The 55,043-nt window shown below is 36.1% G+C and carries 47 protein-coding genes and 1 pseudogene; 41 read left to right on the forward strand and 7 right to left on the reverse strand.

Translation table 11 applies throughout. The features are described from left to right. The first annotated feature begins 120 nt into the window (after positions 1-120). The 26 genes and pseudogenes from Q0838_RS09730 (at position 121) to Q0838_RS09850 (ending at position 32,282) form a co-directional block, all read left to right on the forward strand. A pseudogene (locus Q0838_RS09730) lies at positions 121-834 on the forward strand (VIT family protein). Positions 835-849: 15 nt separating this feature from the next. After that, entirely contained in the window at positions 850-1,347 is a 498-nt protein-coding gene (locus Q0838_RS09735; protein ID WP_298954154.1) for a hypothetical protein, read from the forward strand. Beyond that, complete coding sequence (locus Q0838_RS09740) at positions 1,337-1,933, forward strand: HD domain-containing protein (protein WP_298954156.1); 597 nt, start codon at positions 1,337-1,339, stop codon at positions 1,931-1,933. The genes Q0838_RS09735 and Q0838_RS09740 overlap by 11 nt, the downstream gene beginning before the upstream one ends. After that, positions 1,923-2,615 carry a Crp/Fnr family transcriptional regulator gene (locus Q0838_RS09745; RefSeq protein WP_298954158.1) on the forward strand — a complete coding sequence of 231 codons (693 nt, stop codon included), beginning with the start codon at positions 1,923-1,925 and terminating at the stop codon, positions 2,613-2,615. The genes Q0838_RS09740 and Q0838_RS09745 overlap by 11 nt, the downstream gene beginning before the upstream one ends. Positions 2,616-2,689: 74 nt before the next feature. Further along, positions 2,690-3,130 carry a thioredoxin family protein gene (locus Q0838_RS09750; RefSeq protein ID WP_298954160.1) on the forward strand — a complete coding sequence of 147 codons (441 nt, stop codon included), beginning with the start codon at positions 2,690-2,692 and terminating at the stop codon, positions 3,128-3,130. Between the two features lies 1 nt (position 3,131). After that, on the forward strand, positions 3,132-4,112 hold the full coding sequence (locus Q0838_RS09755) for an FAD:protein FMN transferase (RefSeq protein ID WP_298954166.1): 981 nt from the start codon (positions 3,132-3,134) through the stop codon (positions 4,110-4,112). Then, a complete protein-coding gene (locus tag Q0838_RS09760) occupies positions 4,109-4,321 on the forward strand; it encodes a DUF4266 domain-containing protein (protein ID WP_298954169.1) in 213 nt (70 codons plus the stop codon). The genes Q0838_RS09755 and Q0838_RS09760 overlap by 4 nt, the downstream gene beginning before the upstream one ends. Before the next feature lie 115 nt (positions 4,322-4,436). Beyond that, the gene (locus tag Q0838_RS09765; RefSeq protein ID WP_298954283.1) at positions 4,437-5,732 is read left to right on the forward strand and encodes a DUF3570 domain-containing protein; all 1,296 of its coding nucleotides are present in this window, start codon (positions 4,437-4,439) and stop codon (positions 5,730-5,732) included. Between the two features lie 67 nt (positions 5,733-5,799). Beyond that, on the forward strand, positions 5,800-7,755 hold the full coding sequence (locus Q0838_RS09770) for a cytochrome c biogenesis protein CcdA (RefSeq protein WP_298954172.1): 1,956 nt from the start codon (positions 5,800-5,802) through the stop codon (positions 7,753-7,755). Positions 7,756-8,054: 299 nt separating this feature from the next. Further along, positions 8,055-8,474, forward strand: a complete 420-nt coding sequence (locus tag Q0838_RS09775; protein ID WP_298954176.1) for a hypothetical protein — start codon at positions 8,055-8,057, stop codon at positions 8,472-8,474. A gap of 107 nt (positions 8,475-8,581) precedes the next feature. Next, the gene (locus tag Q0838_RS09780) at positions 8,582-12,334 is read left to right on the forward strand and encodes an efflux RND transporter permease subunit (protein WP_298954179.1); all 3,753 of its coding nucleotides are present in this window, start codon (positions 8,582-8,584) and stop codon (positions 12,332-12,334) included. Continuing rightward, complete coding sequence (locus tag Q0838_RS09785) at positions 12,331-13,548, forward strand: TolC family protein (RefSeq protein ID WP_298954184.1); 1,218 nt, start codon at positions 12,331-12,333, stop codon at positions 13,546-13,548. Before Q0838_RS09780 ends, Q0838_RS09785 begins: the two co-directional genes overlap by 4 nt. 3 nt (positions 13,549-13,551) lie before the next feature. Then, entirely contained in the window at positions 13,552-14,118 is a 567-nt protein-coding gene (locus Q0838_RS09790; RefSeq protein WP_298954186.1) for a helix-turn-helix domain-containing protein, read from the forward strand. An 84-nt stretch (positions 14,119-14,202) separates the two neighbouring features. After that, positions 14,203-16,647 (forward strand): multicopper oxidase domain-containing protein, encoded by a 2,445-nt coding sequence (locus tag Q0838_RS09795; RefSeq protein WP_298954189.1) that lies wholly within the window; start codon positions 14,203-14,205, stop codon positions 16,645-16,647. Between the two features lie 28 nt (positions 16,648-16,675). Continuing rightward, positions 16,676-17,266 carry a DUF3347 domain-containing protein gene (locus tag Q0838_RS09800; RefSeq protein WP_298954191.1) on the forward strand — a complete coding sequence of 197 codons (591 nt, stop codon included), beginning with the start codon at positions 16,676-16,678 and terminating at the stop codon, positions 17,264-17,266. Further along, on the forward strand, positions 17,267-17,722 hold the full coding sequence (locus Q0838_RS09805) for a heme-binding domain-containing protein (protein WP_271855605.1): 456 nt from the start codon (positions 17,267-17,269) through the stop codon (positions 17,720-17,722). 282 nt (positions 17,723-18,004) lie between these two features. Further along, positions 18,005-20,536, forward strand: coding sequence for a heavy metal translocating P-type ATPase (locus tag Q0838_RS09810; RefSeq protein WP_298954200.1), 2,532 nt, complete (start codon positions 18,005-18,007; stop codon positions 20,534-20,536). A 10-nt stretch (positions 20,537-20,546) separates the two neighbouring features. Further along, entirely contained in the window at positions 20,547-21,137 is a 591-nt protein-coding gene (locus Q0838_RS09815) for a DUF2911 domain-containing protein (RefSeq protein ID WP_042293773.1), read from the forward strand. A 6-nt stretch (positions 21,138-21,143) separates the two neighbouring features. Next, complete coding sequence (locus Q0838_RS09820) at positions 21,144-21,635, forward strand: DUF305 domain-containing protein (protein ID WP_042293774.1); 492 nt, start codon at positions 21,144-21,146, stop codon at positions 21,633-21,635. A 5-nt stretch (positions 21,636-21,640) separates the two neighbouring features. Next, a complete protein-coding gene (locus Q0838_RS09825) occupies positions 21,641-23,365 on the forward strand; it encodes an efflux RND transporter periplasmic adaptor subunit (RefSeq protein ID WP_298954211.1) in 1,725 nt (574 codons plus the stop codon). 46 nt (positions 23,366-23,411) lie between these two features. Further along, a complete protein-coding gene (locus Q0838_RS14385) occupies positions 23,412-23,729 on the forward strand; it encodes a DUF6660 family protein (RefSeq protein ID WP_366942034.1) in 318 nt (105 codons plus the stop codon). Positions 23,730-23,850: 121 nt separating this feature from the next. Beyond that, the gene (locus tag Q0838_RS09830) at positions 23,851-28,248 is read left to right on the forward strand and encodes a CusA/CzcA family heavy metal efflux RND transporter (protein WP_298954214.1); all 4,398 of its coding nucleotides are present in this window, start codon (positions 23,851-23,853) and stop codon (positions 28,246-28,248) included. Between the two features lie 2 nt (positions 28,249-28,250). Continuing rightward, positions 28,251-29,474 carry an efflux RND transporter periplasmic adaptor subunit gene (locus tag Q0838_RS09835; protein ID WP_298954216.1) on the forward strand — a complete coding sequence of 408 codons (1,224 nt, stop codon included), beginning with the start codon at positions 28,251-28,253 and terminating at the stop codon, positions 29,472-29,474. A gap of 11 nt (positions 29,475-29,485) precedes the next feature. After that, positions 29,486-29,902 (forward strand): transcriptional repressor, encoded by a 417-nt coding sequence (locus Q0838_RS09840; RefSeq protein WP_042293777.1) that lies wholly within the window; start codon positions 29,486-29,488, stop codon positions 29,900-29,902. A 53-nt stretch (positions 29,903-29,955) separates the two neighbouring features. Continuing rightward, positions 29,956-30,318, forward strand: coding sequence for a DUF3703 domain-containing protein (locus Q0838_RS09845; protein ID WP_298954221.1), 363 nt, complete (start codon positions 29,956-29,958; stop codon positions 30,316-30,318). After that, a complete protein-coding gene (locus Q0838_RS09850) occupies positions 30,315-32,282 on the forward strand; it encodes a heavy metal translocating P-type ATPase (protein WP_298954223.1) in 1,968 nt (655 codons plus the stop codon). Before Q0838_RS09845 ends, Q0838_RS09850 begins: the two co-directional genes overlap by 4 nt. Before the next feature lie 12 nt (positions 32,283-32,294). Here Q0838_RS09850 and eptA read toward each other — a convergent pair whose 3' ends face one another. After that, on the reverse strand, positions 32,295-33,821 hold the full coding sequence (gene eptA / locus Q0838_RS09855) for a phosphoethanolamine--lipid A transferase EptA (protein WP_298954286.1): 1,527 nt from the start codon (positions 33,819-33,821) through the stop codon (positions 32,295-32,297). A 158-nt stretch (positions 33,822-33,979) separates the two neighbouring features. Between eptA and Q0838_RS09860 the strand changes: the two genes are divergently transcribed. The 5 genes from Q0838_RS09860 (at position 33,980) to Q0838_RS09880 (ending at position 40,051) form a co-directional block, all read left to right on the forward strand. Beyond that, positions 33,980-34,654 (forward strand): response regulator transcription factor, encoded by a 675-nt coding sequence (locus tag Q0838_RS09860; RefSeq protein WP_298954225.1) that lies wholly within the window; start codon positions 33,980-33,982, stop codon positions 34,652-34,654. A gap of 115 nt (positions 34,655-34,769) precedes the next feature. Beyond that, positions 34,770-35,924: a HAMP domain-containing sensor histidine kinase gene (locus Q0838_RS09865; RefSeq protein WP_298954227.1), complete on the forward strand. Its 1,155-nt coding sequence runs from the start codon at positions 34,770-34,772 to the stop codon at positions 35,922-35,924. Positions 35,925-35,990: 66 nt separating this feature from the next. Further along, entirely contained in the window at positions 35,991-38,420 is a 2,430-nt protein-coding gene (locus Q0838_RS09870) for an outer membrane beta-barrel family protein (protein WP_298954230.1), read from the forward strand. A 322-nt stretch (positions 38,421-38,742) separates the two neighbouring features. Next, positions 38,743-39,504, forward strand: a complete 762-nt coding sequence (locus Q0838_RS09875; RefSeq protein ID WP_298954233.1) for a hypothetical protein — start codon at positions 38,743-38,745, stop codon at positions 39,502-39,504. A gap of 67 nt (positions 39,505-39,571) precedes the next feature. Beyond that, positions 39,572-40,051 (forward strand): PepSY-like domain-containing protein, encoded by a 480-nt coding sequence (locus Q0838_RS09880; RefSeq protein ID WP_298954236.1) that lies wholly within the window; start codon positions 39,572-39,574, stop codon positions 40,049-40,051. Between the two features lie 52 nt (positions 40,052-40,103). On the opposite strand, the gene Q0838_RS09885 is transcribed toward Q0838_RS09880, so the two are convergent. Continuing rightward, complete coding sequence (locus Q0838_RS09885) at positions 40,104-41,051, reverse strand: NAD(P)-dependent oxidoreductase (RefSeq protein WP_298954239.1); 948 nt, start codon at positions 41,049-41,051, stop codon at positions 40,104-40,106. A gap of 191 nt (positions 41,052-41,242) precedes the next feature. On the opposite strand from Q0838_RS09885, the gene Q0838_RS09890 reads away from it, so the two are divergent. From Q0838_RS09890 to Q0838_RS09930, 9 genes are all read left to right on the forward strand, one after another. Continuing rightward, positions 41,243-41,956, forward strand: a complete 714-nt coding sequence (locus Q0838_RS09890; protein ID WP_298954242.1) for a glycosyltransferase family 2 protein — start codon at positions 41,243-41,245, stop codon at positions 41,954-41,956. After that, entirely contained in the window at positions 41,953-42,573 is a 621-nt protein-coding gene (locus tag Q0838_RS09895; RefSeq protein ID WP_298954244.1) for a lipid-A-disaccharide synthase N-terminal domain-containing protein, read from the forward strand. The genes Q0838_RS09890 and Q0838_RS09895 overlap by 4 nt, the downstream gene beginning before the upstream one ends. Continuing rightward, entirely contained in the window at positions 42,570-44,198 is a 1,629-nt protein-coding gene (locus Q0838_RS09900) for a glycosyltransferase family 39 protein (RefSeq protein WP_298954246.1), read from the forward strand. Before Q0838_RS09895 ends, Q0838_RS09900 begins: the two co-directional genes overlap by 4 nt. 136 nt (positions 44,199-44,334) lie before the next feature. Beyond that, positions 44,335-44,910 (forward strand): phosphatase PAP2 family protein, encoded by a 576-nt coding sequence (locus Q0838_RS09905; RefSeq protein ID WP_298954249.1) that lies wholly within the window; start codon positions 44,335-44,337, stop codon positions 44,908-44,910. Positions 44,911-44,920: 10 nt separating this feature from the next. Next, entirely contained in the window at positions 44,921-45,499 is a 579-nt protein-coding gene (locus Q0838_RS09910; RefSeq protein ID WP_298954252.1) for a phosphatase PAP2 family protein, read from the forward strand. Positions 45,500-45,514: 15 nt separating this feature from the next. Beyond that, entirely contained in the window at positions 45,515-45,718 is a 204-nt protein-coding gene (locus Q0838_RS09915; protein ID WP_298954255.1) for an alkaline phosphatase PhoX, read from the forward strand. An 18-nt stretch (positions 45,719-45,736) separates the two neighbouring features. Continuing rightward, the gene (locus Q0838_RS09920) at positions 45,737-46,486 is read left to right on the forward strand and encodes an isoprenylcysteine carboxylmethyltransferase family protein (protein WP_298954258.1); all 750 of its coding nucleotides are present in this window, start codon (positions 45,737-45,739) and stop codon (positions 46,484-46,486) included. 3 nt (positions 46,487-46,489) lie between these two features. Continuing rightward, a complete protein-coding gene (locus Q0838_RS09925) occupies positions 46,490-47,209 on the forward strand; it encodes a phosphatase PAP2 family protein (RefSeq protein WP_298954261.1) in 720 nt (239 codons plus the stop codon). 4 nt (positions 47,210-47,213) lie between these two features. Then, positions 47,214-47,807, forward strand: a complete 594-nt coding sequence (locus Q0838_RS09930) for an HD domain-containing protein (RefSeq protein WP_298954263.1) — start codon at positions 47,214-47,216, stop codon at positions 47,805-47,807. A 224-nt stretch (positions 47,808-48,031) separates the two neighbouring features. Here Q0838_RS09930 and Q0838_RS09935 read toward each other — a convergent pair whose 3' ends face one another. The 4 genes from Q0838_RS09935 to Q0838_RS09950 all read right to left on the reverse strand — a co-directional run bounded on the left by Q0838_RS09935 (position 48,032) and on the right by Q0838_RS09950 (position 53,610). After that, on the reverse strand, positions 48,032-51,010 hold the full coding sequence (locus tag Q0838_RS09935) for a DEAD/DEAH box helicase (RefSeq protein WP_298954265.1): 2,979 nt from the start codon (positions 51,008-51,010) through the stop codon (positions 48,032-48,034). A 129-nt stretch (positions 51,011-51,139) separates the two neighbouring features. After that, positions 51,140-52,156, reverse strand: a complete 1,017-nt coding sequence (locus Q0838_RS09940) for a nucleotidyl transferase AbiEii/AbiGii toxin family protein (RefSeq protein WP_298954268.1) — start codon at positions 52,154-52,156, stop codon at positions 51,140-51,142. After that, positions 52,143-52,751 carry a DUF6088 family protein gene (locus Q0838_RS09945; RefSeq protein WP_298954271.1) on the reverse strand — a complete coding sequence of 203 codons (609 nt, stop codon included), beginning with the start codon at positions 52,749-52,751 and terminating at the stop codon, positions 52,143-52,145. The genes Q0838_RS09940 and Q0838_RS09945 overlap by 14 nt, the downstream gene beginning before the upstream one ends. A 385-nt stretch (positions 52,752-53,136) precedes the next feature. Then, a complete protein-coding gene (locus tag Q0838_RS09950) occupies positions 53,137-53,610 on the reverse strand; it encodes a YqiA/YcfP family alpha/beta fold hydrolase (RefSeq protein ID WP_298954274.1) in 474 nt (157 codons plus the stop codon). A gap of 142 nt (positions 53,611-53,752) precedes the next feature. Here Q0838_RS09950 and Q0838_RS09955 point away from each other — a divergent pair, with 142 nt between their 5' ends. After that, entirely contained in the window at positions 53,753-54,112 is a 360-nt protein-coding gene (locus tag Q0838_RS09955; RefSeq protein WP_298954277.1) for a hypothetical protein, read from the forward strand. Positions 54,113-54,182: 70 nt separating this feature from the next. Here the strand turns inward: Q0838_RS09955 and Q0838_RS09960 are convergent, their stop codons facing one another. Continuing rightward, on the reverse strand, positions 54,183-54,881 hold the full coding sequence (locus tag Q0838_RS09960) for an SbcC/MukB-like Walker B domain-containing protein (RefSeq protein WP_298954280.1): 699 nt from the start codon (positions 54,879-54,881) through the stop codon (positions 54,183-54,185). Between the last annotated feature and the right edge of the window lie 162 nt (positions 54,882-55,043).

The following is a 55,043-nucleotide window of genomic DNA, read 5'->3' on the forward strand; positions in this document are numbered from 1 at the left end:
AATTCAAGAACAGTATTTTTCATAAAACAATTACCAGAATGGTAGAAGCTAAACCAGTTTATCAAAATCAAATTAAATAGAACCTAAGCGTATAACTCAATTAATTTAATAACTGAATAAATGGCAGGACAAATAAACGAATTAGACAATTATTTAGACAACCACTACATTCATAGAAGCAATTGGTTAAGAGCAGCAGTGCTTGGAGCCAACGATGGTATTTTATCTACAGCCAGTCTTGCAATAGGTGTTGCAGCTGCAAGTGCTACAAGAGAGCCTATTATTTTAGCAACCTTGGCAGGACTTGTTGCTGGTGCTTTATCAATGGCTGCTGGAGAATATGTTTCTGTAAGTTCACAGACAGATGTAGAAAAAGCAGACATTGAACGTGAAAAGCAAGAATTAAATGAAATGCCAGAAATCGAATTACAGCGATTAGCAGATATCTATGTAAAAAGAGGGCTAAAAAAAACAACTGCATTAACTGTTGCTCAAGAATTAACAGAGCATGATGCTTTAGGTGCACATATCAGAGACGAATTAGGTATTAATGAGATTAGTTAAGCCAAACCTATTCAAGCGGCTTTTGCATCTGGAGCAGCATTTACTATAGGAGGACTGCTTCCGTTTTTAGTAACTCTCTTTCTGCCTTTAAATAATATGGAGTATTCTATTTACGGTTTTGCACTTTTTTTCCTTATCGTTTTAGGAGCTTTAGCTGCAAAAACAGGTGGTTCAAGTATTATAAAAGCTATTATACGTATCACATTTTGGGGAACTGTCGCAATGGGTCTAACAGCATTAGTTGGATATCTATTTGGAGTAAATCTTTAAACAAAACATAAAACTATGAACGACGCACATTTACATTTAGCAGTAAATCATCTTCCTATTGTGGGAGTATTAATTGGATTTTTAGTACTGTTAACAGGTTTTATTATGAAAAACCAACAAATAAAAAACACTGCATTAGGCATTTTTATATTTGGTGCTTTAACAGCGGTAGTAGCTTTTTTAACAGGAGAAGGTACTGAAGAAATCGTTGAGAATTTACCTGGAATTAGCGAGACATTAATTCATAAACACGAAGAGCACGCGGAGCTGTTTTTGACAATGCTGTTAATTTTAGGAGGAGTATCGATAACCACTTTGTTTTTGGAGTATAAAAAGTTGCCATTTTCAAAGTATGGCTTTGTTCTGATTTTACTGCTTTCCGTTACCTCAATAGGTATTTCTAAATATGTAGGAACAAGTGGTGGTGAAATCACTCATATCGAAATTAGAAGTGATGCAAATGTAATTCAGTTAGATTCTCATAATAAAGAAAATGACCACGATGACGATTGAAAATGTTTCTAAATTTTGTTCTGGTTTACTTACAAGTTCTAAATGCAAAGAGCTGCCATTTCACAATCTTGAGCATACAAAAGAAGTTGTTCAAAATGTAAAGTACTTATGTGCAGCAATGGATATCAATTCGCTAGAAACAGATTTGTTAATTATTGCAGCTTGGTTTCACGACACAGGATTTTCTAAAACATACAAAGACCACGAAGCCGAAAGTATCATAATTGCTAAAAAGTTTCTTTCCAGCTTAGGAATGGAAAGCGATAGCATTAACAGAATCTGTAATTGCATAAACGCTACTAGAATGCCACAAAGCCCTACAGATAGATTGTCCGAAATTCTCTGTGATGCAGATATATTCCATATAAGTACACCTCATTTCTTCTATAGAAAATTATTGCTTCGTAGAGAATGGGAGTTATTCTGTGATATTAAAACAACAAATAAAGAATGGCATTTATTGAATCTCAAATTTTTAAAAGAGCATCACTTTAGAAGTGATTATGGAAAGCAAACTTTAGAAATCGGCAAGCAGGAAAATCTTCATAAAGTTGAAAACATTTTAAACTATTTCAATGAATACTAATTTTCCATACGAGAAATTCAATTTTAATAATCAAGATTTATTATCTGGGTTAACAATAGCTGAATGCGATAGACTCACAGCTAATAAAGAATTACTGCATTTTAAAGCAGGTGAGCAAATATTTAAAGAAGGTATAGAGCCTAAAGGTCTTTACAGAGTGCTTTCTGGAAAAGTGAAGAAATATACAGCGACCAATTTTGGTACAGATCATATTTTTTATATCTGTAGAGAAAACGAATATCTTGGGTATCACGCTATTTTAAGTGAGGAAGAGTATCAAGACTCTGCAACTGCATTATTAGATTGTGAAGTAGTATTTATTCCTAAAAATGATTTTTTAAATGTGGTTAGCAAATCTCATTTATTATCGCAACGCTTGTTAAAGAATTTAAGCCACGAATTTGGAGTTTTTCTAAATGCAACTAAAATATTAGCGCGTTATACAGTTAGAGAGCGTACTGCAATAAATTTATTGATTTTACAAAGAAAATTCAGCATTAATGAATGTTTGACAGAAATTGAAATGAACAGAGATGACCTTGCAAGTATGGTGGGTACTGCTAAAGAGTCCTTGGTACGAATGTTGAAAGATTTTAAAGAAGAAAAGCTTATTTCTACTAAGGGTAGAATCATTTTTATTGAAGACCTTGAAGGGCTTGTAAAAGCAAGTAATTATAAATAAAATTGATAAATATCAATGTAAGAATAAATAGCTCTTAACGTTAAACTAAATATCTTTACAAATTATAAATTTTTATGAAAAAAAACATCTTTACATTACTTGTGTTACTATTAACTATTAGCGGAGTAACCGCTCAAGAATGGCATACAGATTTTGCAAAAGCAAAGAAAACAGCAACCGCAGAAAATAAACCTATAATTCTTGTTTTTCAAGGATCAGACTGGTGTGCACCTTGTATAAAACTAGATCGTGAAATTTGGAGTACGGAAGCCTTTAAAAAGTATGCAAGTAAAAACTACGTGATGCTTCAAGCAGACTTCCCAAGAAAAAAGAAAAACGCATTGAGTGAATCTCAAACTACAGCAAATGCAAAATTGGCAGAGGCCTATAACAAAAATGGGATTTTTCCTTTCGTAGTTATACTTGACGCTAACGGAAAAGTATTAGGAGAAACGAGTTATAAAAAGACGACGCCAGAAGCGTACATTGAGGAACTAAACACTTTTACAAAGTAATTTGAAGAATCTAATCACTTTATCATTATTGTTCTTTTCAGTCGTCTGTATAGCGCAACAGCCATACAAACGCACACTCAAACTAATGGGTAGTCGTTTTGACATAACCGTAGTTGCAGAAAATGAAAGTATAGGAAATAAGTATATAGATACTGCTGTAGCCGAAATTACAAGAATAGAAAAACTGATTTCTTCTTGGGATGAACATTCTCAAACATCAGAAATAAATAGAAATGCTGGTATCAAAGCTGTAAAAGTAGATTCAGAATTATTTCAACTTATTGAAAGAGCCATAGGTATTTCTAAATTAACTGACGGCGCTTTCGATATTAGCTATGCGTCGATGGATCGTATTTGGAAGTTCGACGGTACTATGACAGAGATGCCTTCCGAAGAAAAGATAAAGGAATCTATTGCTAAAGTTGGCTTTAAGAACATCATCTTAGATAAAGAAAATAGTACAGTCTTTCTCAAGTTAGAAGGAATGAGAATAGGCTTTGGAGCTATCGGAAAAGGATATGCGGCAGACAAAGCTAAGTCTTTGTTAATCTCTAAAGGAGTATCATCTGGCATCATAAACGCCTCTGGAGATATGAACACTTGGGGAAGGCAACCCAGCGGAAAAGAATGGAAAGTAGCCATCACAAATCCAATGGATAAGAATAAGGTATTTGCACTTTTGCCTATTAGCAATGGCGCTGTTGTAACTTCTGGTAATTACGAGAAGTTTGTAAAATTTAATGGCACACGCTACTCGCACATTATAGATCCAAGAACAGGATATCCATCCAGTGGAATTATTAGTGCTACTGTCTTTGCGCCTAAAGCAGAACTTGCCGATGCACTCGCTACGTCTGTTTTTGTAATGGGTAAAGATGTAGGATTGAGTAGAATAAATCAGATGAAGAAGATAGAATGTATCATTATTGATGATAAAGGAAACATCTTCAAATCAGACAATATAGAAATAGATAAGATATGATTAGAAAGTTTGTCATTGCTGCATTAATAGCTACTTGTTTTAGTAGCTGTGTAGTCGTAAAAGAATACGAAAAAGTAAATATCAATGATCCAGATATGGCTTTGTCTGAAAAGAAGTGTGATCGTAACGTAACCACGGCACATTCTTATCGTGAGGCTGCTGTAGGTGCAAACGGAGGGAAAACTGGAGGAGGCTGCGGCTGTAATTAACTGAAATCCTTTTTTAAGAAGCAATCGGCACTTAAAAATGTGAATTGAAGTTATTCCGCTGTATAGCGGAATCTAATTAATAAAACAGAACAATTTGAAAAAATTAATTTTAGTAATGTGTGTATTCGCTTTCGCGAAAGTGTACTCACAAACAGCACAAGACTCGACTAAAGTCTATAAAAAAAGAGTACTTGAATCTGTAGAAGTAGATTTCTTATCAAGTTACTACACGCAAGATGGAGATAATGCTGCCGTAAGTGGCGGTATTGGTACTGAGGAGTTGACAGACGTTACAGGCACATTTGTGGTTTCCATTCCATTAAATGATGATGACGTATTAACAATTGATGCAGGAGTTTCTGCATACACTTCTGCTTCTTCAAGTAATGTTGGGCCTTTTGACGGTGGTGGAGACGCTGATCCTTTTCAAGCTTCATCAGGTGCGTCAAGCAGCGATTTATGGGCAAACCTAACAGGAAGTTACAGTCACAGCTCAGACGACAGAAATGATATCTGGTCAGCCAAACTATCAGTGTCATCAGAATATGATTATTTTTCTGTTGGCGTAGGTGGTAGTTATACTAAGCTCTTCAATGAGAAAAACACCGAAGTAAGCGTTAATGGTAATGTGTATATAGATACCTGGAATGCTATCTACCCTACAGAGTTAAGGCCTTTTGGCGAAGGAGGAAATGGTTTAAGTAACAGATTATTTACTCAAAACACCATTACTGGAAATACAAATTACGCACCAATTTTTACTGAGTTTGCAGATGAAGGGCGTAATTCATATTCTCTAGGTTTTGGATTCTCTCAAATTCTTCACAAGAATGTTCAAGGGTCTTTAGCACTTGATTTTGTTCAGCAGCAAGGTTTATTGTCAACACCATTCCAGCGAGTATATTTTGGAGATATTGCAGACTCTTTTATTGAGAATTTTCAACTAGCAGATGCTATTGAACGTTTGCCAGATAGCAGATTTAAAGTAGCTGCAGGTGGTCGCTTAAACTGGTATCTTAATGAAAACTTTACAGTACGTACTTTTTACCGCTATTATTATGATGACTGGGGAATTACATCGCATACGGCAAGTATTGAAGTGCCTATCAAAATCACAGATAAGTTTACGATTTATCCTTCGTACCGATTCTATAACCAAACCGCAGCAGATTACTTTAGGCCTTATGAAGGTGCTTTGTCAACAGATGAGTTTTACACCTCAGATTATGACTTATCTGAGTACAGTGCAAATCAATTTGGCTTTGGAGTTTCTTACACAGATATTTTTGCAAAAGCGCATATCTGGAAACTGGGCTTAAAAAGTATAGACCTTAAATTCTATCAGTACGATAGAGATACAACGTTTAGCTCTAGCATCATTACTGCTGGATTTAAATTTGTGATGGACTAATTCAAAACCTCTTATCAAACTAATCTTGTTCTACTATAACAGTAGAACAAGACTTTTACAGACTAATATGAAAAATTTAATTGTAGCTTTAGTCCTTTTTTTGAGCGGAATAAGTTCGGCTCAACAAGGCGTTATAGATCCTGTAACCTGGGAATCTAATATTACTAAAATTTCAGACACCGAGTACGATGTTATACTCACAGGATCAATTGATGAAGAGTGGCACGTTTTTTCTCAATTTACAAGTGAAGATGGCTCATTACCATCTGTTCTTAGCTTTGAGCAATCAGAAGGCAACTATGAGCTACTGGGCATAGCAAAAGAGAGTGAAACTGTAAAAGCATACAATGATATTTTTGAAGTAGAAGAAACTTATTTTCTTAAAAAAGTTGAGTTTACCCAGCGAATTAAAGTTTTAATTCAAGACTTAAAACAGCTCACTATAAATTTAGAGTATCAGGTTTGTAAGGAAGTTTGCATTAATAAAGAAGAGCAGTTTGTAATCAATCTAGATGGTAGTAAAGCAACGCTTGACAATGTGGTTTTAGATGAAAAAAGCAAAACACTTTCTAATAGCTTATTACTCGATTTAAAACATAAAGAACGCTTATTATCAGACTCAGAAGAGCTTACCTCAGACGGGAATTTATGGAAGATTTTTGTTCTTGGTTTCTTAGGAGGTCTTGTTGCGTTACTTACACCTTGTGTATTCCCGATGATACCACTTACCGTTTCTTTCTTTACAAAACAGTCAGGGAATAAAGCAAAAGGGATTAGAAACGCAATTCTATATGGAGCCTTTATTGTTATTATTTACGTAGCGCTTAGTATTCCGTTCCACTTTTTAGACTCTGTAGACCCAGAGATTTTAAATACCATTTCAACTAATATTTGGTTGAATGTTATCTTCTTTGTGATTTTTATATTCTTCGCTTTTTCATTCTTTGGCTATTATGAGTTAACACTGCCTAATTCTTGGTCTAATAAGATGGATTCTGCTTCTAGTACTGGAGGGCTTATCGGTATATTTTTTATGGCCGTTACATTGGCACTAGTTTCATTTTCTTGTACTGGTCCTATATTAGGTTCTTTGTTAGCAGGATCGCTTACAAGTGATGGAGGCGCATTTCAATTAACAGCAGGAATGACAGGATTTGGAGTAGCACTTGCACTGCCTTTTGCTTTATTTGCGCTCTTTCCTAATCTTTTAAAATCCCTGCCAAAGTCAGGTGGATGGCTAACAACTGTAAAGGTGTTATTAGGTTTCGTAGAGCTTGCATTAGCATTTAAATTTTTATCAAACGCAGATTTAGTGGCGCATTGGGGATTATTAAAACGAGAGGTTTTTATTGGTATCTGGATGCTTATATTCTTGCTAATGGCTTTATACTTTTTTGGAGTCATAAGATTCCCTCACGATGGTAAAAAGAAGTTTAGTTTCCCAAAAGTTTCGTTTGCTGTTTTAGTGGTAGCCTTTGTTATTTATCTTGGTACAGGACTTACTAAAAATTCACATCTTAAATTATTAGCAGGCTTTCCACCACCGACCTTTTACAGCCTTTACGAGCAAGAATCAGATTGTCCGTTAGGATTAGACTGTTTTAAAGATTTTGATGAAGGTATCGCTTTCGCCAAAGCAAACAACAAACCCATATTATTAGACTTTACTGGTTGGGCTTGTGTAAACTGTCGAAAGATGGAAGAAAATGTGTGGAGTGATCCAAAAGTATATCAGGTTTTAAAAGATGAATACGTACTTATATCCTTGTACATAGATGATAGGAAAGAATTGCCAAAAGAAGCTCAATTTAAAATGAAGCTCAATGAAAATCATTTAAAAGATATAGAAACCATTGGAGACAAATGGTCAACGTTTCAATACCTAAATTTTCAAACAGCATCGCAACCTTACTATGTTACAATGACCTCTGACTTAGAAATTTTAAACGAAGCGAAACAGTATTCAGGTGTGGACGAATATTATGAGTGGTTGGCTAAAAGTTTAGAAACGAAAGGAAATTAGATTTTAAGACTTACTTTCATACTAGTTGATTGTGAGATAATTAGATTTATATCATCTGTCAAAAAGTTTGAACTCTGTCCTTCCGAGGTCACAATTTTATTTAAAGCTCTTTAAACTAACTGTTTAAAGAGCTTTTTTATTTTACCTAAAATTCATCAAAGAAAGACAATTTATTGATTACCAAATAAATAGAGGTTTGAACTATTAAGAGATTGTTTAGAGGATAAAGATCAATTACGAAAAACAATGTTAAGTTAAAGACAGCTTCAATGTTAAATAAATTTTTAACTTTGTATAAAATGAAACAACTTATCCACAAATTAATGGCAGTTTTTATGGCAGCCGTAGTTCTTATGACTACGATGTCCTTTACTGTGGATATGCATTATTGTGGAGATACACTTGTGGATTTTTCTTTTGTTCGACAAGTAGAAACTTGCGGAATGGAAAAAGAGCAAGTAACTACTTCTTGCGAAAAACCGATGGTATCGCAAAAATCTTGCTGTTCTGATGAACAAATGGTGAAGCAAGGTCAAGATGATTTAAAGACTTCATTTGATACACTCAGTTTCGAGCAGCAAACGTTCATCGCTGCCTTTACTTATTCTTATATTAAACTTTTTGAAGGAACAGCATCTACAGATGTTTCTTATAAAGATTATCCACCGCCCTTTGTCAAACGGGACGTGCAAGTATTGCACCAGACCTTTTTAATTTGATTTATTAGATTTTGAAAAATAGCCCAACAGTTATTCTGTAGTGGGCTAAATCTCGTGTACAGTATTTTCTACTTAACACAATTTTAACTATCTAATAATCAAATCGTATGCTTAATAAGGCAATAAAATTTCTTATTGAAAACAAACTTGTATCTGTACTTCTTCTAACCCTTTTTGTAGGTTGGGGTGTTATAAACGCGCCATTTAGTTGGGACACTGGTTTTCTTCCTACTAACCCAGTAGCAGTAGATGCTATTCCTGACATTGGTGAGAACCAACAAATTGTTTTTACCAAGTGGCAAGGACGGTCTCCACAGGATATTGAAGATCAAATTACATATCCGCTTACCACTTCCCTTCTGGGTATTCCTGGGGTTAAAACCATACGTAGTTCTTCTATGTTTGGGTTTTCCAGCATCTATATCATTTTTGAAGAAGACATTGAGTTCTACTGGTCGCGTAGTCGCATACTCGAAAAGCTCAATTCACTTCCAGCAAATTTATTGCCTGATGGTGTCAACCCATCCTTGGGACCAGATGCTACTGGATTAGGACAGATTTTTTGGTACACACTCGAAGGTCGTGACCAAGACGGAAATGTGACTGGCGGTTGGGATTTACAAGAGCTACGTAGCATACAAGACTACTATGTAAAGTATGGATTATCATCTGCAAGTGGTGTTTCTGAAGTGGCATCTATTGGTGGTTACGTTCAGGAATATCAAGTAGATATTGACCCAGAAAAAATGCGTCAGTACAACATAAGTCTCTCCCAGATAGCAAAAGCCGTCAAGGAAAGTAACCAAGACATAGGCGCTCAAACTTTAGAAATTAATCAAGCCGAATATCTCGTGCGTGGTTTAGGTTACGTGAAATCGATAGCAGATATAGAAAATGCAGTCGTAGATTCAGAAAACTTTACTTCGATTCGTATTAAGGACGTTGCAAACGTTCATTTAGGTCCAGCAACAAGGCGTGGTATTCTTGATAAAGAAGGTGCCGAAGTTGTAGGTGGTGTTGTCGTAGCACGATACGGAGCAAACCCAATGGAAGTTATTAATAATGTAAAGGAGCAAATTGCAGAACTAAGTTCTGGTTTACCTACAAAAACACTTTCAGACGGTAGAATCTCTCAAGTTACCATTGTTCCATTTTACGACCGTACAGAACTTATTCAAGAGACTTTACACACCTTGAATGAGGCGCTAACCTTAGAAATTCTAATCACCATTTTGGTAATTATTATTATGGTTTTCAATTTAAGAGCATCCATTCTTATTTCAGGATTACTACCTGTTGCAGTTTTGATGGTATTTGTTACTATGAAACTGTTTAATGTAGACGCAAATATTGTAGCATTATCAGGTATTGCAATCGCAATTGGAACAATGGTAGATGTAGGCGTCATACTTGCCGAAAATATGATACGGCATCTGGACGATGAGAAATTGCGAATGCAAGAAGATGGCACTCCATCTACAATGAATGAGGTTATTTATAATGCTACTGCAGAAGTTTCAGGTGCGATTTTAACAGCTGTACTTACTACGATTATCAGTTTTGTTCCTGTATTTACAATGATAGGTGCAGAAGGTAAATTATTTCGCCCGCTAGCCTTTACCAAAACGATGGCACTTTCAGCATCGCTGGTTATTGCACTCTTTTTAATTCCGCCATTTGCAGCGTTCTTATTTAAGAAGTCTAGCATCCGAGAGCGTTCAAAATATGCTCTTAATGGCATACTAACCCTATTGGGAATCACAGCGATTGTCTATGGATATTGGCTAGGTCTTATTCTTATTGGTTTTGCCATTACTACTTTGTTGACTATGCGTGGTACGCTTTCGCGAAAGCGTGCAAACCTTATTAATATCATTATATCGGCAACAGCTATTGTCATACTTCTTGCTGAATACTGGCGACCATTAGGCTTTGATCGCAGTATCATACTCAACTTGATATTTGTATCTATTATCTGTTTTGGAATACTTGGTGTTTTCTCTGTTTTTAGAATGTATTATGATAGAATCCTACGCTGGGCATTAGCAAACAAACTATTGTTTTTAATTATTCCAGTTACGGTGTTGACGTTTGGATTCTTGATTATGCGTAGCACTGGTAAAGAATTTATGCCAGCACTCAATGAAGGTTCATTTTTATTAATGCCTACTTCTTTGCCACACGCAGGAGTTGAAGAAAATAAACGTGTCTTGCAACAACTGGATATGGCCGTGGCAAGTATTCCAGAAATTGAAACCGTAGTAGGTAAATCTGGAAGAACAGAATCCGCACTCGATCCAGCACCGCTCTCGATGTATGAGAATGTAATCCAATACAAATCTGAATTTATGCGTAACGCCCAAGGCGAACGCCAGCGCTATCAAATAAACGATGACGGACTTTTTGTGCTTAAAAATAATAAGTTCATCATAAACCCCAATAATGAAGTTGAGAATGATGCAGATTATGATAAAGCAAGTCTACAGACTTCTGCGCAGCGGGATGATTTAATTGAAGACGATGATGGCGAATATTACCGAAACTGGCGACCAAACATAAATAGTCCAGATGATATCTGGAATGAAATAGTTAAGGTCACTAAGTTTCCAGGAGTTACCTCTGCACCAAAATTGCAACCTATTGAGACACGACTCGTGATGCTTCAGACAGGAATGCGAGCACCAATGGGAATTAAGGTCAAAGGGCCTGATTTAAAAACAATAGAAAATTTTGGATTACAGCTTGAAGGTATTATAAAAAAAGCCGAAGGTGTTAAAGAGCAAGCTGTTTTTGCAGACCGTATCGTTGGGAAGCCCTATTTACTTATTGATATAAAGCGAGAACAACTCGCCAGATATGGTATTTCTGTAATGGATGTGCAGGAAGTTCTTAAAGTAGCCGTTGGCGGGATGCCTCTTACACAAACAGTAGAAGGTCGAGAGCGGTATGCGGTTAGAGTACGTTACCCAAGAGAGCTGCGTGCTAATCCTGATGATCTCAAAAAGATTTACGTACCAGTGGAAAAAGGTAGTCCAGTTCCATTAGGAGAATTGGTTGAGATACGTTATGAGCAAGGACCGCAAGTCATAAAAAGTGAAGACACGTTCTTAATCGGTTATGTGCTTTTTGATAAGCTGGACGGCTTTGCCGAAGTTGATGTCGTAGAAAATGCACAAGAATTAATTCAAGAAAACATCGATAGTGGAAAATTAATTGTTCCTGCAGGCATCAGCTATCGCTTTACGGGAACCTATGAAAATCAACTGCGAGCAGAAAAAACGCTTTCAGTAGTAGTGCCGCTTGCACTGGTCATCATCTTTTTAATTCTGTATTTCCAGTTTAAATCGGTTTCTACATCGCTTATGGTTTTTACGGGAATCACAGTGGCATTTGCAGGTGGTTTTATAATGATTTGGTTATATGGGCAAGATTGGTTTTTCAATTTTAATCTCTTTGGCGAGAATATGCGAGATCTCTTTAATATGAAAACCATCAATTTAAGTGTAGCCGTTTGGGTAGGTTTTATAGCCCTTTTTGGCATCGCAACAGATGATGGAGTTGTAATGGCTACTTATCTCACGCAAACTTTTGATCTAGAGAACCCTACAGACGTTAAAGGAGTTAGACAAGCGGCTCTTGAGGCTGCAGGTAAACGTATTCGTCCTTGTTTAATGACAACGGTAACGACTATACTGGCATTACTTCCAGTATTAACATCTACAGGAAAAGGAAGCGATATAATGATACCTATGGCGATCCCAATTTTTGGCGGAATGGTCATAGACATCACGTCCTATTTTATTGTTCCTGTACTATATAGCTGGAAAAAAGAATACCAACTTAAAAGAGCAAATAAATGAAAAATACACTAATAATTCTTTGTCTTTTGTTTGTTTCCGCTTTCGCGAAAGCGCAACAATTACAATCTTACATAGACGAGGCACAATCTAATAATTCAGAAATTCAAGCTTTTGAACTGCGCTATAATAGAGCCGAAGAAAAAGTAAATGAGGCAGACTGGATTCCTAATACAGAAATAAGTGCAGGCTATTTTGTGAGCACACCAGAAACCAGAACAGGAGCGCAGCGAGCGCGCATCGGTGTAAAACAAATGTTACCTTGGTTTGGAACCATTACAGCTCGTGAAAATTATGCATCCTCAATGGCAGATGCTGAGTATGTGGAAATCACCATAGCAAAAAGAAAGTTAGCGCTATCTGTTTCACAATCGTATTACAGGCTGTATGCCATTAGAGCAAAACAAGAAGTACTTGAAGAGAATATTCAACTTTTAAATACCTACGAGCAGTTAGCCTTAACATCTGTTGAAGTGGGAAAAGCCAGTGCAGTTGATGTATTGCGTTTACAGATTCGACAGAATGAAATGCAACAGAAGAAAGAAGTACTTGAAGAAGAGTTCAAAGCAGAACAATCCGTATTTAATAATTTATTGAATAAGGATAAAAATGCAGTAGTTACTATCTCTACAGAGATGAATATTCCAGAAATAGACCCAATCAATACTTTAGACGATTTAGCATTAAACCCTGAATTACTCAAGTACGATAAACTTTACGAATCTGTAGCACAATCAGAGTTACTAAATCAACGTGAGGCTTTACCTATGATAGGTTTTGGTGTGGATTATTTACCTGTAAGTGAGCGTACAGATATATTTCCTTCGGATAATGGGAAAGATATTTTAATGCCGATGGTTTCGGTATCCATTCCCATTTTTAATAATCGTTACAAATCTATTTCCAAACAAAATGAACTGCGACAGCAGGAAATCAACCTGCAAAAGGATGAGCGATTGAATGTGTTAGAATCCGCTTTCGCGAAAGCGCAATCGCAACGTAATCAATCCAGAATAGCATACAATACACAAGCTAAAAATTTAAAGCAAGCTAAAGATGCTGAGCAAATTCTTATTAAAAACTATGAAACAGGCACTATCGATTTTAACGATGTACTGGATATACAGGAGCTTCAACTCAAATTTGAGTTGAATCAGGTGGAATCCATACAAATGTATTACATACAATCTGCACTGATTAATTACCTAATTAATTAACCGATGGAAAAGAAAATATTCATAAAAAATATGGTGTGTAATCGCTGTATTAAAGCAATTCAGAGGGATGTTGAAATATTAGGCATTCAATTAAAGCATATTCAATTAGGCTCTATAATCTATGAAGAGAGATCTAAAGATGATTTTAATAATATAAAAACGATTTTAGAAAATAATGGTTTTGAAATTCTACTTGCTCAAGACCAGCAACTAGTAGAACAAATTAAAATTGAACTCATCAAGTTACTGCAAAAACTGCCTTTGCAATTGGAAAAAACTCTCTCTAAATATTTAGAAAGCACGATGAGTATCGAGTACTCAAAAATCAGTAAGATTTTTTCATTTAATGAAAGTATAACTATAGAAAAATACTTTATCAAGTTAAAAATAGAAAAAGTAAAAGAATTGATACAATTACAAGAAAACAACTTTACAGAAATTTCACAACTACTTGATTATAGCAATGTCAATCATTTAAGTAGGCTATTTAAGAATGAAACTGGTATGAGTTTAACGGAATATAAGAATAGTCAAAAAAACATAAGAAACGCCTTAGACCAAATTAGGTAGATAAGAACCATAATTATGATACAATAAGCTTTAAATCAAAAGTAATTTCGTATCAACAAAATAAAAGCTAAAATGAAAACTAGAATGAAAACTAAAATAATATTGTTGTTTTTGGTTGGGTTAACTACAGGTGTTTATGCACAAGACACACAAGGAAATATAGATAACCTTCCAGTAAGAGAACACACTATTACCTTACGTGAGGCTACGGTAAATAAAGCAGGGAAAGACGTTATGGGAATGACCGTTAACGGAACAATTCCTGGTCCTACCTTAGAATTTACAGAAGGGGAATATGCGGTAATATATGTAAAAAATGAAATGAGTGTAGAAACCTCAGTGCATTGGCACGGACTTTTACTTCCAAACTTTTACGATGGTGTACCGTACTTAAACACACCACCTATAGAGCCAGGACATACACAGAAATACGAATTTCCTATCAAACAATCTGGAACCTATTGGTACCATTCCCATACAATGTTACAAGAACAAAGTGGTGTTTATGGGTCAATAGTAATTCAGCCTAAAGAAAAAGTGTTGGATTATGATAAGGAATTGGTGTTGGTATTATCTGATTGGACAAATGAAAAGCCGATGAACGTATTACGAAATTTAAAACGTGGGAATGAATGGTATGGTATTAAAAAAGGTACAGCTACACCACTTAACCAAGTAATTGCGCGTGGCGCTTTTGGAGCACAATTAGATTTTTGGAGGCAACGTATGGAAGGTGCAGATATAGCAGATGTATATTATCCTGCATTTTTAATTAATGGAGAAGAAAGCATTGACTATCCAGAATTTAAAGCTGGTGAAAAAATAAGACTGAGAATGATTAATGGAGGAGCTTCTACCTCTTTTTGGATGACTTTTGGTGGGGAAACGCCTGTACTGGTTTCTTCAGATGGATTAGATGTGGTTCCTGTCGAAAGAAATAAAACATTTATAGGAGTAGCAGAAACGTATGATTTTATTGTCACAGTTCCACAAGAGGGTAAGATGGAATTTAGAATTACTGCACAAGATGGTTCTGGTACAGCCTCTGCTTTTATAGGTAATGGTACAATTTTACCTGCAATGGATGTTGCGCGACCAGATAAAATAGCGATGATGCAGAAAATGGCTAAAATGGATATGAAAATGGGTGCACACGCCTTAAAATTTCAGCCAGGTAAGGATGAGCGTTTTGAGATGAAAGAGGAATACGGGATGCAGATGGATAAAATGGAAGGAATGAAAATGGATGGAGAGATGAAAATGGATCATTCTAAAATGGAAATGCCTAAAGACTCTATGCGAATGGATCATTCTAAAATGAAAGGTATGAAGATGGATCATTCAAAAATGTCTGGAATGGATATGAATAAGCCAAAAGATACTACAGAAATGGGTAAGATTGACCATTCTAATATGGCAGGAATGGATATGAAGAAAGACAAAACAATGTCTGGAATGAATATGAAGAAAGAGGATTCTATGCCAGGAATGAAGATGGAGGGAATGGATATGTTTTCCGAATACAATTACGATTATTTAAAGTCGCCAGAGAAAACAACCTACGACAAGAATGTTCCCGTTAAGGAAATATTACTAAATCTTACTGGTAATATGAATCGTTACATCTGGAGTATGAATGGTGTACCATTATCTGAGGCGGATAATATTAAAATAAATAATAAGGAAGTAACGCGCATTACATTCAATAACTTGACGATGATGCACCACCCAATGCACTTGCACGGTCACTTTTTTAGAGTAATTAATGAAAATGGAGAATACTCGCCATTAAAGCACACGGTAAATGTGCCACCAATGCAAAAAATGACCATAGAATTTTATGGAAATAATGGCGATGAGGCTGGAGACTGGTTTTTCCATTGCCACATTTTATATCATATGATGGGTGGTATGGCAAGAGTAGTGTCTTATGATACGCCACGAGACTCAAGAATGGATGAATTTCCAGCTTCTAAAATTATTGAAGAAACAGATAAATGGTATTCTTGGGGATTGGTAGATGTGGCGTCGCATACTACTGGTTTTAATTTGATGACCTCTAATATTAGAAATCAATTTAATGCCTCTTTTGAATATGGATGGAATGAAAATCTGGAAGGAGAATTTACGTATGAACGGTATCTACACGATTATTTAAGAGTTTTTGGTGGTGTTAATATTGAGAATTCAACACGTGATAGCTTAGATAAATTTAGTACCACAGCAGTTGTTGGAGTTAGATATTTAACACCTTATTTATTCAATTTAGATGTGCGCGTTGATAATAAATTAAGACCAAGAATTGGTGTAGGTCGCAGTATAATGATTTTCCCTAAGCTGTCTGTATTCGGCTACTATGAATACCAAATAGATTTAGGTTTCGTAGATGATTTACCAATGAACCAAGATTATCTGTCCGAAACAGTCTGGAGCGCAGGAGCTGAATATATGCTATCAAGAAATTTTTCTCTTATGGCGAGTTACGATAACCGTTTTGGAGCTGGCGGAGGATTATCAGTAAGATTTTAAATAATTTAATAACCTAAAATAAATAAAAATGAAAACAATTAAAAGAAGTATTGGAACAGTAGCCTTAGTCGCTACAATGATTTTAACCGTGTCTTGTAAAGATGCTAATAAGAATGAAGCACCTTCGTCTGCTAGCAATGAAGTAATCCAAGAAAATATGGATAGCTCAAAAAATATGGCAATGAATAATTCTCAAAACGCAATGGCAGAAGCTATTTTAAAAGATTATTTCAATCTTAAAGATGCGCTAGTAGGAGATGATAATGACAAGGCTAAGATGCTTGGTGGAACACTTGCTAAATCACTTGGCAATCTTGACAAGTCAACATATTCTGAAAGTCAACAAAAGGAATTAACAGACATCATTGAAGATGCAACAGAACACGCAGAGCATATTTCTGAGAGCGATATCAAACATCAACGTGAACATTTTAAAATTTTGAGCAAGGACATTACAGATATGGTTGCCATAACAGGAACAGCGACAAAGTTGTACGAGCAATTTTGCCCAATGTATGATGGCGGTACAGCTTGGTTAAGCACAAAAGAAGAAGTGAGAAACCCATATCACGGAAGCTCAATGTTGAAGTGTGGTAAAGTACAGCGAGAAATCAACTAAATGAAGGTTTTTAAGGCAATAGCTTGGATAGCGTTAATCTCATTCGTAGTTATACAATTCTTTCCAACGGATAGGAATGAAAGCTATACCACACCTACAACTGATTTTATGTTGGTAAACAAAGTACCGACTGAAATTGAGAACCAGCTCAAGGTGTCTTGCTATGATTGCCACAGTAATAATACTGTATATCCTTGGTATAGCAAAATTCAGCCAGCAGCTTGGTTTTTAAAAGACCATATTAAAGAAGGAAAAGCAGAATTGAATTTTAATGAGTGGAGCAATTATTCTGATAGAAGAAAGAAAAGTAAGTTACGGTCTATCATTAAACAGATAGAAAGTGGCGAGATGCCTATGGATAGTTACACGCTTATTCACAAGGATGCTATACTATCAGAAAACGATAAAAAGGTCGTCATAGATTTCATCACAAAATTGAAGGATAGTATAAAATAAAGCCCTGACTAGGAAAGGATGTTTTTTTAACATTGATTATGGAACTTTTCCTTTTCAGGCACAAATTAAAGTCCTATTAAGAGAAAGGAATATTTTTATTGGTTGGTTAGTAAACCCTTTCTCTTTTTTAGGCAAAAGAAATATTATGAAACAATGCTGTAAAACAGGAAATAATAATTCATCAAACGCACTTAGCAGACTGTTGAACTACATTCTATATGGAGTACTTCTCATCATCTTATCGGGTGCGCTTTTCTTGCAATTAAAATAATATACTATACTATGAAACACACCTATCATATTCAAGGAATGACCTGTAACGGTTGTCGAAATCACGTAGAGCAGACACTTTCTAAAGTGGAAGGTGTGTCTAATGTTTCGGTAAATTTAGAAAAGGAAGAAACCTCTATTGAAATGGAATCCCATATTCCTATCGAGACGTTTCAAGAAGCTTTAAAAAATGACGGCGGTTCGTACAGTATTCACAAACCAGGTGAGCATCATCATAAAGATGATTCTGCTTCCGCAAAAAAGGAGAAAACCAAAGAGATTCCCGCCTCCGCGGGAAGTAAAGGAACTGGCACCTTCTATTGCCCAATGCATTGTGAAGGCGACAAAACCTACAACATGCCAGGCGATTGTCCTGTCTGCGGAATGGATTTAGTCGAAGAACAAAATCTATCTGTAGTAACATCAGAACAATGGACGTGCCCAATGCACCCAGAAATCGTAAAAGATGAAGCTGGAGCTTGCCCTATTTGCGGAATGGATTTAGTACCGATGGAAGCAGATAGTTCAGCAGAAGAAAAGACCTATAAGAAGCTGTTGAAAAAATTCTGGATAGCTGTTGGGTTCACGTTACCCATTTTTATAATCGCAATGAGCGAGATGATTCCCAGCAATCCATTGTACGATGTAATGGAGCAAAAATGGTGGAACTGGATTCAGTTTGGGCTGTCAATTCCTGTGGTGTTTTATGCCACTTGGATGTTCTTTGAGCGTGCCTATCGAAGCATCAAAACTTGGAATCTCAATATGTTTACGTTAATAGGAATAGGTGCTGGTGTGGCGTGGCTATTTAGTGTTTTCGGAATGCTGTTTCCAGACTTTTTTCCTGAACAGTTTAAAACAGAATCAGGAGCTGTTCATGTTTATTTTGAGGCAGCAACCGTGATACTTACCTTAGTATTGATGGGTCAGGTATTAGAAGCGCGAGCGCATAGTAAAACAAACTCAGCAGTAAAGGAATTATTAAAGTTAGCTCCGAATAAAGCGGTGCGCGTAGTTGATGGTGATGAGGAAGAAGTTTCCATAGACCAAATTAAAAAAGGCGACATACTTCGAGTAAAACCAGGAGATAAAATACCTGTAGATGGCAAGATTACAGAAGGCGAAACTACTGTAGATGAATCGATGATTTCTGGAGAACCTATTCCAGTTAATAAAACTACAGATGATAAAGTAAGCAGTGGTACAATTAACGGTAATCAGTCTTTCTTGATGGAAGCTGAAAAAGTAGGAAGCGATACTTTGCTTTCTCAAATCATACATATGGTAAACGATGCCAGTCGCAGTCGCGCACCTATTCAGAAGTTGGCAGATACCGTTTCAGGATATTTTGTACCTGTAGTGGTCATAATTTCAATCATAACATTTGCAGTTTGGGCGATTTGGGGACCAGAACCAGCCTATGTGTTTGCCCTTGTAAATGCCATTGCGGTATTGATTATCGCCTGTCCGTGTGCATTAGGATTGGCTACGCCTATGTCCGTAACGGTTGGCGTTGGCAAAGGTGCTCAGAATGGCGTCTTAATTAAAAATGCTGAAGCACTCGAAAAAATGGATAAGGTAGATACTTTAATCGTAGATAAGACAGGTACGATTACCGAAGGAAAACCTACGGTAGAGAAAATGGGCTCGTTTTTAGACCGCTTTCGCGAAAGCGATATCACTCAACTTATAGCTTCATTAAATAGTTCTAGCGAACATCCACTTGCCGAGGCTACCGTTAAATATGGGAAAGAACAGAAAACTGAAATTTATAAAGTTGATGGTTTCAGCGCGGTAACTGGTAAAGGAGTTGAAGGAAGAGTTAATGGTAAAAAGCTGGATTTAGGAAATGACAAGATGATGGAATATGCAAAGGCAACGATTTCATCTGCTATGAAGGACGAGGCACAATCGTTTCAAAAACAAGGAAAGACCGTTTCATACCTAGCGGTTGATGGCGAGGTAGCTGGTTATGTGATTATAGGCGATAAAATAAAAGCGACTAGTGCAAAAGCCATTAAAGAACTTCAAGATAAAGGGATTGATGTCATTATGCTTACAGGCGATAATCACGACACCGCGCAAGCCGTAGCAAGTGAACTCAACCTATCCAACTTCAAAGCTGGAATGTTACCAGAGAACAAACTTGATGAAGTTAAAAAACTTCAAGAAAATGGACACGTAGTTGCGATGGCTGGCGATGGCATAAACGATGCCCCAGCACTTGCCAAAAGTGACGTAGGTATCGCAATGGGAACAGGAACAGATGTGGCTATTGAAAGCGCAATGATAACGCTGGTAAAAGGAGATTTACACGGTATTGTAAAAGCAAGAAACTTAAGTCATAAAGTAATGAGAAACATCAAGCAAAATTTATTTTTTGCATTGATATATAATACACTAGGTGTTCCTGTAGCCGCAGGAGTATTGTATCCCGTTTTCGGGATATTATTATCGCCTATGATTGCTGCATTAGCAATGAGCTTTAGCTCGGTTTCGGTAATTGCAAATGCTTTGAGATTAAAAACAAAATCAATTAATTAATCCAAAAAAAATGAAAAAAATCTTAGTAGTACTCAGTATTATCCTTTTTGCTTCCTGTAAACAAGAAGTTAAAGAGAACAAGGAAGAAGTGATGCAAGAAGTAGAAAAAGTTACTCAAACTGCAGAACCAGACAAGAAAAAACCATTAAGTCCTCACACAGAAACAATGGCAATGATAGGCGATGCACATATTCACATTGACTATTCTTCGCCCGGTGTTCGTGACCGTATGATTTTTGGTGGGTTATTAGCCTACGACGCCGTTTGGCAATCTGGAGCGCACAAAGCCACTTGGATAGAAACCAATAAAGATTTGATGATTAATGGCAAGGCGTTACCTAAAGGGAAATATGGATTTTTCACTATTCCTACTAAGGGAGATTGGACCGTTATTTTCAACAGTAATTGGGACCAACACGGTAAGGATGAATATGATGTTAAAGAAGATATTTTACGTTTTACAACCACTCCACAAATTTCAGAAACTATTCAAGAACAACTAGAATATACAGTAAATAAGGCTACAGATTCTTCAGGAACAATCTCAATGAGTTGGGAAAAAGTTACTATCGAATTTCCGTTTCAAATAATCAATAACTAACACATTATGAATTCAAAAGAACACAAAAACAACAAAGAAGGAATGAGCCAGTACACTAAGTTTTTCTTGATGCTAGGAGCGTCATTTATAGCAATGTACATTACAATGTATCTCAATACCTACGAGTTTGACCACGTGTGGTTTAGTCTTACACGATTTTATATGGTTTGTTTAGGTATAGCAACGATGGCTGTAATAATGTTACTTTTTATGCTTAATATGTACAAAAACAAGAAAAAAAATATTGCCATATTAGTAGGTAGCGCAGTATTATTTCTCGGTGCATTGGGATTAGTACGTGACCAGAAATCTACTGTGGGCGACGTGCTATGGATGAAGGGTATGATACCGCATCACTCCATCGCTATTTTGACAAGTGAACGTGCAGATATCAAAGACCCAGAGGTTAAAAAGCTGGCTGATGATATTATCAAAGCTCAAAAGAAAGAGATTGAAGAAATGAAAAGAATGATTAATCGTTTACAAAACGAAAATTAAAACGTATGAAAAAGAATATTCTATACATAGGGATTGCTTTAATCGTTGGTTTACTAGCAGGCTGGTTACTTTTTGGTGATTCTCAAACGTCAGCTACAAATGTAACTGCCGAAGCTCACAACCATTCAGAAGAGACTACAAACCAAATGTGGACGTGCTCGATGCATCCACAAATTATGCAACCAGAACCTGGCGATTGCCCTATATGTGGAATGGATTTAATTCCAGCAGAATCTAGTGCAGAAGGTCTAGCTTCAAACGAGATTAAGATGACCAAGAATGCAATGGCGTTAGCTAATATTCAAACAACAATTGTAGGTAATGGTGCAACTTCTGAAGATGATGGAATGATTTCACTTTCAGGAAAAATTGCCACCAATGATGAAAACAATGCTGTACAGACTAGTTATTTTGATGGAAGGATTGAAAAACTCAATATAAGCTATGAAGGTCAAAAAGTAAATCGTGGTCAATTACTGGCTACTATTTATGCGCCTAATCTAGTAGCGGCACAACAAGAGCTTTTAACTACGGCTGCTTTAAAAGAATCGCAACCTGCTTTGTATAAAGCTGTGCGAAACAAGTTGAAACTCTGGAAGCTTTCGGATAAACAAATCGAAGCAATCGAAACCTCTGGCAGAGTGCGTGAGAATTTCCCAATATACGCCACGGTTTCTGGAACCGTTGCTATGGTTATGGCAGCAGAAGGCGACTATGTCAAACAAGGGCAACCTATTTTAAGAGTAAGTAATCTTAACTCGGTATGGGCAGAGTTTGATGCTTACGAAAATCAAATATCACAATTTAAAAAAGGTCAGAAAATTAAAGTATCTACAAATGCGTATGCAAATAAAGAGTTTGATGCGACCGTTTCATTTATAGATCCCGTTTTAAATAATGTAACGAGAACGGTAACCGTAAGAGCAACATTGAATAACAAGGATGATTTATTTAAACCAGGTATGTTTGTCACTGGAAAAATCGAAGGAACTACTCAGACTACATCTTCTGGAACCGTAACTATTCCTGCGAGTGCTGTTCTTTGGACTGGAGAACGCTCATTAGTTTATATCAAGACCAATCCTAATGAACCGGTATTTGAAATGCGAGAAGTAACGCTTGGTAATAGATTTGGAGAGAATTATCAAGTTTCTTCTGGTCTAAAAGATGGCGATGAAATTGTAACCAACGGGACGTTTACGGTAGATGCTGCTGCACAATTGCAAGGAAAAAAATCAATGATGAATCAAGGAAAAGTTGTTGAAGAGATGGCAGAAATGAAGATAGAGCTATCGGCAACGTTTCAGAAAGAATTACTCCAAGCTATTCCTACTTATTTAGAGATGAAGGACGCTTTTGTAGCAAGTGATGCTGGTCAGGTTTCCGCTTTCGCGAAAGCGGCATTAAAAAAGTTTAAAGCGATTAAAACAGATGATTTAGGTAAAATGGAAAAATCACATTTTGAGCAGTCCCTCAAAATGCTAGATGCTATTTCAAGTAATGAAAATATAGAAAATCAAAGAGAACACTTTGTTATTTTAAATGAAAACCTAATTGCACTGGCTATGAATGCGGAGCAAGGTTCTAATACTCTGTACGTACAGAAATGTCCTATGGCTAATAATAATAATAAAGGAGCCATCTGGATGAGTTTAGAAAAAGATATACGTAATCCGTACTATGGAGATGCTATGCTTACTTGTGGAAGCGTGATTGAAGAAATCAAATAAAAACCTTTGCAATCCAGTTGCATCATAATTCTGTTATCTTTGTATTGTGAAAATTTTTACTCTCATATTCTCTTTATATCTGCTCGCGCTTAATTTTGTGCCTTGCAGTGATGCAAATGTTGACTCTTCTGAGGATAGTACGCAAATAGAATTTTCACAAATTGATACTGGAGATCACGACCACAATTTACTTGATACGTGTTCCCCTTTTTGTCATTGTCATTGCTGTCACGTTCACACGTTGGATTTTGGATTAAATATTTTAGACCTTTACCACCCAGCGGACTGTAAACTTTCTACTGTTTATTTAGACAGCATAGGTAAGGATATTTCCCTTTCCTTATTTCAACCACCACGGGCATAATTCAGTTTTCATAGGATAGCTATATCCTGTTTTAATATTTCTTTTTAGGAGATATTCATTGTGTTTTCGCTTTCGCGAAAGCGCATAAACCATTTATTAACTGAATTAATACCACAATTAAATGATTAATAGAATCATTGATTTTTCAATCAATAACAAATTCATTATTGGGTTACTCACCTTTGCACTTATAGGTGCAGGGATATGGAGTATAACACAAGTACCTATAGATGCGGTACCAGATATTACAAATAACCAAGTACAGGTAATAACTCAATCACCTAATCTAGGGACAGAAGATATTGAGCAATTTGTAACCTATCCTGTCGAAATAGCGATGAGTAACTTGCCTAATGTTCAAGAGATACGATCTATATCTCGTTTTGGGCTATCAGTAGTTACCATCGTGTTCGATGACGATATCGGTACGTATTTGCCACGACAGTTAGTCGCAGAAAAACTGCCCGAAGTACAAGAACAAATACCAGCAGGATTTGGAGAACCAGCTATGGGACCTATATCTACTGGGTTGGGTGAAATTTATCAATATACGCTAGAGATAGATGATAAAATGCGTGATAAGTATACCGCAACAGAACTGCGTACGATGCAAGACTGGATTGTACGTCGCCAGATGTCTATGGTTCCAGGTGTGGTAGAAGTCAATGCCTTTGGTGGTAATCAAAAGCAATACGAAGTGGCTGTAGACCCCAACGAGCTGATAGCCATTGGTATCACAATTTCTGACGTTTTCTCAGCTTTAGAAAACAATAATCAAAATACGGGAGGTGCTTATATAGAGCGTAATCATCAAGCAAATTTTATACGTGGCGAAGGTCTAGCAAGAACTACTTCTGACATCGAGAATATGGTTGTAAAAACCATAAACGGTATTCCAATTAAGATTAAGGATGTGGGGACTGTAAATATAGGAAGTGCAGTAAGATATGGTGCGCTAACTAAAGACGGAAAAGGCGAAGCCGTTGGTGGTATGATTTTAATGCTTAAAGGAGCAAACTCTAACGAGGTTATTGAGAATGTGAAAACTCGAATGGAGCAAATTCAAAAATCTCTACCAGAAGGCGTGAGCATTGTTCCCTTTCTAGACCGAAGTGAGTTAATTGCAGAGACTACTGGAACGGTAACTGGTAATTTACTGGAAGGTGGTTTAATAGTCATTTTTGTTTTAGTTCTCTTATTAGGAAACTGGCGTGGTGGCCTTATTGTAGCCTCTACCATTCCGCTATCTCTTCTTTTTGCATTCATTTTGATGAACGTTTTTGATGTATGGGCAAACTTAATGAGCTTAGGTGCTATCGATTTCGGGATCATTGTTGATGGCTCTGTAATCATTGTAGAAGCCACAGTTTTCTTGATGTATTCCTACATAGTTAAAAAACAAGAAGTTGATAAGAGTAACGCTTTTGCGAAATCGGAAAACAGAAAATCACTCAACGATGAAATAGCGGCAAAAGCATCTAAAAAAATGATGAATGCAGCCTTCTTTGGTCAACTTATTATCCTTATTGTATTCCTTCCTATTCTCGCACTAGAAGGTGTTGAAGGTAAAATGTTTCAACCTATGGCGCTCACATTCATCTTTGCAATGATAGGTGCTATGATATTGTGTCTTACCTACGTTCCTATGGTTTCAGCGTTATTTCTTCGTGTGCCTAAAAATGATAAAAAGTCATACGGAGATAAATTTGTGCATTGGGTGGAACGTAAATATGAACCGTTACTTACTAAATCACTGAGTAAAGGAAAGGTAATCATAAGTGTTGCTGTTGCTCTTTTTGCGATTGCCATATTTGCCTTTACAAAAATGGGTGGAGAATTTATACCGCAATTAGATGAAGGTGATTTAGCATTTCACGCCATTTTAAAACCGGGAAGCTCACTTACTGAAACTATCGAAACCACAACAAAGATTGAACGTATTGTGAAATCTGAATTTCCAGAGGTAAAAACCATCATCAGCCGTATAGGTGTTGCAGATGTACCTACAGACCCAATGCCTATGGACATTGCAGATGTGTTTGTGATTTTAAAACCGAGTGATGAGTGGACATCAGCTAGTTCAAAAGAAGAACTGCTGGATAAAATGAAGGAAGCTGTGAGCATTGTGCCTGGTGTCAATTTTGAATTCACTCAACCTATAGAAATGCGATTTAATGAACTACTCACAGGTGTACGTGAAGACGTTGCAATTAAGCTTTTTGGCGAAGACCTAGATATATTAGCGAGCAAAGCTGAAGAGATGGGCAAAATTATTGCAAGCGTTCCTGGTGTGGCAGATATGAAGGTGGAAGCGATAGACGGCTTGCCTCAAATCACTGTAAACTACAATCGGAACAAACTGGCACAATATGGCTTAGAAATCAATCAGCTTAATAGTGTCGTACAGGCCTCATTTGCTGGTGGAAAAGCGGGAGTCATATTTGAAGGAGAAAAAAGGTTTGACCTTGTAGTGAGATTAAAAGCTGAAAACAGGACAAGTATCAATGACATTCAAAATCTATTCATCAATTTGCCATCAGGAGCTCAAATTCCTTTAAAGGAATTGGCAAATATCTCTTATGAACCTGGACCTATGCAAATAAGTCGTGATAATACAAATAGGAGAACATATGTAGGTATTAATATTAGAGGTCGTGATGTAAAATCTGTTGTAGAGGATATACAAGTAAGACTGGATGAGCAATTTGAATTACCGCCAGGCTATTTCTTGCGCTATGGCGGTGCTTTTGAGAATTTAGAACGCGCTAGTAATCGTTTACAAACTGTTGTACCTATTGCGCTTTTACTCATTTTTATTCTTATTTATTTTGCCTTAAAATCATTCCCACAAACGTTAATGATTTATCTTGCAATTCCTATGGCAACTATTGGTGGAGTGTTTGCCTTATGGCTTCGTGATATGCCATTTAGTATATCTGCAGGTGTTGGTTTTATTGTGCTCTTTGGAGTTGCAGTTCTTAATGGACTTGTTATGATAAGCGGTCTCAATGAGCTTAAAGAAGAAGGTGTTACTAATTTAAGAGACAGAATTGTAGAAGGTACAAAGCGCAGGATACGACCTATTATGCTTACCGCATTGACAGATATCCTTGGGTTTTTGCCTATGGCCATATCATCATCTGCTGGCGCTGAAGTACAACGACCACTTGCAACCGTAGTAATAGGTGGATTATTGACTTCTACTTTACTTACGCTCTTTATTCTTCCTATTTTTTATCAATGGGTAGAAAAGCGTTCAGAACGTAAAGTAAAACTCAATCCTAACTATGTAACTGCCACAGCAATTGTCTGTTTATTGTTTACCATACCAAGTGCAAAAGCGCAAGAAGTCGCGAGTAGAATGGACACAACTATTGTGCAGCAAGAGAGCTATCCAGAGATTGTACTAGATAGTGCTGTAACTATGGCAAGACAGAGCTACCCTTCATTGCAAACTGGCAAACTGGAAATACAACGTCAAAATGTGCTCAAGGCTAGTGCATATGATTTGGGAAGCACGCAACTTTTCACTGGTGGAGAAGAAATAGCGAGTGGTCAGGGAATTTATACATTAATAGGAATTGGACAGCAGAACATTGATTTACTAAGTATAGGCGCAAAAAAGCGATTGCAAAAACAACGTATTGCACTAGCTGAAGCCGCTTATAACCTTACAGAAATTCAAGTTACCCAAGAAGTGAAAAATTCTTGGTCAGAAGTTTTTCAGCAAAAACGTAAGATGAAGCTATATAAGGAGCTAGACTCTATTTATAGCCAATTTTCAAAAGCAGTCGAACTTAATCTGGAAGTTGAAGCTATTTCGCGATTAGAATATGCATCTGCAAAAAACCAGGCATTGCAAATTAAAAATAAGTATCAACAAGCGCAACGAGATTATACCATAGCATTACAGAAATTAAATCTCTGGTTAGGTTCAGAGATTATTTATACGGTGCCTGATGACTATCAATCTAATGTCCTTGGTTCCAATTTCAATAAGAATGTAAGTCAGCATCCAGAACTATTGCTTTCGCGGAAACGTGTAGAAGAAGCTGAGGCTAATTATGATGTAGCACGAGCAAACTTGTTACCTACATTTAATTTACAAGGTGGTATCCAGCAAGTAAATGGAAATAGTGGTTTTTATACCTATCAAGCAGGTATATCAATTCCTCTTTTTTCAGGTTCTGATAAAAGTCGAGCTAAAGCAGCAAAAATAGCGAGCCAAATGGTTACTGCTGACGCTGATTTTAAAGAGCGACAGATTGAATCGGAATATCAACAAGCATTGCAAGCTTATCAAAAGTGGGAAGAAGCTTGGCAATTTTACAAAAATGAATCCTTACCGCTTGCGCAAGAGCAACGTAAAGGAGCATTGCTCGCTTATAGAGAAGGTGCTGTAGATTATGCTGCATTTACACAGATTATTCGTGATGCTATACAAACAGAAATGGATGCGCTAGAAGCATTAGACCAGTATTTAACCGCATTATTCAAACTTGAATATTATACCTTATAAAAATGAAAAACTTAAAAATATATAAATGTATTGGGCTGTTATTGCTCGTTATAACAATGACAGCTTGTGGAGACACAAAAAACGAAACGTCTAAAAAAGGAGATGAACATTCGGAATCTGAATCTAAACATAGCGATGGTGAACATAATGAAGAAAATCACGCTGAAGACGAAGAAGTAATGTTAACTGCAAGACAGTACGAAGCCTTGCAAATGTCTATAGACACATTACAAACGCGCAGTATGAGTGGTTATATAGAGGCTAATGGACAGCTAGAAGTACCACCACAAAATGAGGCAACTATTACAACTGTAATAGGAGCAAATGTATTTTCTATCGAAGTTATAGAAGGAAATGAAGTTAAGAAAGGACAAGTTGTTGCCTACATATCACATCCTAATATTATTGAGAAACAAACGATGTATCTCAACGCATATAGTAATAGTCAGTTTCTCAAAAAATCATTCGATAGACAGAAAACACTTTACGATGCTGGTGTAGCTAGCGGTGCTAACTTTCAAAGTGCAGAAGCCGAATATAAAGCCTCTCTTGCGATGGTCAATGGTCTGGAAGCACAATTAAAGCAACTTAATATTAACGCTTCTGGTGTAAGAAATGGAACGATTTATCAACGTGTGGCGTTACGCAGTCCTATTGAAGGTTTTGTACAAAAAGTGGAAATAAAAACCGGTCAGTATGTAGAACCACAAACAGACTTAATGGACATAGTAAACACACATCACGTTCACGCAGATTTGATGGTTTTTGAAAAAGATGTCTATAAAGTTGAAAAGGGACAAAAAGTAACGTTCAACGTTCAATCCATTCCTGGGAAGCAACTCATAGCAGAAATTTACTCGATAAGTAAAACTTTTGAGGAAAAGCCAAAAGCACTACACGTGCACGCAGAAATAGAAAACAAGGCGGGAAACCTCATTCCTGGAATGTATATTCAAGGACGTATCCAAACGGATAATTCAACTACTATGGCATTTCCAGAAACTGCGATATCTATTGAAGGAGAAAAAGCTTTTGTGTTTAAAGCAATGAGAGAAGGTGATGACTGGAGCTTTGTCCCTGTAGAGATTATTACTGGAGCAAAAGATGGAGATTGGGTAGCTGTTAGCTTTTTGGAACCCAATAAAAAAGACGAGCAATATGCTATGAATAATGCCTATTACCTGATGGCTGAAATGAAAAAAGGCGAAGCAGAGCACAGCCATTAAAAAACTATCAAATGACAGAAATAGAAAAAACATTAGAAAATCATCAAGTACGTCCTACGGCGATGCGTATTTTGATTTATAAATACTTGGCTGAAAAGAAGATTGCGGTGGCGTTAACTGATATTGAGTATGCTTTCGCGAAAGCGGAACGTACCACATTATATCGTACACTCAAAACCTTTGAAGAAAAGAAGATCGTTCACCAAATAGATGACGGTACGGGAATTTCAAAATATGCTTTGTGCGAAAGTGGTTGCAACTGTGAGATTGAACAAGATTTACACTTGCATTTCCATTGTAACAATTGCAACGAAACTGTGTGTCTTACGGAACATAAAATTCCTCAAATTAAAGTACCTGATGGCTTTGTTTCAGAGAATGTAAACCTAGTCGTAAAAGGAATATGCGATAAATGCAGTGGTCAATAAATGCACTTCTGTTGCACTATTAATTGAACTACTTTTAATGAAATTTAAAGGATATGAGGTTTAATATTAAAATACCAAAACATTTAAAACAGGCATATAGTAAAGAGTTAGAGTTATACCGCAATAACTTAGAAATGGAAGAATTTGCTATTGCTTGGTATCACTTAGAAAGAAGTCACATTATAGGTCAATCGTATCCAATGGAGCATACCTATTCACATTGGTTAATGTTGAAGCTTGGGTTGATGCAAAAGAATACTAAAGAAGTATTTGGTCAAATAATTAGATTAATCGTTGGTGGTTGGAAGTCGTTTATTAATCACGTGCCACTAGGTAATACAGGAGGTTCAAATGTGCCACCATTAAAACCTATGCCTATGCCAAATGACATAATTAACTTATTCAATATCAAATGAAAAAGAAAAAAGTGAACTTAAGAGACATAGACGCGCAGAAACATTCTGGTGAGCACAGTCACGATGATGGACACAATCACAGCAGTCCAGAAAGTGTTTCAAAATTCAAGACGTATATACCTGCAATTTTCAGCTTTGTAATGCTTATGATAGGTATTGCAGTTGATTATTTTGACGCCTTACCATTTTTCAAAGGATGGGTGAGAATTGTATGGTATACAGTGGCGTATATTCCTGTTGGCTTTCCAGTAATTAAAGAAGGCTGGAACAGTATTAAGAATGGAGATTTCTTTACGGAATTCTTCTTAATGTCAATTGCGACTTTGGGTGCATTTGCGATAGGCGAGTATCCAGAAGGTGTGGCTGTGATGCTATTCTATGCTGTAGGTGAACTGTTTCAACAAGCAGCGGTTAACCGAGCAAAAGGAAATATCAAGGCATTACTTGATGTGCGCCCTAATGAGGCTTTGGTTTTTCGTAATGGTGATTTTATTTCTGTGAATCCTGAGACTGTAGACATAGGCGAAAAAATTCAAGTACGCGTAGGAGAAAAAGTGCCTCTTGATGGAATATTGCTTTCAGAGAAGGGTTCATTTAATACCGCTGCCCTTACCGGAGAAAGTAAACCAGATACCGTCCAGAAAGGAGCATCCGTATTTGCAGGAAGTATCAATCTTGATGGAGTTATTGAGGTAGAAGCGACAAAGGAGTTTAAGGACAGTTCTATTGCACGTATCCTAGATATGGTACAGAATGCAACAGCTCGTAAATCTAAAACTGAATTATTCATTAGGAAATTTGCTCGTGTTTATACGCCTATTGTAGTTTTCTTAGCGATAGGTCTCACATTACTTCCTTACTTTTTTGTAGATGATTACGTTTTTAGAGATTGGTTATATCGAGCTTTAATCTTTCTTGTAATCTCTTGTCCTTGTGCATTGGTAATCTCTATTCCGCTGGGATATTTTGGTGGATTGGGAGCAGCATCTCGTAATGGAATTTTATTCAAGGGAGCTTCTTTTCTAGACGCAATGACCCAAGTTAATACCGTTGTGATGGATAAAACTGGAACGGTAACTAAAGGTGTGTTCAAAATAAAGGAAGTTATAAGTGATTCCGCTTTCGCGAAAGCAGAATTTATGAAATACTTAATGGCAATGGAAGAGAAATCTACTCATCCCATTGCTAAAGCCATAATGGAATACAAAGCCGAAGGTGCCGACTATGATGCAACCGAAGTAACTGAAATCGCAGGAAAAGGATTGAAAGGAACCGTAAACGGGAAAACTGTGCTGGTAGGAAGCAAAGCTTTAATGACTTCAAATACTATAGACGTTCCATCAGAAACTGATAGTATTGTTGAATCCGTAGTGATGGTCGGAATTGACGGTAAATTTGCTGGTTATGTAACCATTGCAGATGAGTTGAAAGAGGATGCTCATCAAGCCATTAAAGAAATACGTGCGTCAGGTATTACTAAAATTATTATGCTATCGGGCGATAAAGATTCCATTACTCAGCAAGTAGCCAAAGAATTAGGTATTGATTGGGCAAAAGGTGGTTTGTTGCCAGAAGATAAACTTAACGAAGTAGAAAAACTCAAAGCACAACCAGATACAACAGTCGCTTTTATAGGCGATGGTATCAACGATGCACCAGTTTTGGCAACAAGTGATGTTGGTATGGCAATGGGTGGTCTAGGAAGTGACGTCGCTATAGAAACTGCAGATGTTATTATTCAAAATGACCAACCTTCAAAGATTGCACGTTCTATAAAAATAGGACGTTCTACCAGAAGTATCGTTTGGCAAAATATTGTTTTAGCATTTGGTGTAAAAATCATAGTTCTCATTTTAGGAGCTGGTGGTCTTGCCACAATGTGGGAAGCTGTTTTTGCAGATGTTGGTGTTGCCTTGCTTGCTATTTTAAATGCTGTTAGATTACAGAAGATGAAGTGGGAATGATATGAATTGTGATCACTTCTCATAAATACTCATCTCCTCATCAAAAATCGGACTGTCTACCGCAAGAAAATCCAGTACACTATGAAAAACGTTGTGCTGTGAGTGGTCTTGGTCTGTTTTAAGAGCTCTGGAACCGCCGGACTGCCAAACTATGAAAGGTATGTCTAATTGCTCTTTGGGTGCAAGGCTCGCCGGTATGCCGTGCATATAGAGGTTATTCTCTCCCAAAGACTCGCCGTGGTCTGAGATAAATAACATAGCAGATTGATACTCTTCAAGAGTCTGTAGGCGTGAGATGACGTTTGCAAGAAGGTAATCGGTATAGAGGATGGTGTTGTCATAGGCATTTATCAATTCTTGCTCAGTACAGTCGGCAAGTTCTACGCTTTTACACACTGGTGTAAAGTTTTCAAAAGCTTTAGGGTACTTTTTATAGTAAGTAGGTCCGTGACTGGTACTGGTATGCAGTACAATCAAGATTTTATCTTTTGTGCTGGTAATTATCTCATTCTCCAAATCATTGAGTAAAATCTCATCATAATCACAAATGCCACTATCACAATCAGTTCTAAGTTTTTGTTTGTTCTGGAAATTTGGTACAGTTACCTCTGGCTCTCCCCAGTTGGTTGTTTTCCATATCACATCAACACCGTTTCTGTACAAGTAATTAGGCAGTATTTCATAGAGCTTATTTGTGTTTTTATGTTCTAAAATACATTTGAGACCAGCCGTGGTATAAGTTGCACAAGATTGGGTTGTAAAATTATGTAGATTATCTATCTTGGATAGTAAAGGATTGGTCTCTTTACCATAACCATAGAGAGAAAAATTACTACTGCGTGCAGACTCTCCTATAACGAGCACTACTACAGACTTCGATGTGTTTTTAATCTTCGCATCTGGCAGTACGAGTTGCTTCTGGTTGCTCTTGTTTTTATGATTATAAAACCGCACGGTATTAACCACGTAGGACCACGGCATAACAAGACCACCCAAGGTTTTTGAATTTTTATCTACCCATAACCAGTTGGGCGAGTTTGCATAAGCAATGGTAAGTAATACAACAAGCGTCAAAAAAATGTGAATACAAAAGCGTTTTACAGACACATAGACAATTCCTATTTTGAAGAGGAAAAAGCTGGGTAAAACACCCAATAAAAAAAGGTATACAACTAACCCAATAGACATAAAAGCACTCGACTCTTCGTAGTTAGTGTTTACCACGTTGCCTATCATACTCCTGTCTAAAATAACACCATAGGTATTTATAAAGTAAATCGCGATAGCATTAATTATAAAAAACAGCGCAATGATCCCTTTACCTACCTTGCGAAGTACATATAAGCCTATATAAAAAACAAGCGCATTTAATAATAGCGCGCATAAAATGAGGCTTATTAAGAGTATAAAGCCATTTGCATTTAAAATGTCTAGACGAGAATTTACAAAGATGTAAAAGGGATAATGATAGAGCAAAACATTAATTGCACTGAATAAAAGCGCAAACAAAGGAAGTTTTATTTTTATATTTTTTAGAATGGGTGCGACCAAAATTAGGCAGATCAATGAGTTTAAACACTCTTTTTATCCCACCAATAATACATCTCAATTCTTAAGTAATTATTAAGCAGATTATCTTAAAACTTTAAATTCCCTTAAGAATCTCACGCTACATTTATTCTCTTAACTTTGTTATTATGAAATATCTAATTGCCGAAGATGAAAAGGAATTGCAACAATCCATTGCGACCTATCTAAGTCGTGAGGCAAATGTATGTGAGACCGCATCAGATTATCGGGAAGCATCTGAAAAACTGGAATTATACGATTATGATATCGTCGTGCTTGATATTAACCTCATTACAGGTAGTGGTCTTGAATTACTCAGAAAGCTAAAGGAGCAAAATAAGAAATGTGGCGTTATCATCATCTCTGCAAATAGCTCTTTAGATGATAAACTTGAAGGTCTAGATCTAGGTGCAGATGATTACATTACAAAACCCTTCCACCTTGCAGAGCTCAACTCTCGTATAAAAGCGGTTTTGAGACGTGGGCAGTTTGGAGGGAATGACTCGATCACATTTGAAGAGATACGATTAGACACCTTAGCACGTAGCGCTTATGTAAATGATAAGCCTATCACGCTTACGCGAAAGGAATATGACCTACTCTTATTTTTTATCACAAACCAAGGTCGCGTTCTTTCTAAAGCAATCATTGCAGAGCATCTTTGGGGCGATGATAGTGATTTGCTCGATAATTTTGATTTTATTTACGTACACATCAATAACCTGAGAAAGAAGCTCACTAAAGCAGGAGCAAAATATATACAGACCGCCTATGGTAGCGGTTATAAATTTATAGCAGATTAAAACAAAACCTCAAAATAAAACAAGACTACTCAATAAAGCTTCCAAAACTTTCTTGTGGACGAGCATTGTACTTTTATTAATCTCCGGTGTAATACTATTTATATACACTAAGCTATTGCTTAATAATGAGATTGAAGAAGAACTCTACTCTAACAAAGCCCGTCTGGAAAAATTACTTGAAGAAGATATATCTATCAAAGGAGTTCCGCCAATAATGGAGGTAGAACAAGTGCTCAAACCTGAAAAATTAAAAGTAAGTGATACCTTAATTTTTGATCCTTCACAAAATGAGATAGAACTCTTTAGACAGCTCTCAGAAACTCAGGAGATAAACGGAAACTATTATCGTGTGACTGTAAGGACGATGGTTATCGAGAGTGAGGATATACTATTTGCCATTGTATTTACTTTTGTAGGCATAGTATTTTTAGCTTTCATCTTCTTATTTTTCCTGAATAAATCGAGAAACAAAAAATTGTGGGAACCATTTTTTATTAATCTGGATAGGTTAAAGAACTTCTCTCTTAAATCTAATAAATCATTAAATTTTGAAGATTCTGAAATACTCGAGTTTCACGAGTTGTCCACAGAGCTAGAATTACTTACTTCAAAAATCCAGATAGACTACCGTAATTTAAAACAGTTTACAGAAGATGTGTCCCACGAGATGCAAACCCCACTTGCGATTATGCAAGCAAAGATAGATACAGTAATTAATGACGAGAGCACTAGTGAATCGCAATTTGTAAAATTTTCTTCCCTACAAGAAGATATACAACGATTAAAACAACTCAACAAAAAACTTATTCTATTAGCAAAAATTGATAACAATCAATTTGTAAATACCGAGAAGCTCAACATAAACAATGTATTTCAGGACGCTATCGAAAACCTAAAAGAACTTACAACTACAGAAATTAATTTTATTGATGGCAATACCATTAATGTAAAAATGGATAAGTCACTTGCAGTAGTCCTGTGCAACAACTTGTTGTCTAACGCAATTAAACATACTGCATCTAGAAATCCTATAACCGTAAGGATCAACAACAATGTAGCATTTGTTGAGAATAAAGGCGCCGTAGCACTCGCACGTCCAGATCAAATTTTTGAACGTTTTTATAAAGAAAGTAAGAAAGATGAATCTACAGGATTGGGACTTTCTATTGTAAAAAAGATTTGTGACTATTATGGTTTTGTGCCTTCATACCGCTTTCGCGAAAGCGAAAAACTACACATTTTCCAGATAGATTTTAACACTCAGCTTTAGGCAATACTTAGATTGTCTTCAAATTCTCTTTAGAAGTAGTAGCTACGTTTGTCAAAAATATAGCTGATGAATCTATTTAAAAAGAACCTTTTTTTCTTTTCCCTTTTACTCTTAATCTCATCTATTGTCGAGGCTCAAAACACGATTACTATAACTGGTCAGGTTTTAGAGCAAAGCACACAACAATCATTACCATTTGTAACGGTTGCGGTAAATGAAGCACAGACCAGTAAGACGATTACCGGCACCGTGACAGATGATACTGGGATTTTTACCATAACTGAGTTACCTACGGGCAATTATGTTATAGAGATATCATATATAGGTTTTGAGACTTTTCAGAAGAAAATCACAGCAGGTGGTCTCAACTCTATATTTGACCTTGGAAAAATTGAACTTAAAGAATCTGCCGAAGCTCTGGACGAAATCTCTATAATTGCCGAAAGAGCCACAGTAGCATCAGACCTAGACAAGAAAACATTTAGTCTTGATGATAACGTAGCACAATCTGGTGGCTCTGTACTTGACGCTATGAAAACAATGCCCGGTGTTGCATTTGACCAAGAAGGTAAGGTTGTTTTGCGTGGTAGCGATAAGGTTGTTGTGCTTATAGATGGGAAACAGTCTAGCCTTACAGGCTTTGGTAATCAAAAAGGACTTTCTAATATTCCCGCCGCAAATATTGAGCGTATTGAGATTATCAACAACCCGTCTGCCAAATATGATGCAAATGGTTTTGCTGGCATCGTAAATATCATTTACAAAAAAGAAAAGCAAACAGGTTTTAACGGCGATATAGGGTTGTCCTTTGGCCTTGGAGCTTTATCAAAGCGCAAGGAAGATACACCTACAGATTTCGGGAGTTTTTCAGTAAACCCTAAATTGATACCTAGCGTTAACCTTAATTATAGAACTAAGAAATTAAATTACTTTCTTCAGACAGAATTTATCGTGCAAGAGGCGTTGCCTAATAATGAATTTACGACACGTTTTTATGATGATGGCAGGACTATTATTTCACAAGTGCCAGAGAATCGCCGTCAGTTTCGCAGTATCATTACTGGTGGTGTAGATTATGAAATCAGTGAGAAGGATAATATTACCTTTTCCGGAATGTACGATCGTGAGAAGCATATAGATACTTCTCAAGTGGCATTTATAAATCTAAATAATAACATACGTAATAGGCTGTACACTTGGAAAGAAGAAGAGATAACAAGTTTTATAAACGCGTCTGTGGCCTATAAGCACGATTTTGCGCAAGCGGGACACTCACTATCTGCAAATGCTCAGTATACCAGAGGCCTAGAGGATGAAAGTTATTTTTTAAATGATAGCTCTGCCGTGCGAGTAGGTCGCGATATGACTAACATTAGAGCAATTGAACACACCACGAGTCTTTCTACAGATTATGCCAGAGCTTTAAGCAGTGGACGTATGGAAATAGGTGCCAAGGCACGCTTTAGACGCTTGCCTGTAGATTATACCATTATGCGAGGCAATGAATCTATCATATATCCAAATTTAGGAGACTTCTCAAAATGGAGCGAGAACCTATATGCAGTCTATGGAAATTATGTTCTGGAAAAAGAACGTTATGATATAGAGGCAGGTTTGCGAGCAGAACAAACTGAGGTATCTTATGAGCTCGATCCAGATAACATCTATTATGACACAAACGATAACTATGATTACTTTGAGCTGTTTCCTAGCGTGCGATTTACCTATAAGTTGAACGATAGAAATAAACTTTCAGCATTTTATAACCGCCGTGTAGATAGACCAGGAGAGCCAGAACTACGTATTTTCCCTAAATATGACGACCCAGAATTATTAAAAGTGGGCAACCCTTATTTACGACCTCAGTTTACCAATAGTGTAGAAGTTGCACATCGATACAGTTGGGGTTCTGGTTCATTATTTTCTGCGGTGTATCATCGTGAGATTAATGGAGCGTACCAGCGCATTTTTAGTATAGACGACAGCAATCCAGATTATGATATTGTAAACAGGATTTATCAAAATACGGGACACAGCACAAATACCGGTTTTGAAATACTGTATAGCCAGGATATTGCAGACTACTGGAAGCTTACCTCAAGTATAAACTTATACCGCAATGTTATAGACGCATTTACTGGTACTTTATTGTTTCCGTTTGAACGCTCATTTATAATAGAAAATACGACAGATGAAGCTGGAGACTTTAAGATTACAAACACGTTTACGCTACCTTGGGAACTCGAGGCTCAGATTACTGGTCTTTGGTACAGCGCTCGCAATATTCCGCAGGGAGAAGAACTTTCTAGGTCGTCCATAGATGTAGGGTTTAAAAAGAGTATTTGGGATAAAAAGGGAACCATAACCCTTTCTGCTACTGACCTATTTAATCGTTTTGGCCTGCGCCAGCGCATTAATGGGCAGGATTTTAGGGCACTCTATGAAAATTATTATGAAACCCAGATTATAAGAGCTGGGATCAATTATAAATTTTAGTGTGAGGTACGCTTTCGCGAAAGCTTAAAAACAACTTAAAATTTTCTTTAGAATATGTTTTTAGATTTAGATAACTTAATTAAAACCTGTCAGGGCTTATAGGCAAAACTACATTTTAGGTCAGAACATCTATTATTTGGATTAGCCATCATTTATGGGTAATAACCTAAATGAAAGTCCTGTAAAGGAAGGATCATCTTTGTGGTGACACGACGCACATCATCCTTCCTTTGTCAGGCACAACCTTAACAAATTCAAAGCTTTAAGATTGCCTTAGAATTTGAAACTACATTTAATATCATATTAATAAATGAGCTTTACAATGGATACAAAAGTTTTAAATAAGGTAGCAGAAATTACTGCGCTCTTCTGGGTTATGAAAATCATAGCCACTACGCTAGGCGAGACATTAGGAGATTTTATTGCGCAAACGTTGGGCTTGGGTTATACCGTCGGTATTTTCATTACGCTTGCATTTTTTGTAGTTGTTTTGGCCATCCAGTTATTTGCAAAAAAGTACGTCCCACTATATTTCTGGCTCGTTATTATTGCAACAACAACACTAGGAACGGAAATTTCTGACTTTATGGATAGAAGTCTAGGTTTAGGCTATACCTATGGTAGCTTGATTCTCGTCGTAGGACTTATTGGAACACTAGCATTGTGGTATGCTAAATTTAAAAACTTACAGGTGCATCCCATATTTAAGAGAAACAAGGAGATCTTCTTTTGGACTGCTGTGTTATTTTCAAATAGTTTAGGTACCGCCTTTGGAGACTATCTAGGCGATGTTGCGGGATTAAGTTATTTAGTGGGTGCGCTGGTCACGGCTTCTATCATTACTCTGGTTATCGTACTGCATTATTTTACTAAACTTAATCAGATAGCTCTGTTTTGGATTGCCTTCGTGTTTACGAGACCATTTGGTGCAACCTTTGGCGATTTTCTAACTAAACCTTTGGATAAAGGTGGACTGGACTTGGGTACTTTACCAGCAAGTATCATTTCTATTGTGCTGATGTCCATACTGATATACATTTCTCATAAACAGCATAAAATTAAAAATATACATCCTGTACTTTAGATTCTCTTCAAAATATCTTTAGAATCACAGCTTACATTTATCCTATAACTTTTAAAAAAAATATATTATGAAAAAAGCAATAATAGGAATAGGTCTCGTCTTTGTAGCCGTGGCAGCGCTGGCTTTTACCACCGCGACTAAAGACAAAGCGCCACAAGCGGTTAAGGACGCTTTCGCGAAAAAGTTCCCCACAGCAAAAAAAGTGGATTGGGAGAAGGAAAATGATAAAGAATGGGAAGCCGAATTCGAACTCGACAAGGTGGAATATTCTGCAAATTTCTTAGAAGATGGCACGTGGCAAGAAACAGAACACGAGCTTGAAATTTCTGAAGTACCACAAAATGTACTGAATGCGTTAAAGTCCAACTTCCCAAATTACGAACTCGAAGAAGCAGAGATGGCAGAAACTCTAGCTGGTATTCTTTATGAATTTGAGATTGAAAAAGGCAAAGAAGAGCTGGAAATTGCCATAGATGCAAATGGAAAAGTGGTTAAGCAATCATCGAAAGAAGATGAAGATGACGATGAGGATGAAGGTGATGATTAATGGTAGCGTTAGTTAAGTAGTTGATTGGTTAGTTTAAAATGCCTTGAACTTTTTAGTTCTGGGCATTTTTTGATTTAAACCAATCTATCTGCTCCTGCACACCTTCTTCAAGATTTACACTTGGTTTGTAATTTAATAGCCTTTGAGCCTTATCAATCACTGCTTTTGTGCGCAATTGGTCGCCACTACGAGCAGGTTTCATAATAATTTTAATTTCTGTATCGAGAAGTTTCTCTACAGCTTTGATCCCTTGTGCTGTAGTATATTCTTTATCTGTGCCCAAATTAATAACTTGTCCATCGACTTGTCCTTCTCCACCTATTACGCTCACGATACCATCTATTATATCTCTTATGTGGGTAAAACTACGTTTATGCTCTAGGCTTCCTTCAAAAAGGGGAAACGATCTCTCGTTTAAAGCACAGTCTATTAACTGGCTAAACATTTTATCAGGACGTTCTCTTGAACCATAAACTGAATATAATCGCAAAGAACAAGCAGGAAAATTGCCTAATCGAGACTGTGACATTACAATTTGCTCAGCAGCGAGTTTTGTCACACCATAATTTGAAATAGGTTTTGCCATTTGCTCTTCATCACAATAAACATCTATCCCATAAATGGAAGATGTACCTATGTTTACAAAAAGTTTAAGATCAAGATATTGACTGGCAAAATCTGCGAGGTTATGGGTGGCAATGACGTTATTAGATAAATAATCCTCAAAGGTGGATGAACTCGCAATACCAGGTTGTGCAGCACAATGAAAAATGTAATCTAAATCTGCGGGCAATGCCATCACAAGATGTTCTACCCTTAAATCGCGTTCTATGGTCTGAACACCTAGCGTTTTTAAAGTATGAGCATTCTCTCTTTTAAGATTTACGTCATAGTAACTGGAAAAATTATCTAACCCTATCACTTCGTGTCCCATTTTATGCAACCTCTCTGCTAAATGAGATCCTATAAATCCTGCAATACCAGTAACTAATATTTTCATCTTTCCTGTAAGTGAATTTTTTAATTTGATGTGGTCAAAGCACGTGCTACCTAGCTAATCGATCGCATATTACATTCTGATTCTAAAGGAAACTTAAAGATGTGCTTTTGGATAGCTCCACTTCAACTTAAAATTTGCTTTAGATTCTCTTACTACTCTTGTAATCTGAATAACCAGTACGCAACCCTAGAATGACCCAATCATTAACGATTATTGTTCCTGTTTACAATGAGCAAGACAACCTAAAAAGAGTTGAAAAAGAACTTTTAGAATACATAGAAATTGCTAAAATCCCTACATCAGTTCTTCTGGTAAATGATGGTTCAAAAGACGATAGCCTAAACATTATCAAAGAGATATGCCATTCAAACTCATCATTTCACTATCTCAACTTTGATAAAAATTATGGATTGAGTGCTGCGATAAAAGCAGGTTTTGACCACGCAACCACATCGCTTGTGGGATATATAGACTCAGACTTACAGACAGATCCCAAGGAATTTGACCTATTACTTGCACATATAGGTAAGGCAGATTTAGTTACAGGCGTTCGGTCTAAACGTAAGGATAGCTTTGTAAAGAATATGTCTTCAAAAATTGCAAACGGTATACGTCGCAGTTTTACCCACGATGGTATGGATGACACAGGTTGCCCGCTCAAGATTATTAAAACAGAGTATGCTAAGCGTATTCCTATGTTCAAAGGATTGCACCGCTTTCTACCAGCTATGATTTTGTTACAGAACGGTACGATTAAGCAAGTTCCTGTAAGCCACTTTGAACGTATCGCAGGCACGGCAAATTTTGGTGTGTGGAATAGATTGATAGGGCCGTTAATGGACTGCTTTGCTTATCTGTGGATGAAGAAAAAATACATCAACTATAAGGTAGCAGATAAGGGATGAGCACTTGGTTAATATATGCCATAGGCTTTACTGCCCAAATCCTATTTTCTGGACGCTCTATTTTACAATGGATCATTTCAGAAAAGAATAAGCGTGTTCTCACGCCGGTTCTTTTTTGGCAACTCAGCCTCATTGCATCATTTCTATTATTTGTTTACGGCTACTTACGCAATGACTTTGCCATAATGCTAGGTCAAACTCTTACGTATTTCATCTACATACGCAATATGCACTTGCAAGGGCAATGGACTAAATTTCCAAAAATCCTGCGCTGGTTTCTTTATCTATTTCCTTTTATCATACTATACATAGGCTATAACAATCAGGTATATGATAGAGTCCTATTATTTCAGAATGATGATATCCCATTCTGGTTATTGATGCTCGGTATCGTCGCTCAAGTAATATTTACGCTACGATTTGTCTATCAATGGTTCTATTCAGAAAAACGAAAGGAATCGTCGCTGCCTATGGGATTTTGGGTGCTCAGCCTTACAGGATCAATACTTATCCTTAGTTATGCGCTGTTGAGGCGAGATCCCGTGTTGCTAGTGGGTCACGCACTGGGTTCATTTCTCTACATACGCAACATCATCATTTTAAAAAAACAGCTATGAGATCTTACATTGAGAAATACCCTTATGTAACAATCCTTGTAATGTGGTGGTTCATATTCCTATCTCATTTAGGAACATTATATCCTAATATAATGGAGGCACGCAATTTTGTGACCGCACGAGAAATGCTCACACAAGGCAACTGGATGCTTACTACTATGGATGGTTTGCCACGTTATGAAAAGCCACCCTTACCTACGTGGCTCACAGCATTTTCAGGAGAATTATTTGGAATGGAAAACATCGCTGCCCTTCGTTTTCCCGCCGCACTCATTACCCTAGCACTCTTGTTTTTTATGCATACGCTTTCGCGAAAGCTTACTCAAAACAAAACCTATGCACTCATCACAACCCTTGTCTTGGGAACATCTTTCTATATCATATTTGCAGGGCGCAATGCGACTTGGGATATCTATGCACACGCTTTTATGTTTATGGGTATCTATTTCCTATATAATTTTTTTAAAAATACCAGACAAGCTTATAAAAATGCAATACTAGCAGGACTTTTTATAGGATTGTCATTTATGTCCAAAGGACCAGTTTCACACTATGCGCTTTTATTGCCCTTTTTAATTGCGTATGGGGTCGTCTATAAATTTTCAGGATTCAGAAAAAAATGGTTGCCATTAATCGCGATGCTTGTTATTATAATTGCGCTATCGTCTTGGTGGGGAATATACATCTATATGATGGATACCGCAGATGCCACACGCATCGCTACCAAAGAATCTAGCAGATGGATAGGCTACGAACTAAAACCCTTTTACTACTACTGGAGCTTTTTTACACAATCTGGTGTTTGGACAATTCCTGCATTTATCTGTTTGTTGTATCCGTATTTAAAGAACAAAGTTTCAAACTTGAAGGCATATCAGTTTGCGCTACTCTGGACTGTTGTGGCCGTAATATTACTATCCTTAATACCGACTAAAAAATCACGCTATCTATTGCCTGTTCTTATACCACTTGCGATGACGGTAGGTTTTTACATTCAATACCTTTTTAAAAATTTTGACACCACCACGAGTAAATGGGAGAAATGGCCAGTCTACTTTAATTACGGCTTGATTGGGACGATTGGCCTGATATTTCCTGTAGGAGCTTATCTGTATTTTGGTAATAAGCTTGATGGTTATTATTTGTTCTACATTTTATCATCTATTGCCTTATTTGGAACTGGCATTTTTATCTGGCACCATTTGAGTGTTCAGAAGTTTCCGCTGGTTTTTTATGGAACCGTTGCCTTTGTAATGTTTACAATTAACCTAGGCTTCCCATTATCCAATGCCTTATTAGGCAATCCTGATTACAAAGCAATTTCAAAATTAAATGATAGCCCAATTCCTGTTTATGTACTAGATGGAATGGCACCAGAACTAGTTTGGGATTATGGTAAGATTTCTGAGAGAAGGAGTGAAAATCAATTGGCGTCTAACGCCAGCAGTCAGCCTTTTGGAGTAATAACCTATCACACCAAAGAGAAGAATAAACTCGATTTCTTAAAAAAGGAATTTGATATTCTGAGCGTGGAGACCTTTGACCTAAACCCAATTGATATCTCCAGGCGGGCATATAAAAACAGGCTTAAGGCAGATTATTATATCGTCCAGCGCAAGCCTTGATCACTTTAGATTTCCTTTAGATTTTCTTCAAATTTCAAAAAGATTTCTGTCACATCTTTGAATCAACTTAAAAAACAAACTGCATATAGATACACATTTACTTTAATCAATAATCACGAACTGAATGTATATCCATTTGCCAAAATTAAAATCTCAGATTGTAGCTGCTACAATCGCCTTTGCACTTCTCTTTACTCAATTTGCCGTCGCTCAAGATACTAGCGAGACAAAACCGCAAGTGGGCACCACACAGAAAGTGGGCGATGTTATCTTATTCGCACTTCCAGCGGCTACGCTAGGAACAAGTTTCCTGATTGGAGATGAAAAAGGAGCGTGGCAATTTACTAAGGGATTACTACTCACTACAGGAGTGACCTATGGTCTTAAATTGGGAATCAATAAACAGCGCCCAGATATGAGTAATGATAACTCATTCCCATCTGGGCATACCTCTACAGTTTTTCATAGTGCAGGATATGTACATAGACGGTACGGTTTTAAATATGCGATTCCAGCGTACGCATTAGCAGGTTTTACTGCTGCTAGTAGGATAGACTCAAAAAAGCACGATATACTAGATGTTGTCGCTGGTGCTGCCATAGGTCTGGGCAGTAATTTACTCTTTACCACAGAATACCAACAGGAACATATGGAGCTTACCTACAGCAATTTTGAAGGGAATCATATGATTGGGTTTAAATACAAATTTTAAGAAGAAAGATATGTTCAGAAAAATTGTAATAGTCCTAGGCCTGATATTTTTCCCTCTCGCAATTAATGCCCAAGAGGATATAGACTCTCCGGCAGAAATACGAATGGAAACCGCTATTGAAAAAGCTGGAGATATAGGACAATTTGTTCCTATGGCAGCATCCATAACATTATTGCTAGTTAATGGAGATAAGGAAGGTGGATGGCAATATCTAAAAGGGTTCGGTGCAAATATGGGAGCCACCTACGCCTTAAAGTATGCAATAAATAAACCTCGACCAGATGGAGCAACAGATGGTCACGCATTTCCATCAGGCCATACATCATTTGCATTTCAGGGCGCGTCCTTTATCCAAAGGCGATATGGTTGGGGATATGGAATACCAGCCTACGCCATAGCAGGCTTTGTGGCATACAGCCGTGTTGAGGGTTTGAACGACAGACACGATTGGTATGATGTGACCGCAGGAGCCATTGTTGGAATCGCAAGTACTTATCTATTTACAACACCATATCAACGCGATCATTTTGAGCTTAGCTATTCATCGGCAAATGATACGCACCAAATAGGATTGACCTTTAAATTTTAAAGAAAGAGAAACTTTATGGTTTATAAAATAAACAGTAATAGTAACAGAATTCTATTTATTAAACAAGACGGTAAGATTAGCACTTTCGCCTGCAATCGTAGTTCTTCATCTGAATTTGCTGGAATAGTCTTCTCACCATCTGGAGAAACCTTATTTGCAAACATACAGGAGAATGGTCATACGCTTGCCATTACAGGTCCTTGGAACGCAATAATTTAAATATCAAACTATATTAAAATGGCTTTACAAAGAGAATTTAAAACACAAGGAGATTTCTTATTTAGAAACAGAAGTTATTTACCATTATTATTCTTAGCCACTGGCTTAGGGGTGTTTATTTATGGAGAATATATAGAACCATTCCACATTGAAGAAGGTGTAGATTATTATGAATTTATCTGTTTAGGCTTAAGCCTGATTGGTTTGTTCATAAGAGTTCATACAGTGGGACATTCTGCCAAAAATACTTCTGGTAGAAATACAAAAAAAGGTCAAATAGCAGATGAAATTAATACAACTGGGATGTATTCTTTGTTGCGTCATCCTTTGTACTTAGGCAACTTTTTTATGTGGTTGGGAGTAGCTATGCTCGCTGAAAACCTTTGGTTTACAATTGCTTTTATTTTACTCTACTGGCTATACTATGAACGTATAATGTATGCAGAGGAAAACTTCTTAATAGAAAAATTTGGAGATAGCTATCTAAACTGGGCGTCAAAAACACCGGCGTTTATTCCTGCATTTAAAAATTATACTAAGGCGAAATATCCCTTTTGTTTAAAAAAGGTACTTAAAAAAGAAAAAAATGGACTGGCTGCGATTTTCCTTTTGTTCTGGTTATTTGATTGGGTAGGTGCAGCTGTAGAAAATAGGTCTATCCAATTTGAAGTCAATTTCTGGTTTTATGCAGCCGTTGCAAGTACTGTTATATACCTCGTTCTTAAAATAATGAAAAAGAGAAATATGCTTAAAGAGTCAAATATTTAATCAATGAAAGGGACTTATATTTTATTGGTGTTAGTTTGTCTTTCACTAGTGGCAAATGCTCAAAGGAATAATAGCATCAAGGACTCAGTGAAGGTTCAGGCTAAATGGAAACAGTTTATTGTTCCAGCTGCATTAACGGGTACGGCGTTATTAATGACAAATAGCACTTTCGAAACAAATCTACAGGATCGTTTAGGAGGCAACACAACTACTTCAATAGATGATTACACTAGGTTTGCACCTGCGGCTCAAATGTATATTGCAGATATTGCAGGAGTACCGTCTAGGAGTCATTGGTTTGACCAAACCAAAAATTTAGGCATTTCATTGCTGCTTACTGATTTAGTTACTACGAGATTAAAACGAAGTATAGATAAGGAACGTCCGAGTGGAGCAAATAATAATGCATTCCCTTCAGCCCATAGCGCATACGCATTTACCACGGCAACTGTTTTGTATGAGGAGTTTAAGGATTCTAGTCCACTATTAGCTTATAGCGGTTATGGATTTGCCATAGCGACTGCTAGCTTAAGAGTAGTAAAAGATGCCCACTACGTTTCTGATGTTCTGTTGGGCGCTGGAATTGGGATCGCCATCGTAAAGGTCGTCTATTTGTTAGATCGCTATTTTGCTTGGAACCCATTTTTAAAAAATGAGAACATAGTAATTGCACCTATGGCAGGAAACAATGTTTATGGCCTTACTGGAGTTATAAAATTTTAGAGTGATGAATTTAGAAATAATAGAGAAAGTACGGGAATACTGCAAAAATATAATGGATCATAGTAGATGTAAACGCTTACAGTTCCATAATTGGCAACACACAAAAGACGTTGTCCAGAATGCTGAATATATAGCCAAAAACGAAAATCTATCTGAAGAGACGATTGAGGAGTTAATCATTTCATCATATTTCCACGACTTGGGAAATGCAGAAGGAGCAGCCGGTCACGAAAAGCTTAGTTGCGAGTTCGCTCAAGAATTCCTCACTAAAATAGGGTATGATGACCAACGTATTATAAATATTATCTACAATATAAGAGCAACAGAAATGCCACAGCAACCAGAGACTATTTCTCAAAAAGTAATCTGCGACGCAGACTTGGCTCATTTAGGCAAAACGAACTTCCTAACTAAGAACAGTAATCTTCGTAAAGAATGGGAAATGCATAGTGATATAACTTTTACAGATGAACAATGGGTCGCTATGAATTTGAGTTTTTTATCAAATCATTGTTTCCATACTGATTTTGCGAGGAAATACTACGAGAAGAATAAGCTGGAAAATATCCAAAAACTTAAATCCTATCAAACGGCTTAAATTCTAAGATTATTTAAGACGCTTGATCTTGAGATAATTAAGCTGATATCATCATTCAAAAAGTTCGAACTTTGTCCCGTTGAGTTCACAATTTTATATAAAACGCTTTGAACTAAATGTTTAAAGCGTTTTGTTTATTTACCTAAATCCTGTCATTAATCTTAATGGGTTCTAATTATGCAGATTAAAGGTTTGAACTATTTCTAGATATTCTATAATTCAAACTAAAACATCCGTTCTTCCAAAGCATTCTTCCATTTGTATAATACGTCTCGACTATCGTTATAATCGTGAATAATTTTACTGAAGTTTTCAGATTTAGTCTCTAAAAATGCTTGACGCCCGTTAGTCCTTATCAAATTCAGCTTTTCATTTATAAGTTTCAATTCTTTTTTAAATAGTAGAGTATCTTTATTGCAATGCCATACGTAAGTAGCCTCTTTTGTATCTAATGTTTCTAAAACGATATGGAATTTCTGTTCTCCAGTAAGAATAAAAACAAATGAAAATGGATGTAAAACATATCTAATTTTCAATACAGTATCATCGTGATGTTTTGCTAAATAATGAAGGTGTCTACTATGAAGATATTTGTTCTTGTTTAATATTGATTCAAGAGCAGTGTCATCTGAATTAACCAAATACGCTAAGTGATTTTCAATAGTTGAATTCTCTATTTTATTATCAAAAGCTTTTCTCCCTTTTATAAAATTATGCTCAATGAATTGAAATTTAACGCTTTCTATAATCTCCTTATTGATTTTGTCGATATCTTCAGAAGTAGCTAGCTGGGATACAATAGTATTCTTATCAGTTTCTATTTGTATATGGACAGAAATGAATTTTGATTGTAATGTTTTGGAGAAATAAGGTTTTAGTACTTCAAATTCTGGTTGGATTTCTTCGTTTTCTATTTCAAATTGAATAGCCTCTTTTGATGGTATGTATTTATAAGAAAAACAAACCAGTCCGTAGTGAAAATCTAAATCATTGATTGCTACACGAATTGTCTTGTTTATAATGCTTGTTTTTTGATCGTTATTTGTTGAGCTTTCAAAATCTTCAAAAAGTGTGGCTTGGCGATCTAAATTTCTGTAATAGGTATTTCGTTTTAGGAATAGCTTATTTAAATATGGAATGTGTTTATCCCTGTAATCGTATGTAATAGGTTTTAATTCTGAACGTTGAACTCGTCCTATATATTGAATTAATTTCCCTTTAAAAGCAAATGGGTATACAAGAAATAAGCAAGAAATGTCTTTAATATCCGTGCCTTCTCCAAAATACTGCCCAGTTGTAATAATTGCTTGGTAATTTCCATCTTGAATACTTTTCCACTTTAAATTTTGTTCACTGGTACTATTTTTTCCCGATATCGCGATTACCTCATATTGGCTTTTCAAATATTGATATAAAACTTCAATATGCTCAACTCTTTCTGTTATGATGATTATTTTTCTTTCATTTTTTAATTCGGCATAGATATCTTTTAGAATGAGTTTATTTCTTTCTGAATCGTGAATTAAGACTTTAAAAAGTGTTTCAAAATGATCTGTTTTAGAATTAAAAGGAACTTCAAGATTTGTATCTCTAACCACGAGTCTTGCTTTTTTGAAGGTATCGATTTGATGAGGTTTGACTTCAGCAATAATATCGCCTAGATATAAAAACAGTAGTTTTTCATCATTATTTTTCCTAAAAGGAGTTGCAGTTAATCCATATTGGTAATAGGGCGACAATTGATGAATAACGTCTCTAAAGGACTTTGCAGGAATGTGATGGCATTCATCTATAAGAATAATTCCAAAAGTAGATTTTAATTCATCTTTATTCTCGTTTAATTTTTTTGTCAATGTTTGAATGAGAGCTACTGTAATTCGTTTTCCCACTTTAGTTTTTCCTTGACCTATAGAGCCTATTTCGCGTTTTGGATTGCCAAAAAATGTTTCTATTCTAGTAATCCATTGTTGCGCTATTTGTTTTCTATGAGTAATAATCAGTGCAGGTTGTTCTTTCTGCTCTATAATCTTTAAACCCATGATAGTTTTTCCAGCTCCTGGAGGCGCTACAATAATTCCAAAGTCCTTTTTTGAAGTTATAGAAAGTGGCTCGTGTTGATGACTCAGTAATTCAATAGAGGAAGAAAACGTAACATTAGGTAGTTTTTTTCTTTGGTCTGAAAAATTATAATCTATATTGTTCTCTTTACAAAATCGAATGAATCTACCTACGAAACCACTAGGGATTTCAACACTATTTTCTTTCTCTTCAATGAGATTAAAATAGCGTTCTGTTTTCCAAGTACTTTTACCCATCTTCTTTTTTACGATAAAATCAGAATTGTAAAAATTAAGTTGTTCTTTGAGGAAATCAATAATTCTAGGCTCTAATCCGTTTCGACTTAGAGTGACACAATTTGTCAATGATATTTGGAGTTTTCCCGAAGTAATGGTTTTGTTTGTAGCAATTACTCCTTTTCCTTCTTGAAGCTTATTGTAAATTTGGTTTAAGAGAGCGATAGGAACTCTTTGTATCTCTTTAATAAAATCCCACTGGTTTGTATAAGGTTCAAATGTTTCTGGATTTATAAAGCAAGAATTACCTTGTAGTATATTATTTCCTTGTAAGGGCAACGCAATAAGATTCCCTAAACCTTTACCTGATAAATAATCTTGATTAGGGAACAAACGGTCAAAACTAGTGTTCTTGTCAAAAACAGAAAAAATTTCGGCCTGCTCAAAAAGTGACAGTACAATTTTTCTACTTCTAATAGCAGGATAGGCTTGGTCAAAAAATATCCAAACGTGCGCCCCATTGCCTGAACGAGATTGCTCTACATAAGATGGTATTTCTTTTTCTTTTAAAACTTGTAATGCTTTTTGTGATTGTTTTTTCCAATCTCCTTTATCAAAATCTGCAACAATAAACCAAGAGGTATTATCCTTTAACAAGGGGTAAATTCCAATGGATTGCTCACCACTAAAATGTTTTGATAATTGGTAATCATTAAGCCGTAAATACGTTTTGTCAGTATAATCCTTAAAAGTACCACCGTGCTGTTTATGCAAGCGATACATATAAGGATCATAAGAATAAGCTGGCATATAACCGCTTTTAGTAGATTTTTCCCATCGCAATGCAAAAACATCTTCACGTCCTTTAAAAAGGGAGCTGAAAAGTGGTATTTGCTTAGGATTTGTCATTAGGTAATACGTTTATTTACATCGTAGATCTTAGATACAGTAGTACGTTTAAAAGTTTAAATGCTTTATTCTTCAGTATATTTTTTTTTGTAATTACGCTTTCGCGAAAGCGTAACTCGACGTACTATTTTAAAAGTCAATAGTCCATTTGCTGTCATTAAATAATCGCTTAACACCTTTAATATCTGTTATTAAGTCATCAAAAGAAGGACTTTCTCCATAAATCATTTGTTCTTGCATTATTTTATAATCTGCTTTCCATTCTGAAATTAAATTATCTGGTGGGATAGGATTAATAGCCTGCGGTTGATGTAATTTATAATCGACTCCACCTACCTTAGTAAACAGTATCCTATGCTTTACAATCGTTTCGTATAGTATTTTATTACTTATCGCTTTGCCTGCAAATTCAGTTTTACTAAGTTGATAAATGTCATATAGATGTCTACTTAATCTATCAACCCTAATTTTTTCTATTGGACGTTGAAATTCTTCGTGTAGTAAAAATATTTTTTCAAGAAAAGTTCTTTCAGGATTAACGCAAGGAATCTTAATTGCGTCTTCCACAAATAATGCATCAGGGAATTGCTCGTCTATCAGTGTTTTTATCTCCTTTAGGGTAAACGGTTCTTTAAGTGAGCGACAGCCTATTTCTATTTGGACGCGCGGCATTATATAGCCGGGTGAATTGATAATTGTGGGATAATACACTTCAATAATTCTAGGATCTTGGTCGCTGGAGATAGGTTCAATAATTTTAATAGCTAACTTCTCAAAATTTAATGCGGTAAGCTTTTGAATAAATTTTGGCAAAAATGCATACTCAAGATATTCGCTAGTTGCTTTTCTAAGTTTAGTTCGTTCTTTTTTAGAAAGTTCTCCCGAAAAACCCACAAAGTTTCTGTCTATTGCAAGATCTATATCTTCTGAAAAGCGATCTATTAACTTCCAAGCTTTACTTAATGAAGTTCCTCCTTTGAAAACAAGATAATTCCCTATCTCCATATCAAACAGGGTTTTCAAAACTAGATGTACCCACCAATCTTTTTCTACGGCATACGCAGGTATTCCAGTTTTGATTGAAGCCTGATTAAAGATTTCAATTCGATCTTTTTTCGGCAGCTCGGCGAAGTTAATTTTTGTCATTAAGGAATGCTTTACTCATTATTTTTTGAATCCAAACTGGAGCGAGGTCTAGATCGTGTATTAAATTTGTTTCAGATTCTTCTTTTAATAATTCTACTATTTTGAGTTCCTGCTCTTTAGTTACTTTTTCTTTTCCAATGGATCGTAAAGCCTGTATAACTAGACTACTTATTTTGCCTAAAGCTTTTAAGTTTTTTGGAGTGGTACGTTTCAATTTTATAATTTGTTTCCCTATTTTAATTTCTCTTGGAGCACCATCGGTTAAAAAGGTTAATTTTAAGGGTATTTGCTGACTGAGTCCCAAAGCGTGCAGAGCGTACACTCCTGTTGGCACTATTTTTATTTTATCTCTTTGTGCAATACCATAAGCGATTTCTTCTGCAGTTGGTAATAGCTCTCCGATGAGTTTATTTTTTTTCGGTCGTACATATATTCCTTGTGCAATTCTGGTAATAAACTCATCCTTATAAAGTCTATGTAACGCTAAGCGCACCGCTTCTGAAGAACCAATGTGTTTAAAGTCTGCAGGAAATAAAAGAGTACCTTCTTTCTTAGTACTTATTTCTTTTTGGATTTTCTCTTCTATACTTATCATTTAAGACTATTACAATTCATTTTGTAACAAATATATGTATTATTTGTTACAAAATATTAAAGGATAATTGTATTTGAAAATTGAAGGAGTTGAATACTTGGCATTTATTAAACGGCTTTTTGATTATGTATTATTGATGTTGAGATGATTAGATTGATATCCTCCTTCAAAAAGTTTGAACTCTGTCCAGTCCAGGTAAAAAAACCTTACAATCAAATGATTGTAAGGTTTTTTTATTTTAGATTAACTTAATGTTTTATACGACACCTATTGCAAAAAAGAAAACGCCATCTCTTTAGTTATTAGTAAAACTTTTTTGTTCTAAAATGATTATGTAATTTTCCTGATTACTTAAACAACATCATTTTATTTTTAAATAGAGATTCTAAATTATTAAAGCTTTAAAGTTCTTTTTAAAAATATCAATAGGAGTTCTATGCCCATTAGATTCTTTAGTAATTGTATAATTAGATTTACTAGTATTTAAAAATGCAATAGTATCTAACGGGATAACGACATCGTCATTAATCCCAAGAACCACAGTATGAAGAATATTAGGGTTTGACATGATCTCTACTGCAGGTTTTTCAACTTGATTTGGAGCAAGACTTGGATTAAATAATAAGCTGGGTATATCAAACATATTAGCTAGATGAAAACCTAAATGTCCACCCATAGAACTCCCTATGATTAAATCGATTTGATTGGTTTTTATTAAGGTCTTCAAACCAGAAAATATAGATTGAGATTCTGTATTATAATTTAAGTGCGGACTGTACACTGTATGCTTTAGCCTTAACCAGTCTATTTTACTTGATTGATTACTAGACATTAGTCCGTGTAAGTACAGTATACGCATATCATTTTATTTATAAAGATATTATCGTCTTAAAATTAAAATACAAAAGCTTATTCTGTGGCTTTTTAAAAATTATTTTTGATTTTTTTTAGAATAAATTTTGAACTGGCTGAGTATCTAATTACCTTAACAAAAAAACAAGATGGAATTAGATGTTAAATACACGAATCAGATCAATTCATTTATTAGTGATTTGCAAAAACAAATACATAGAGAACTATTTGAAGAGGAATATGATGAACAATATGATTCTAGTAGTGAAGCTTATTCGAGAAAAAATGGTACTAATCCTATGAATGAGGAATATATTCAGAAAGTTAAAGAAAAAAGAGAAAAACAAGGCGTGCCTATGCTCGCAGCTAATGGTCTGCCTAAAGACAATAGTACAGAAATTCTTGTGCGAAAAAAGATTATTGAAGTTTTACTTAATAAACTAAATACGCAACCATTAACCCCTAAACCTAAAATGAATATATCATCATTTTTTAAAACTCAAAAATAATTGGCGTTAACTTCGCTCTAGAGGGTTAAGTATTCAACGATGTATTTTTAAGTTTTTTTTAATATCAATTTTAAACCAGCTCTACCACACTAACTCCGTTACTTTTCTTATTTATTTTTATTTGAGTAGGAATGCGCTCTTTCAAGTTTTCTACGTGAGATATAATACCTATCATTTTACCTTGTGCTTGCAGGGTTTCTAGGGTAGATATTACAGTTTCTAAAGTATTACCATCCAAAGTACCAAAGCCTTCGTCTATAAATAGAGAATCAATTTTTACGTTTTTACTCGCCAAATCAGAGAGTCCTAGTGCGAGTGCTAAACTTATAATAAATTTCTCGCCACCGCTAGAGGTATCTACCAGTCGTGCTTGATCGGTTTGATAATGATCTATAAGGTTAAAATCGAGTTCTTCTTTAGGCTTATAATCGGTTTCCATTTGTAAAGAATAACGCCTGTTTAAATTGTACAGGTGTACATTTGCAAGATCTAGTAAGTGTTTTAACGTTAATCGTTGTACGTAAATGTTAAAGGCATCTTTAGAATTTCCTATAATTTTAAACAAAGTACGCCAAGTGACACAAATGGCTTCTTGGGTTTCTATGCTTTTATAAACCTCGCTGTTTCTGGCTTTAATTTCATTGTCTTTTTTAAAGGCTTCTTTTATTTCGCCTTTTTGCACAGATAGCGTTTTGTTTGTCGCCTTTATTTTTTCTAAAGCGCTATTGTTTTCTTCTTCAGAAAGGGTGAATTTTTTAGTTTCCTCCAATTGTTTAAGCGTTTTTTCATGCGCTTTAAAAAGCGTTTCTATTTGAAGCTTTCTATTTTTTATTTTTTCTTTTATGGTTTGATACCAATCCTGTCCTAAATAAATTTAAGACATATCAAACTTAACCATTTTACTGGTTTGATTAGCTGTTTTATTGTTTTT

Source organism: uncultured Nonlabens sp. (assembly GCF_947495285.1).
GTDB lineage: Bacteria > Bacteroidota > Bacteroidia > Flavobacteriales > Flavobacteriaceae > Nonlabens.

Coding starts and splice junctions, on each gene's coding strand:
- Q0838_RS09910 (WP_298954252.1), top strand. CDS start 44,921: ATGTTCAGAAAAATTGTAATAGTCCTAGGCCTGATATTTTTCCCTCTC.
- Q0838_RS09775 (WP_298954176.1), top strand. CDS start 8,055: ATGAAACAACTTATCCACAAATTAATGGCAGTTTTTATGGCAGCCGTA.
- Q0838_RS09835 (WP_298954216.1), top strand. CDS start 28,251: ATGAAAAACTTAAAAATATATAAATGTATTGGGCTGTTATTGCTCGTT.
- Q0838_RS09750 (WP_298954160.1), top strand. CDS start 2,690: ATGAAAAAAAACATCTTTACATTACTTGTGTTACTATTAACTATTAGC.
- Q0838_RS09875 (WP_298954233.1), top strand. CDS start 38,743: ATGGATACAAAAGTTTTAAATAAGGTAGCAGAAATTACTGCGCTCTTC.
- Q0838_RS09825 (WP_298954211.1), top strand. CDS start 21,641: ATGAAAAAGAATATTCTATACATAGGGATTGCTTTAATCGTTGGTTTA.
- Q0838_RS09800 (WP_298954191.1), top strand. CDS start 16,676: ATGAAAACAATTAAAAGAAGTATTGGAACAGTAGCCTTAGTCGCTACA.
- Q0838_RS09935 (WP_298954265.1), bottom strand. CDS start 51,010: ATGACAAATCCTAAGCAAATACCACTTTTCAGCTCCCTTTTTAAAGGA.
- Q0838_RS09770 (WP_298954172.1), top strand. CDS start 5,800: ATGAAAAATTTAATTGTAGCTTTAGTCCTTTTTTTGAGCGGAATAAGT.
- Q0838_RS09920 (WP_298954258.1), top strand. CDS start 45,737: ATGGCTTTACAAAGAGAATTTAAAACACAAGGAGATTTCTTATTTAGA.
- Q0838_RS09810 (WP_298954200.1), top strand. CDS start 18,005: ATGAAACACACCTATCATATTCAAGGAATGACCTGTAACGGTTGTCGA.
- Q0838_RS09850 (WP_298954223.1), top strand. CDS start 30,315: ATGAAAAAGAAAAAAGTGAACTTAAGAGACATAGACGCGCAGAAACAT.
- Q0838_RS09895 (WP_298954244.1), top strand. CDS start 41,953: ATGAGCACTTGGTTAATATATGCCATAGGCTTTACTGCCCAAATCCTA.
- Q0838_RS09890 (WP_298954242.1), top strand. CDS start 41,243: ATGACCCAATCATTAACGATTATTGTTCCTGTTTACAATGAGCAAGAC.
- Q0838_RS09925 (WP_298954261.1), top strand. CDS start 46,490: ATGAAAGGGACTTATATTTTATTGGTGTTAGTTTGTCTTTCACTAGTG.
- Q0838_RS09940 (WP_298954268.1), bottom strand. CDS start 52,156: ATGACAAAAATTAACTTCGCCGAGCTGCCGAAAAAAGATCGAATTGAA.
- Q0838_RS09950 (WP_298954274.1), bottom strand. CDS start 53,610: ATGCGTATACTGTACTTACACGGACTAATGTCTAGTAATCAATCAAGT.
- Q0838_RS09945 (WP_298954271.1), bottom strand. CDS start 52,751: ATGATAAGTATAGAAGAGAAAATCCAAAAAGAAATAAGTACTAAGAAA.
- Q0838_RS09815 (WP_042293773.1), top strand. CDS start 20,547: ATGAAAAAAATCTTAGTAGTACTCAGTATTATCCTTTTTGCTTCCTGT.
- Q0838_RS09930 (WP_298954263.1), top strand. CDS start 47,214: ATGAATTTAGAAATAATAGAGAAAGTACGGGAATACTGCAAAAATATA.
- Q0838_RS09880 (WP_298954236.1), top strand. CDS start 39,572: ATGAAAAAAGCAATAATAGGAATAGGTCTCGTCTTTGTAGCCGTGGCA.
- Q0838_RS09745 (WP_298954158.1), top strand. CDS start 1,923: ATGAATACTAATTTTCCATACGAGAAATTCAATTTTAATAATCAAGAT.
- Q0838_RS09830 (WP_298954214.1), top strand. CDS start 23,851: ATGATTAATAGAATCATTGATTTTTCAATCAATAACAAATTCATTATT.
- Q0838_RS09860 (WP_298954225.1), top strand. CDS start 33,980: ATGAAATATCTAATTGCCGAAGATGAAAAGGAATTGCAACAATCCATT.
- Q0838_RS09765 (WP_298954283.1), top strand. CDS start 4,437: ATGTGTGTATTCGCTTTCGCGAAAGTGTACTCACAAACAGCACAAGAC.
- Q0838_RS09780 (WP_298954179.1), top strand. CDS start 8,582: ATGCTTAATAAGGCAATAAAATTTCTTATTGAAAACAAACTTGTATCT.
- Q0838_RS09785 (WP_298954184.1), top strand. CDS start 12,331: ATGAAAAATACACTAATAATTCTTTGTCTTTTGTTTGTTTCCGCTTTC.
- Q0838_RS09870 (WP_298954230.1), top strand. CDS start 35,991: ATGAATCTATTTAAAAAGAACCTTTTTTTCTTTTCCCTTTTACTCTTA.
- Q0838_RS09915 (WP_298954255.1), top strand. CDS start 45,515: ATGGTTTATAAAATAAACAGTAATAGTAACAGAATTCTATTTATTAAA.
- Q0838_RS09840 (WP_042293777.1), top strand. CDS start 29,486: ATGACAGAAATAGAAAAAACATTAGAAAATCATCAAGTACGTCCTACG.
- Q0838_RS09955 (WP_298954277.1), top strand. CDS start 53,753: ATGGAATTAGATGTTAAATACACGAATCAGATCAATTCATTTATTAGT.
- Q0838_RS09885 (WP_298954239.1), bottom strand. CDS start 41,051: ATGAAAATATTAGTTACTGGTATTGCAGGATTTATAGGATCTCATTTA.
- Q0838_RS09735 (WP_298954154.1), top strand. CDS start 850: ATGAACGACGCACATTTACATTTAGCAGTAAATCATCTTCCTATTGTG.
- Q0838_RS09790 (WP_298954186.1), top strand. CDS start 13,552: ATGGAAAAGAAAATATTCATAAAAAATATGGTGTGTAATCGCTGTATT.
- Q0838_RS09820 (WP_042293774.1), top strand. CDS start 21,144: ATGAATTCAAAAGAACACAAAAACAACAAAGAAGGAATGAGCCAGTAC.
- Q0838_RS09900 (WP_298954246.1), top strand. CDS start 42,570: ATGAGATCTTACATTGAGAAATACCCTTATGTAACAATCCTTGTAATG.
- Q0838_RS09760 (WP_298954169.1), top strand. CDS start 4,109: ATGATTAGAAAGTTTGTCATTGCTGCATTAATAGCTACTTGTTTTAGT.
- Q0838_RS09795 (WP_298954189.1), top strand. CDS start 14,203: ATGAAAACTAAAATAATATTGTTGTTTTTGGTTGGGTTAACTACAGGT.
- Q0838_RS09740 (WP_298954156.1), top strand. CDS start 1,337: ATGACGATTGAAAATGTTTCTAAATTTTGTTCTGGTTTACTTACAAGT.
- Q0838_RS09805 (WP_271855605.1), top strand. CDS start 17,267: ATGAAGGTTTTTAAGGCAATAGCTTGGATAGCGTTAATCTCATTCGTA.
- Q0838_RS09845 (WP_298954221.1), top strand. CDS start 29,956: ATGAGGTTTAATATTAAAATACCAAAACATTTAAAACAGGCATATAGT.